General features: G+C 59.6%; 43 protein-coding genes and 1 pseudogene (1 of these 44 only partly in view). 15 read left to right on the top strand and 29 right to left on the bottom strand.

Going from position 1 to position 54,812, the window contains the following annotated elements; translation table 11 throughout:
• Window positions 1-200: 200 nt before the first annotated feature.
• A complete protein-coding gene (locus DK871_RS09510; RefSeq protein WP_161904836.1) occupies window positions 201-683 on the bottom strand; it encodes a VOC family protein in 483 nt (160 codons plus the stop codon).
• Between the two features lie 59 nt (window positions 684-742).
• Window positions 743-1,927: an MFS transporter gene (locus DK871_RS09505; RefSeq protein WP_161904835.1), complete on the bottom strand. Its 1,185-nt coding sequence runs from the start codon at window positions 1,925-1,927 to the stop codon at window positions 743-745.
• A 94-nt stretch (window positions 1,928-2,021) separates the two neighbouring features.
• Between DK871_RS09505 and DK871_RS09500 the strand changes: the two genes are divergently transcribed.
• From DK871_RS09500 to DK871_RS09485, 4 genes are all read left to right on the top strand, one after another.
• Complete coding sequence (locus DK871_RS09500) at window positions 2,022-2,915, top strand: LysR family transcriptional regulator (protein WP_161904834.1); 894 nt, start codon at window positions 2,022-2,024, stop codon at window positions 2,913-2,915.
• Window positions 2,916-3,052: 137 nt separating this feature from the next.
• Window positions 3,053-4,009 carry a fimbrial protein gene (locus tag DK871_RS09495; protein WP_161904833.1) on the top strand — a complete coding sequence of 319 codons (957 nt, stop codon included), beginning with the start codon at window positions 3,053-3,055 and terminating at the stop codon, window positions 4,007-4,009.
• A gap of 226 nt (window positions 4,010-4,235) precedes the next feature.
• The gene (locus DK871_RS09490; RefSeq protein WP_161904832.1) at window positions 4,236-5,450 is read left to right on the top strand and encodes an aldose 1-epimerase family protein; all 1,215 of its coding nucleotides are present in this window, start codon (window positions 4,236-4,238) and stop codon (window positions 5,448-5,450) included.
• 259 nt (window positions 5,451-5,709) lie between these two features.
• On the top strand, window positions 5,710-6,225 hold the full coding sequence (locus DK871_RS09485) for a GNAT family N-acetyltransferase (RefSeq protein WP_161904831.1): 516 nt from the start codon (window positions 5,710-5,712) through the stop codon (window positions 6,223-6,225).
• A gap of 386 nt (window positions 6,226-6,611) precedes the next feature.
• Here DK871_RS09485 and DK871_RS09480 read toward each other — a convergent pair whose 3' ends face one another.
• From DK871_RS09480 to DK871_RS09395, 18 genes and pseudogenes are all read right to left on the bottom strand, one after another.
• Window positions 6,612-7,232, bottom strand: a complete 621-nt coding sequence (locus tag DK871_RS09480) for a LysE family translocator (protein ID WP_161904830.1) — start codon at window positions 7,230-7,232, stop codon at window positions 6,612-6,614.
• A gap of 57 nt (window positions 7,233-7,289) precedes the next feature.
• Complete coding sequence (locus DK871_RS09475; RefSeq protein WP_003191615.1) at window positions 7,290-7,538, bottom strand: DUF6429 family protein; 249 nt, start codon at window positions 7,536-7,538, stop codon at window positions 7,290-7,292.
• 51 nt (window positions 7,539-7,589) lie between these two features.
• A pseudogene (locus DK871_RS29050) lies at window positions 7,590-7,661 on the bottom strand (VOC family protein); the annotation flags it as partial.
• Window positions 7,662-7,694: 33 nt separating this feature from the next.
• The gene (locus tag DK871_RS29645) at window positions 7,695-8,387 is read right to left on the bottom strand and encodes a methyl-accepting chemotaxis protein (protein ID WP_256204046.1); all 693 of its coding nucleotides are present in this window, start codon (window positions 8,385-8,387) and stop codon (window positions 7,695-7,697) included.
• A 978-nt stretch (window positions 8,388-9,365) separates the two neighbouring features.
• Window positions 9,366-11,519 (bottom strand): TonB-dependent siderophore receptor, encoded by a 2,154-nt coding sequence (locus tag DK871_RS09460; RefSeq protein WP_161904828.1) that lies wholly within the window; start codon window positions 11,517-11,519, stop codon window positions 9,366-9,368.
• A 213-nt stretch (window positions 11,520-11,732) separates the two neighbouring features.
• Window positions 11,733-12,494 (bottom strand): PIG-L deacetylase family protein, encoded by a 762-nt coding sequence (locus DK871_RS09455; protein WP_161904827.1) that lies wholly within the window; start codon window positions 12,492-12,494, stop codon window positions 11,733-11,735.
• 315 nt (window positions 12,495-12,809) lie between these two features.
• Window positions 12,810-13,469 (bottom strand): glycosyltransferase family 2 protein, encoded by a 660-nt coding sequence (locus tag DK871_RS09450; protein ID WP_161904826.1) that lies wholly within the window; start codon window positions 13,467-13,469, stop codon window positions 12,810-12,812.
• Entirely contained in the window at window positions 13,466-14,065 is a 600-nt protein-coding gene (locus DK871_RS09445) for an SAM-dependent methyltransferase (RefSeq protein WP_161904825.1), read from the bottom strand. The genes DK871_RS09450 and DK871_RS09445 overlap by 4 nt, the downstream gene beginning before the upstream one ends.
• The gene (locus tag DK871_RS09440; protein ID WP_161904824.1) at window positions 14,062-14,820 is read right to left on the bottom strand and encodes a PIG-L deacetylase family protein; all 759 of its coding nucleotides are present in this window, start codon (window positions 14,818-14,820) and stop codon (window positions 14,062-14,064) included. Before DK871_RS09440 ends, DK871_RS09445 begins: the two co-directional genes overlap by 4 nt.
• The gene (locus tag DK871_RS09435; protein ID WP_161904823.1) at window positions 14,817-15,815 is read right to left on the bottom strand and encodes an acyl-CoA dehydrogenase family protein; all 999 of its coding nucleotides are present in this window, start codon (window positions 15,813-15,815) and stop codon (window positions 14,817-14,819) included. Before DK871_RS09435 ends, DK871_RS09440 begins: the two co-directional genes overlap by 4 nt.
• Before the next feature lies 1 nt (window position 15,816).
• Window positions 15,817-17,976, bottom strand: a complete 2,160-nt coding sequence (gene glgX / locus DK871_RS09430) for a glycogen debranching protein GlgX (protein ID WP_056783568.1) — start codon at window positions 17,974-17,976, stop codon at window positions 15,817-15,819.
• Window positions 17,977-18,097: 121 nt separating this feature from the next.
• Entirely contained in the window at window positions 18,098-18,367 is a 270-nt protein-coding gene (locus DK871_RS09425) for a DUF2934 domain-containing protein (RefSeq protein WP_161904822.1), read from the bottom strand.
• Window positions 18,368-18,390: 23 nt separating this feature from the next.
• Window positions 18,391-21,141, bottom strand: a complete 2,751-nt coding sequence (locus DK871_RS09420) for a malto-oligosyltrehalose synthase (protein ID WP_161904821.1) — start codon at window positions 21,139-21,141, stop codon at window positions 18,391-18,393.
• Entirely contained in the window at window positions 21,138-23,222 is a 2,085-nt protein-coding gene (malQ, locus tag DK871_RS09415; protein ID WP_161904820.1) for a 4-alpha-glucanotransferase, read from the bottom strand. Before malQ ends, DK871_RS09420 begins: the two co-directional genes overlap by 4 nt.
• Window positions 23,219-24,964 (bottom strand): malto-oligosyltrehalose trehalohydrolase, encoded by a 1,746-nt coding sequence (gene treZ / locus DK871_RS09410; protein ID WP_161904819.1) that lies wholly within the window; start codon window positions 24,962-24,964, stop codon window positions 23,219-23,221. The genes malQ and treZ overlap by 4 nt, the downstream gene beginning before the upstream one ends.
• 31 nt (window positions 24,965-24,995) lie before the next feature.
• Window positions 24,996-26,552, bottom strand: a complete 1,557-nt coding sequence (gene glgA / locus DK871_RS09405; RefSeq protein WP_003191588.1) for a glycogen synthase GlgA — start codon at window positions 26,550-26,552, stop codon at window positions 24,996-24,998.
• 465 nt (window positions 26,553-27,017) lie between these two features.
• Window positions 27,018-27,971, bottom strand: a complete 954-nt coding sequence (locus DK871_RS09400; protein ID WP_161904818.1) for a D-2-hydroxyacid dehydrogenase family protein — start codon at window positions 27,969-27,971, stop codon at window positions 27,018-27,020.
• A 25-nt stretch (window positions 27,972-27,996) separates the two neighbouring features.
• Window positions 27,997-29,001, bottom strand: coding sequence for an alpha/beta fold hydrolase (locus DK871_RS09395; RefSeq protein WP_375139733.1), 1,005 nt, complete (start codon window positions 28,999-29,001; stop codon window positions 27,997-27,999).
• Window positions 29,002-29,302: 301 nt separating this feature from the next.
• Between DK871_RS09395 and DK871_RS09390 the strand changes: the two genes are divergently transcribed.
• From DK871_RS09390 to DK871_RS09380, 3 genes are all read left to right on the top strand, one after another.
• Window positions 29,303-31,291, top strand: a complete 1,989-nt coding sequence (locus DK871_RS09390; RefSeq protein WP_161904817.1) for a hypothetical protein — start codon at window positions 29,303-29,305, stop codon at window positions 31,289-31,291.
• Window positions 31,292-31,399: 108 nt separating this feature from the next.
• Window positions 31,400-33,385, top strand: coding sequence for a hypothetical protein (locus DK871_RS28600; protein ID WP_178116037.1), 1,986 nt, complete (start codon window positions 31,400-31,402; stop codon window positions 33,383-33,385).
• 144 nt (window positions 33,386-33,529) lie between these two features.
• Window positions 33,530-35,434 (top strand): hypothetical protein, encoded by a 1,905-nt coding sequence (locus DK871_RS09380; RefSeq protein ID WP_161904816.1) that lies wholly within the window; start codon window positions 33,530-33,532, stop codon window positions 35,432-35,434.
• 96 nt (window positions 35,435-35,530) lie between these two features.
• Here DK871_RS09380 and DK871_RS09375 read toward each other — a convergent pair whose 3' ends face one another.
• The 5 genes from DK871_RS09375 to DK871_RS09355 form a co-directional block, all read right to left on the bottom strand.
• Window positions 35,531-38,554 carry a hypothetical protein gene (locus DK871_RS09375; protein ID WP_161904815.1) on the bottom strand — a complete coding sequence of 1,008 codons (3,024 nt, stop codon included), beginning with the start codon at window positions 38,552-38,554 and terminating at the stop codon, window positions 35,531-35,533.
• 122 nt (window positions 38,555-38,676) lie between these two features.
• On the bottom strand, window positions 38,677-39,117 hold the full coding sequence (locus DK871_RS09370) for a YqaA family protein (RefSeq protein ID WP_178116036.1): 441 nt from the start codon (window positions 39,115-39,117) through the stop codon (window positions 38,677-38,679).
• A 3-nt stretch (window positions 39,118-39,120) separates the two neighbouring features.
• Entirely contained in the window at window positions 39,121-39,567 is a 447-nt protein-coding gene (locus DK871_RS09365; RefSeq protein ID WP_161904813.1) for a DUF411 domain-containing protein, read from the bottom strand.
• A gap of 93 nt (window positions 39,568-39,660) precedes the next feature.
• Window positions 39,661-40,119 carry an SRPBCC family protein gene (locus DK871_RS09360; RefSeq protein ID WP_161904812.1) on the bottom strand — a complete coding sequence of 153 codons (459 nt, stop codon included), beginning with the start codon at window positions 40,117-40,119 and terminating at the stop codon, window positions 39,661-39,663.
• A gap of 133 nt (window positions 40,120-40,252) precedes the next feature.
• Complete coding sequence (locus DK871_RS09355) at window positions 40,253-41,248, bottom strand: aldo/keto reductase (RefSeq protein ID WP_161904811.1); 996 nt, start codon at window positions 41,246-41,248, stop codon at window positions 40,253-40,255.
• A gap of 115 nt (window positions 41,249-41,363) precedes the next feature.
• On the opposite strand from DK871_RS09355, the gene DK871_RS09350 reads away from it, so the two are divergent.
• On the top strand, window positions 41,364-42,275 hold the full coding sequence (locus DK871_RS09350) for a LysR family transcriptional regulator (RefSeq protein WP_161904810.1): 912 nt from the start codon (window positions 41,364-41,366) through the stop codon (window positions 42,273-42,275).
• On the opposite strand, the gene DK871_RS09345 is transcribed toward DK871_RS09350, so the two are convergent.
• Window positions 42,272-43,177 carry an AraC family transcriptional regulator gene (locus DK871_RS09345; protein WP_161904809.1) on the bottom strand — a complete coding sequence of 302 codons (906 nt, stop codon included), beginning with the start codon at window positions 43,175-43,177 and terminating at the stop codon, window positions 42,272-42,274. The genes DK871_RS09350 and DK871_RS09345 overlap by 4 nt on opposite strands.
• A 103-nt stretch (window positions 43,178-43,280) precedes the next feature.
• Between DK871_RS09345 and DK871_RS09340 the strand changes: the two genes are divergently transcribed.
• From DK871_RS09340 to DK871_RS09320, 5 genes are read left to right on the top strand one after another with little or no spacing between them, the layout of a single operon-like run.
• Window positions 43,281-43,841 (top strand): carboxymuconolactone decarboxylase family protein, encoded by a 561-nt coding sequence (locus tag DK871_RS09340; protein WP_032897108.1) that lies wholly within the window; start codon window positions 43,281-43,283, stop codon window positions 43,839-43,841.
• A 39-nt stretch (window positions 43,842-43,880) separates the two neighbouring features.
• Window positions 43,881-44,942, top strand: a complete 1,062-nt coding sequence (locus DK871_RS09335; protein ID WP_161904808.1) for an acyl-CoA dehydrogenase family protein — start codon at window positions 43,881-43,883, stop codon at window positions 44,940-44,942.
• Window positions 44,939-45,742, top strand: coding sequence for an ABC transporter ATP-binding protein (locus DK871_RS09330; protein ID WP_161904807.1), 804 nt, complete (start codon window positions 44,939-44,941; stop codon window positions 45,740-45,742). Before DK871_RS09335 ends, DK871_RS09330 begins: the two co-directional genes overlap by 4 nt.
• Window positions 45,729-46,928, top strand: coding sequence for an ABC transporter substrate-binding protein (locus tag DK871_RS09325; protein ID WP_161904806.1), 1,200 nt, complete (start codon window positions 45,729-45,731; stop codon window positions 46,926-46,928). The genes DK871_RS09330 and DK871_RS09325 overlap by 14 nt, the downstream gene beginning before the upstream one ends.
• Window positions 46,925-47,686, top strand: coding sequence for an ABC transporter permease (locus DK871_RS09320; protein WP_161904805.1), 762 nt, complete (start codon window positions 46,925-46,927; stop codon window positions 47,684-47,686). The genes DK871_RS09325 and DK871_RS09320 overlap by 4 nt, the downstream gene beginning before the upstream one ends.
• A 72-nt stretch (window positions 47,687-47,758) precedes the next feature.
• On the opposite strand, the gene DK871_RS09315 is transcribed toward DK871_RS09320, so the two are convergent.
• Together DK871_RS09315 and DK871_RS29040 are read right to left on the bottom strand one after the other, a co-directional pair.
• A complete protein-coding gene (locus DK871_RS09315; protein WP_256677421.1) occupies window positions 47,759-52,618 on the bottom strand; it encodes a membrane-targeted effector domain-containing toxin in 4,860 nt (1,619 codons plus the stop codon).
• A 224-nt stretch (window positions 52,619-52,842) separates the two neighbouring features.
• On the bottom strand, window positions 52,843-52,974 hold the full coding sequence (locus DK871_RS29040; RefSeq protein WP_256557817.1) for a hypothetical protein: 132 nt from the start codon (window positions 52,972-52,974) through the stop codon (window positions 52,843-52,845).
• Between the two features lie 173 nt (window positions 52,975-53,147).
• On the opposite strand from DK871_RS29040, the gene DK871_RS09310 reads away from it, so the two are divergent.
• On the top strand, window positions 53,148-53,342 hold the full coding sequence (locus DK871_RS09310; RefSeq protein ID WP_161904804.1) for a hypothetical protein: 195 nt from the start codon (window positions 53,148-53,150) through the stop codon (window positions 53,340-53,342).
• Window positions 53,343-53,352: 10 nt separating this feature from the next.
• Here the strand turns inward: DK871_RS09310 and DK871_RS09305 are convergent, their stop codons facing one another.
• A complete protein-coding gene (locus DK871_RS09305; protein WP_161904803.1) occupies window positions 53,353-53,733 on the bottom strand; it encodes a fe2+ zn2+ uptake regulation protein in 381 nt (126 codons plus the stop codon).
• A gap of 238 nt (window positions 53,734-53,971) precedes the next feature.
• Here DK871_RS09305 and DK871_RS09300 point away from each other — a divergent pair, with 238 nt between their 5' ends.
• Window positions 53,972-54,812, top strand: partial view of an acylase gene (locus tag DK871_RS09300; RefSeq protein ID WP_161904802.1) — the 5' end (the start) only. It continues 1,439 nt past the right edge of the window; only the first 841 of its 2,280 coding nucleotides appear in the window; its start codon is at window positions 53,972-53,974; its stop codon lies beyond the right edge, outside the window.

The following is a 54,812-nucleotide window of genomic DNA, read 5'->3' as shown; positions in this document are numbered from 1 at the left end:
AGCGTGGTTTAACGGGGCGCCTGAGATCAAGATCAAAAGCAGATCAAGAGCGACTCGCTTCGCATCGTGGTTACCGTTGAGAGCTGCAGAGTTATGTAGATACCTATGCCTTCATGTGGGAGCGGGCTTGCTCGCGAAAGCGGTGGGTCAGTTTTCACATGTGCTAGCGGATACATCGCCTTCGCGAGCAAGCCCGCAGTTCAGTTCCCGGCAATGGCGGCTTCGATGGTAGCGATATCGATTTTGGTCATCTTCATCATCGCCTCAAACGCACGCTTGGCGACGATAGGATCTTTACTGGTAACCGCATCGACTAACACCTTCGGCGAGATCTGCCACGACAGCCCCCACTTGTCCTTGCACCAACCGCAAGCGCTCGCCTGCCCACCGTTGTCGATGATGGCATGCCACAAACGGTCGGTTTCCTCCTGGTCATCCGTGGACACCTGAAAGGAAAACGCCTCACTGTGCTTGAACGCCGGGCCGCCATTGAGGCCCACGCAGGGGATACCCAGTACGGTGAATTCCACGGTCAACTCATCGCCCTGTTTGCCAGCCGGGTAGTCGCCAGGCGCACGGTGCACGGCCTTTACTTCGCTGTTGGGGAAGGTGTTGGCGTAGAAGGTCGCTGCCTCCAGGGCATCGCCGTTGTACCAGAGGCAGATCGTATTCTTGTTGTTCATCGCAAGGCTCCGCGGGTTGGAAGGTGCATGAAGTCTAGACTAACAACCTGCGATGCTGCTCAGGCTTGCACCGCCTCTCTGCCAGAGCGTGAGTCGGCCCGCCGCGAACGCCAGCTCAACCCCAATACCATCAGCAAGCCCAGCCCAGCCATGATCGCGCCTGCCAGTGAAATGGCTGGATAGCTCAACCCGGCATTGATCACCGCACCCCCCAACGCCGCACCAATCGCATTCCCAAAATTGAACGCACCGATGTTCATCGCCGAAGCCAGGTTAGGCGCGTCTTTGGCGGCCTCCATCACACGCATCTGCAACGGCGGCACCAGGGCAAAGCTGGCAGCGCCCCACAGCAGGATCGACAACGCCGCAGGCAGCGGCCATTGCATGAGCACCGAAAAGGCCAACAGCACAGCAATCAACACCACCAGCGAGATGATCAGGGTGCGGTCCACCGAGCGGTCCGCAGACTTGCCACCCCACACATTGCCCAGGGTGAGCCCGATGCCGAACAGCACCAGCATCCCCGTGACGAAGTTGGTCGAAGCGTGGGTGACGTCTCGCAGAATCGGCGCGATGTAGGTGAATACCGTGAACATCGCACTTGAGCCCACCACGGTCAGCGCCAATGCCGCCAGCACCGGCCCGCGCCCCAGCACACGAATTTCCGCCATCAGCCCGCCGCCTTTAGGGGCCGGAGCATTGGGCAAGGCCCACCACAGCGCCGCCATCACTACCGCGCCAAGCCCACTGATGCCCCAGAACGCGGTACGCCAACCAAAGTTCTCGCCAAACCAGGTCGCCAGGGGCACGCCGCCAATGGTTGCCAGGGTCAGCCCCATAAACATCGCCGCCACAGCGCCTGCGCGTTTCTCGGGCGCCACCAGGCTTGCGGCCACAATCGAGCCGATCCCAAAGAACGCCCCGTGATTGAGCGACGTCACCAGCCTGGCGATCATCAGTGTCTGGTAGTTGCTGGCCAACGCCGACAGCAAATTACCCAGGGTAAAAATCGCCATCAGCCCGACCAGCAGATAACGGCGGGGCACCCTGGCCGTTGCCAGGGTCATGATCGGCGCGCCAATCAACACGCCCATGGCGTAGGCGCTTACCAACAACCCGGCAGCAGGGATGGAAACGCCAAGATCAGCGGCGATACCGGGCAACATGCCCATGGGGGCGAACTCTGTGACCCCGATGCCAAAGGCACCGACGGACAATGCTACAAGGGGGGGATTGATACGCATGGGTGACTCCTCATCTGTGAGCCAAATGCTACAATCCTGCCTTTTGCAGCAGTAGCCCTTGGTGGGGAACTACAGCTTTGCGCAGGAGGCACAAATGGATATTGGCGGGCGGTCGGGAGAGATGGAAGTGTTCGCTATGGTCGCCGAGCACGGCAGCCTGTCGGGCGCGGCAAGGGCCTTGGGACTGACACCATCGGCCATCAGCCGCATCATCACCCGCACCGAACAGCGCATCGGCACCCGCCTGCTGCTGCGCACCACCCGCGCCATCACCTTCACCGCCGAAGGCGAAGCCTACCTGCGCGGCGCCCGACGCATCCTCGCCGACATGGCCGAAGTCGAAGACGCCATCACCGACCAGGGCGCGCCCCGCGGCCGCTTGCGCGTCAGCGCCGCACTGGCCCACGGCCGCATGACCATCGTCCCCCTGATCGCCGCCTTCAGCGCCCGCTATCCCGCCATTGTCGTCGACCTGATGCTCGGCGACGAAGTCGTGGACATCCTCGGCGGCCAGGCCGACGTCGCCATCCGCTTCGGCCCCCTCGCCGACAGCCCCCTGACTGCCCGCCTTATCGGCTCTACCGGGCAGGTTATCGTCGCCTCACCGGACTACCTGGCACGGCATGGCACCCCCGTGACGCCGCAGGATTTACTGCAGCACAACTGCCTGCGCTTCAACTTCCGCAGGGCGGCGCCGGATTGGCCGTTTCGTGTGGCGGGGCGGGAGTTTTCGCTGAAGGTGGCGGGGACGATTGAAGGGAATAGTGGTGAGGCATTGGCGCAGTTGGCGAAGCTGGGGGCGGGGGTTGCGAGGATTGGGGCGTTTAGTGTGGTGGAGGAGGTGAGGCGGGGGGAGTTGGTGGTGTTGCTTGAGGAGTTTAATCCGGGTGATGTGGAGCCGATTCATGCGGTGTTTGTGGGGGGAGGGGCGATGCCGGCGAGGACTAGGGCGTTTGTGGATTTTTTGGTGGAGCATTATCACGGTTAGTCATCAGTCAAGCGCGCGTCATCTTTTATCGATACAGGTCGTGGCATGGGACGCTAGTTTCTAAGAATCGCCTGATGCCTATTGAAACGATGCTTGCTTAAGCTGCGACGCTCTTTGCCAATGGTATAACGCTCATCATGCAATATTTAAAGCTCACCTTTATCGCGGTAGCGGTGCTGGCTTGCGCATCGAACGCGATGGCAGCGAATTGTACCTTCAACGGCTCTCCTAGCACTACAACACTTAGCTTTGGCAAAACCCTGGCCAGTGGTGCGGTGACAATCCCTGCCGACACACCAGATGGCACGGTTGTCTACCAGGATACCGCGCAGCAATTAAACTCGCACAGCTGGTCGTGCAGTTCGAACTCGCAATATGGCGTGGCGGTAAATCCAGCACTAGGCACCCCGGCCAGTGCGAAAACCACGTTCCCCATGGGCAAAACGGGGCTCTCGTTCCGTATCTGGATGGGTATGCTAGATCGCTATGAGCCTTCACTGTTTTCAATTCCCCCAAAAGGCTACGGTGTCGCAGCCGGTTCGATACGACTGGAAATTATCAAGTCAGGCCCTTTGGCTTCGAATGTCACGATTTCTGCCGGTAATTTGGGTGACCTGAAAGCAGGCGAACTGGTTCTGAACAAATTCAACCTGGCCAACCCTCTTGTAGTGAACGCTGCCTCCTGCCAGACCCCCTCCGTACTCGTTGCCATGGGGGATGATTATCAACTCCAAGACTATCGCGAGGCGGGCGCAAAACCTCGAACGGTGAGCTTGAACATCGCGTTGAACCAGTGCCAGGCGGGCATCAAGAAAGTCACCTATTCACTTAAAGCCACCACCCCCATCATTGATGCAAAAAATGGCGTGGTCGCACTCAATAGCACATCTACAGCAACTGGCATTGGCCTGCAGTTGATGAACGACGCAGGGCAACCAATTGCATTCGATACCATTTACGCATTCAACGCTTTTACGACCACCGGTACTGACTTCAAAATCCCTTTATCAGCGGCGTACTATCGTCTGCCGACAGGGAATCTAAAAGCGGGCATCGCCAATACTGAGATCACCTTCATCATGAACTACCTGTAACAAGCCAAGGGGAGTCGAGGCCCGCTCGACTAATGGGGCAGATTTGTTTTTAGAAATTAAGTTTGTTTCCGGTTCACTGTTTTTTCGCTCCAGCTTGCCTGTAATCGCATCGACATAACCTCCCAACCTGTTCTTGACCTTTGCGTGCGCAATCTCGTTTTTTCAGCTTGCTGAATCGTTTCATCGGGTTTATAAAACGCCCACAACTCCAATAAAGGCGACCATCATGACCCCACTAAAACTCCTCGTTGCCCTCAGCGCACTCTCTGCCGCCTCCCACGCCCTGGCCTGGGACTACGTGCTGCTCGACACCGACAAAGCCGCCCAGAACTGGCAGGTCACCAGCCAGCAACTCGGCATCCACACCGACAAGCCCTTCAGCGTTACCCTGCGCACCTTGCACGGTGGTCGGCAGGAGGGCGTGAGCATCGTGGATATCGACAACGGCACGATGAAACTCTCGGTGGTGCCGACGCGTGGCATGAACGTGTTGCAGGCGTCGGTCGGTGATGTGCGCATGGGCTGGGATTCGCCGGTCAAGGAAGTGGTCAATCCGTCCTTTATCGAGCTCAATGGCCGTGGTGGTCTGGGTTGGCTGGAAGGTTTCAATGAGTTGGTCACCCGCTGCGGCTATGAATGGGTCGGGCACCCTGGCATCGACAACGGCGAGTTGCTGACCCTGCACGGTCGGGCCGCGAATATTCCTGCGAATAAAGTCACCCTGCATATCGATGAAAAACCGCCGTACGCCATCACCCTGCGTGGCGAGTTGAAGGAGCAGGCGTTCAAGAAGGTCGATTTCTCCGTTGCGACCGAACTGGTCACCGAGCCTGGCAGTGTGATGTTCGCGCTCAACGACACGCTCACCAACAATGGCGATTATCCGAAGGAATACCAGGCGCTGTATCACAGTAACTTCAGCACGCCGTTCCTGGAGCAGGGCGCGCGTTTCGTTGCGCCGGTGAAGCAGGTGTCGCCGTTCAACGACAAGGCCAAGGGTGAACTGGCCGACTGGCAAACCTACCGCGCACCGACCAAGGACTATGACGAAACGGTTTACAACGTGGTGCCGTATGCCGATGCCAAGGGCGATACCTTGACCGTGCTGCATAACAAGGCCGGTAGCCTGGGGGTGTCGGTGGGTTTCAATACGCAGACACTGCCGGTGTTTTCTCTGTGGAAGAACACCGATACCCAAGGGCAGGGTTATGTGACGGGGCTGGAGCCGGGGACGAGTTTTTCCTATAACCGTCGTTATCAACGGCCACTGAACTTGGTGCCTACAATCGGGGCGAAGGAACATAAACAGTTCCGTATCAGCTACAGCTTGTTGGCGGATAAGGCGGCTGTTGATAAAGCCTTGAAGCAGGTCAGCGAGATTCAGGGTGGGCGGGAGACTGAGGTGCGGCAGACGCCTTTGGTGGATCTGACCAAGGGGTGATGTTGGCTGGAGCTTTCACGTGGGGCCCGGCGTTCTTCATCGAAGCCGGAATCGCCCTGCAACTGTAGGAGCGAGCTTGCTCGCGAAAAACCCACAGGCGCCGCGTTCACTCAGGAAGCCCGCGTTATCGTTGACGTTTTTCGCGAGCAAGCTCGCTCCTACATTGGGGTTGGTATTGATAGTGGGCCGTGTTCAGCGCAGGGTTTTCTGTCATCGACGGGCATGCATACTGGAATAACCGTATTTCAGGAGTGCTTCCATGATTCGCAGGGCCTTACCCGCCGACGCAAAAGCCATTGCCCAGGTGCATATCAGCAGTTGGCAGGATGCCTACCGTGACCTGATGCCCGCCCAGTTCTTGAGCGGGTTGCAAGCAACGCTGGTTAGGCGCGAAGCCCATTGGGTTCGCTCGCTTGCCTTGGGTGAGTCGACGGTATGGGTTGCCGAGGTGGGCCAGCAGGTGGTTGGCTGGATAGCTGTGGGCGCCAGCCGTGATGCAGACGCCGCGCAGGCAAATGCAGGTGAAGTCATGGCTATCTACGTGCTCGCTGGGCATTGGCAAACCGGCGTTGGGCTGGCCTTGTGGAAAGCCGGCTTGCAGGATCTATTGGCGCAAGGCTATGAGCGTTTAATGCTGTGGATCTTGGCCGGTAATGAACGGGCTATTCGATTTTATCGCCGGGCGGGGTGTGTGGAGGAGGCCGGGACTGAGCGCGATCTTGAAAGGGGCGGTGTTGCACTGGTGGAGGTGAGGTATGGTTTGCCGTTGAGATAGCGTCGGTATCTACACAACTTTGCAGACCGTAGCAGCCGACGGTAACCACGATGCGAAGCGAGTCGCTCTTGATCTGCTTTTGATCTTGATCTTAAGCGCCCCGTCAAACCACGCTGGCGGATTACGGGCACACCGAGCCTGGGCGAGGTGCCGAGTGGTGGGGCAAGAGCGTTTTGCTTACTTTTGCCTGGGCCGGCATTCCGGCTTTTCAAAAGTGAGCCGCCGTCAGGGCGGAACCCTAAGCGGCCGTTACCGCAGCAGTGGATATGTACTCGATATAACAGTGTCGCCTGTCAGGCCGTCATCGCAGGCAAGCCAGCTCCCACATGTGGAATCGCGGGGCACAGTTAGATCGGCGTCGGCTGCCAGGGGCACTCCCACCTCACTCATGCCCTGCGCGCAGTCAACAACACCGCCGCCGCCGCTGACAACAACCCCGCGCAGCAGCGATTGAACAGGCGCTTGCCCTTGGGCTCGGCAAACCAGCGGCGCATATGCAGGCCCATATAGGCATAGGCGCTGATGGCGACCCATTCCAAAGCCAGGAACATCACACCCAGCAGGGCAAATTGCGCGGTGATGGGTTGGCCGGGCACCACGAATTGCGGGAGGAAGGCGGTGAAGATCAGGATGGCTTTGGGGTTGCCCGCCGCCACCAGAAACTCCTGCCGCGCCAACGCCCACAGCCCTACCTTATTCGTTGCGGTGTCCACCTGCTGCTGCGGGTCTGCGCGCCAGAGCTGATACGCGAGGTAAAGCAGATACGCCGCGCCGAGAATCTTGATCCCGTAGAACAACAACTCCGAGGTTTGCAGCACCACCGCCAACCCAGCGGAGGCGAGGGCGATCATGCCAGCGAAGGCCAACAGGCGGCCGAGACCGGCGAGGCAGGAGGTGCGGTAGCCGTAGCGGGTAGCGTTACTTACCGACAACAGGTTATTGGGGCCGGGGGCCATGTTCAGGGCGAAGCAAGCGGGGAGGAAGAGGGCGAGGGTAGCGAGGTCCATGGCGGCTCCGGGTTGGCAGGTCGTAAGGCAGCGTGGGTTGATAATTCGTGGCGGCGCTTATGGCCCCGCGAGCGCTTCAGGTGCTGCGCCAAATAACCGATCGGCAATTTGCCTACCCCGTTCCAAGCCTTCCTGCGTCAACCAAATGGACTTGTTTTTGTTCACCGGATTACTGATAAAACCTTGCTCGTGAAGCCGGTTCATTATTTGAAAGTCGTGGCCTTTCCATGAGTTGCCGTTATCAAAGCTGAAGGTGGTCAGCAGGGCAAGTACGGCTTCCTCAATCAGTTTTTCGTCGTATTCCATAATGGGTACTCCGCTTGAGTGACACAGACCCTGTTGAGTTTACGCTCAACATCACGCCGCACTCCATACCGCTAACTCATACCCATCCGGATCGGCAAAATGGAACCGGCTGCCACCTGGGAAACGCAAACGTCTGGCGGGTTATTTCCCACACGCTCAAGGATGAAACCTGCGCCCCAACGCATCCAGCCGCACCGCGATCGGTGGCAGGCGTTCGCTGCTGCGCGCGAGTGTCTCGACGTCGTCGGCGGTGTTCTGGGCGATGCTTTGCACCGATTGCAAGCGCTCGACGATCTCCAAGTTGGCCGAGGTCTGCTCGCGGGTGGTGGTGACGATGTGGCCGTTGAGTTGGTCGATGTGCGCGATGTCCTCGCCCACCGCCCGTAGCATGTCCACGGCCTCTTGGCTGTCGGCCACGCAGCGCTCTACGCCTTCGCGGCTGGCGTGCATGGCTTCGACGGCTTGGCGGCTGCCGTGTTGCAGGCCCTCGATGATGCTCTTGATTTCCTGGGTGGAGAGGGCGGTGCGCTGGGCCAGGCTACGCACTTCATCGGCCACCACGGCGAAACCACGGCCTTGCTCGCCGGCGCGGGCGGCTTCGATGGCGGCGTTGAGGGCCAGCAGGTTGGTCTGGTTGGCGATGCTGCTGATCACTTCCAGCACCGAGCCGATTTGCTCAGCCTGTACCGCCAGGGATTCTACGGTCGACTCCGTGCCGTTGATGCGCGAAGCCAATTGGCTGATTTCATGCTGGGCGCGGCCGACGCTTTCCTGGCCGCGCACAATCTGCTGGCTGGCCTGGCCCGCGTGTTCGACTGCCTGTTCGACCTGCACCGTAATGTGGCCCATGGCGTCTTCCATGCGCTGCATCGAGCCGGTCATCTCGCCGATCTGTGCCAACTGATGCCGGGCGCCTTTTTCCAGGGTGCCGCTGGCGCTGGCCAGTTCCTGGCCGAGCTGGCCCAGGCCATGGGAGTCGCGAGCGACGCCGTCGATCAGGTGGGTGAGTTGCTGCAGGAAGTGCTCGAAACGCTTGGCGAGGGACACGTGAGCCTTGCCTTCACCTTGGGCGGTTTCCACCGTGAACTGCGAGGTGACGGCGAGCATCTTCTCAAGCATTTCCTGGCTCTCCACCGCTTCGGCCTGGCTATGGATGGCCAGGTAGAGCAGGGCGATGGTCTCCATCACCACATAGAAGGCGTGGACGAAGACCATGGTCCAGCCGCCGTGATGCTCCATCACAAACACCGGAAAACCCTGGTGCTGCAACGCGTGGAACACCACGTGATGCACCGCGATGGTCAGCGCTGCCACCAGGATCGGCAGCCAGTCACGGTAAAAGGTCAGCACCGCCAACAGCGCGAAAATGCCGAAGTGGGATTCAATCACCCCGTGCGCCTGGTTGATGTGCAACGCCGCCATCACCATCAAGCCGGCGCCCAGTGCACAGCGCATGACGCGGGTGCCGCCGATGACGCGGTACAGCGCCGTGAGCACCACGCCGGTGCCCCCACCGACGATCACGGCCTGCATGAGGGTGTCGTGCCAGAACGCCAGGCCGAGGGAGAACAGCAACATCAACCAGATCAATGCCAGCATGATGCGGTCGGCCTTGCGATAGTGCTCTAGAAAACGGACGGGCATTCACTCTTACTCCATGAGAGGGGGCATCGAGGTCAAGCAAGCACGCGGTGTGCCACACAGGCGCGCCGCTGTGGAGTCAAGCAGATGTTCAGGATTGTCGCCGGTTACCCACGCGTTATCGGCATTTGGGCGTGGGACTTTAAGAACGGCTGCCCGAGCGGGCAGCCGAAGTAGCGATGAGGCTCAGAAGCTGTACTTGGCGGTCAGCATCATGTTGCGGGGGCTGCCATAGGAGTCGCCGCCATAGTCCACACTGTTGGAGATGGACTGGTAGTAGTGGCGATCGAAGATGTTGTTGGCGTTGAGCTGCAGGTCCAGGTGTTGATTGACCCGATAGCCTGCCATCAAGTCAGTGACGGCGTAGCCGCCTTGCTTGAGTCGGTAATAGCTGTCATCCGCCAGTTTGATGTCGTTGTACATACGGCTCTGCCAGGAGATATTGCCGCCGACCCGGAGTTTTTCCAGCGGGCCCTGGAAGTTGTAGCGTGTGGTCACTTTGAACAGATGTTCCGGGATGTCGGTATCGAACTGCTTGTTGACCTTCTGCGGGTTGGCGTCGTCCTTGATGGTGTGGGTGCGCGCATAGGTATAGCCGCCGCCGACCTGCCAGTTTTCGGTCAGGGCGCCTTGCAGTTCGAAGTCGATACCCTGGCTGCGGATTTCACCCGAGGCCACAGAACAGGACGCCTGCGGGCAGTTGGGCACCACCACGGCCACGGCGCGGTTTTCCTGGTCGACGCGGAACAGCGCCACGCTGGCATTCAGCGTGCCACCAAAATATTCACCTTTGACCCCGACTTCATAATTTTTACCGACGATGGGTTTGAGTGGAGTGCCGGCGATGCTCTTTTCTTTTTGCGGCGTGAAGATGTCGCTGTAGCTCACATACACCGAATGCTGGTCGTCCAGGTCGTAGATCAAGCCGGCGTAGCGGGTGAGGTTGCGGGTGACCTTGTAGTCGCCGGCGGCATCACGGTTGTCGTAGTCGTACCAGTCCAGGCGAGCGCCGAGGATCAGCTTCAGCGGGTCGGCCAGGCTCAGGCGGCTGGTCAGGTAGAAACCGTCCTGGGTGGTGACTTCGCGCACATTGTTGGTGCGGGTGAAGTTCGGTTTGCCCGCATTGATCGGCCAGTTGAGGTCGTACGGGCTGTAGTTGTGGGTGGTCATGTCGTAGATGCGCTTGCTGGCGCCCACCACCAGTTCATGGCTACGGCCGAACGCCTCGAACGGGCCGCTGGCAAAGGCGTCGAGCCCGGCCTGGTTTTCATCGTAGCTGGCCTGGTAAACGGTGCGGGCCAGGGTGTTGTTGGTCCAGCGCGATTGGTAGGAGCCGGAGAACAAGGCGTTCTGTTCGGCGTAGTTGGCGTTGACCTGCAGGCTCCAGTCGTTGGCCAGGCGCTGGCGCAGCTCGGCGAAAACGGTGTTGATTTCCTGGTCTTTGTTTTCCCAGTCGGTGCCTGGGTTGTAAGAGCGCGACAGGTCCAGGTGGCGGCCATCCAGGCCGACCATCGAAGCGCCCCAGAAGTAGTTGGTCTTGTCCTTCTGGTTCGAGTAACCGAGGGTCAGGGTGGTGTCTTCACCCAGGTCGGCTTCGGTGACGGCGTAGAACAGGCCATGACCCTGCTCGGCCTTGTCGATAAAACTGTTGGCATCGCGGTAGGAGGTGACGACGCGGCCCCGCCAGGTGCCGCTGTCATTGAGTGGGCTGGAGGCGTCGAACTCGCCACGGTAGTCGTCCCAACTGCCGACGGCGCCGGTGAGCGTGACTTTTTGCTCGTCCAGTGGCCGCTTGCGGATCAGGTTGATGGCGGCCGACGGGTTGCCCGCGCCGATCACCAGGCCGGTAGCACCGCGCACCACTTCGACGCGGTCGAACATTGCCAGGTTTGGCTGGGCGCCTACCGAGGCACCGTTGTAGCCGCTGGGGATGCCGTCATACATGAGGTTGTCGATGTCGAAACCGCGCGCGGTAAAGCCTTGTCGCCCAGGGCCGTTGGAGTAATTGAGGAACAGTCCCGGCGTGGCGTTGACCACGTCGTTGATGCTGGTCATAGCCTGGTCATCCATGCGCTGGCGCGTGATCACGGTGACGGCCTGCGGGGTTTCGCGCAGGGTCAGCGGCAGTTTGGTCGCGGTCTTCATCGAGCCGGTGGTGTACGACTCGCTGCCTTCGGTGGTTGCGCCAAGCTGTTGGCCCGAGACCTGGGTAGCGCCCAGCTCGATGGTGGCCGGGGCTTCGGCGTCGGCGGCAATGGCCGCATTGGAGGTTGCTAGAGCAATAGTGATTGCCATCAGGCTGGGTGTAAAAACGTTGCCGCCGCGTTGTTGCACAGACATGAAAGTAGGGCTCCCCAAGTGCCGTCCGTGGCGAATAGTAAATCTGTTGATAATTATTCGCATCAGTTTGGCAGATTGAGTCTGTAGGTAAAAGCCCCAACTCTGTAGGAGCGAGCTTGCTCGCGAAAGACTCACAGGCGCCGCGTTTTACTCAGCACGCACGCGTTATCGTTGAGGTTTTTCGCGAGCAAGCTCGCTCCTACAGGGTTGCTTTCAGGTGAACAGGATTTCGTAGGGCTCGCGCATGCGTTCCAGCAATATTTGCGCGAGCATCGGTGGTAAGCCGATCTGCGGGTCGCCCACCAATTGGCTGGCGTAGGCATGGGCGGCGTGCAGCTTGAGCGCGACAGTCCAGGTGTCCAGGCGGACCTTGCGCGCACGTTGCCAGGGCATTGCCGCGCTTTCCCGGGCCGGCCAATGCCAGGCCCAGATCGGCAGTTCATATAGTTGCGCGCTTACCAGGCTGCACGCCTTGGCAGTCGCGCGGCCAACGGCATCGTGGTCGTCATTGCCGTCGTTGCGCCAGGTGGTAAACACCACGTCGCCGGGGTGCAAGTAGCGCGCGATGAATTGGCTCATCTGCTGTTCACGGGCGGCCAGGGCGTCATCACAAAACCCGCCACGAATCCATTTCAGGCTGTGCAAGGGCATGCCCAATCGGCGCAGGGCCTCGGCGCTTTCCTGGGGGCGCACCACGCTCAAGCGGCTGGCCGGCCATACTTGAGAGCCCGGATGGCTGGCGCTGCCATCGGTGATGGAGATCAATTGCAGTGGATGCTCCTGGGTGCTGAGCAGTTGCAGCAAACCGCCGCATGCCAGCACTTCATCGCCCGGGTGCGGGGCGATCACCACCACGCGAGCGCCGCGCGGTACCAGGGTGTTCAGGGAGATGATGGGGGTTTGCGCCAACTGCGGCGCACTGTTCCAGATTTGCGCGGGGCCGCGGCGGCCTTCGCTTAAGGAGGCAGGCTTCATGGGTGTCACATCCTTGTCGGTTGATACCGGGTCGTACCCCGTTGACGGGACGACGCTCTTGTCTTCACCCCAGGCTCCGCTGGGGTGAGTGCTGTGCGAGGCGTTAGGAGCATAGACAGGCATGGGTGTCTGCACAACTTTGATGCGATGTTTGCTGGGCTGACGTCATCGCAGGCAAGCCAGCTCCCACAGGGGGCTATGTTGCCCACAAAATCAGCGCCTGGCACAGATCCCTGTGGGAGCTGGCTTGCCTGCGATGACGGCGCCCCAGCCGACGGGGATATTGGATCAGTCAGCTGTTGAACGTTTTTGTTTTCACCCAGCCTGCATCAAGCTCTTCAGATAGTCCCCAAACCCACCCTCAGCCCGGCAATCCAGGCGCGCACTGGTCACCACTTGCGGTGCATGGCTCCAGGCAATAGAAGCGCCGCAACGCTCCAAGTCACGCACCAGCTGAACATCCTCGTGGCATTCCAGCGGTTCAAACCCACCGGCCTCTACATAGGCGCGGGCGCTCACGCCCAGGTTGGCACCGTGGATATGCCGATGCCCGTCGCGGGCCTGGTAGGCCTGGTGATAGCGGATCTGCGCAGCCGGGTCGAAGCCTTCGCTCCAGGCGTCTACGGTGACTGTGCCGCACACCGCGTCACAACCTTGAGCCAGTTGGGCCACCAGCCAGTCAGGGGCGACGCGGCTGTCGGCGTCGGTACAGGAAATCCATCGCGCGCCTTGCTCCAGCAAGTACTGTGCACCCACGCCACGGGCATGCCCCACATTGCGAGCCTGCACATGCAGGCAGTGCACGCGGTGCGCCTGGGCTATCGCCGCGCTGGCATCGCTGCAGCTGTCGAGCACCACCAGGATGTGTACCGCTTCACCCAGCAAGCCCGGGTGGTCGGCGGCGATTCGCGCAGCCCTCAGGCAATCATCCAACAGGGCTTCTTCGTTATGTGCCGGGATCAGAATACCGATCATCGTAAACCCTCGTGGCGAGCGACCGAGGTGCCATCGAGGCTCCACAGGTCGAGCAGGAAGTCCGGGTCCTGGTACTGCACCAACGGTGCTCCACCCAGACGCTGTTGCAGCACGGCGTGCACCTGTTCGGCGGTTTGCGGGCAACCGTCAATGGGCACTCGCCAGTGGCAGGCCAGGAGTTGCCCGTCAGCGGTCAAGGCGGCGAGGGCGCAATCGATCAGACGATTAAAATCATCTGCATCAAGGTAGTAACAAAGCTCACTCAATACGATCAGTTCGAACTGCCCGCTGGGCCATTGCTCCGGCAGGCGACGCTGCTCCACGCGGGCATGAGCAAAACGCTCCAGCCGCGCCTGTGCCAGTCGCACCGCAGCGCTGGCGGTGTCGCAGCACAGCAGGCGGTCGCAACGTGGCGCCAGCTCGGCACTCAGTTCGCCATTGGCACAGCCCGGCTCGAATATCGACGCATAGCGCGGCCGCGTCAGCATGGCCAAGGTCAGGGCGCGCTTGCGTTGTTCGTACCAGCGCTGACGAAAAGCCCAAGGGTCGTCATTGCCGGCAAACAATTGGTCGAAGTAGGGGGTTGCCACACTCATACGAACACCACTTCAAAAGGTTGCAGCAAGCGCTCTACCACATAGGGCGCCAGCACCGCAGGCAAGCCGATTTGCGGGTCACCCTCCAACTGGCTGGCAAAGGCGTGGATCGCATGGCGTTTGCGCGCCACTTGTTCGGCGGTCAGCGGGATTTTGCGCGCCCGATGCCAGGGCACTGTGTGGTCTTCGGCGGTGGCCCAGTGCCAGGTCCATACCGGCAGTTCACACAACGTGGCGCCGATGGCCTTGGCTGCCTTGGCGCTGGCGCGGCCCACCGCTTCATGATCGCAATGCCCATCCTCGCACCACGTGGCAAACACCACGTCGTTGGGCTTGAGGTGGCGCTGGATAAACTCGCACAGCTGGGTTTCGCGCTCGGCGACGTGGCTGTCGGCAAACCCGCCGCGCAGCCATTTCAAACTGTGCAGCGGCAAGCCAAGGCGGTGCAGGGCCTGGGCTGATTCCTGCGGGCGCACCACGCTCAGGCGCTCCACCGGCCAGCGCCGGGAGCCAGGGTGGCTGGCGCTGCCATCGGTGACCGAGATCAACTGGATGGGGCGATCCAATGCAGCCAACCCTTGCAGCAAGCCGCCGCTGCCCAGCACTTCATCATCCGGGTGCGGGGCGACGATTACCGCTCGATGCCCTGGCGGCACCAACTGCGCCACGCTGATGTGTGGCAACTCGGCCAGCCGTTCAGCGTTTTGCCAGTGGCTCAACGGCGTGCCCTGGCCAACGATCGGGTTGGGCTTCATAGCGCCCACCTCCCTGAGGGCTCGCCAGCGACCTGTTCGCCCAAAGCGGCCAAGTCGCGTTCGGCATGGCTTTGCCGCACATACACCGGCAAATCCGCCATCAACTGGGCAAAGTGCGGGTCCTTGCAATACGGCCCGGCGCCGACCGCACGGCCCACATGGTGGATCACTTGCTCGACCGTGTCCTCGATACACGCGCGCGTCTGTTGCGCCAGTTGCCGCGCATCGGCGCGTGGCTGGCGGTCGATCTGCGCGGCGCTGGCGCGTAACACGCAGGCGGCGCTGTTCAGGGCACTGTCGACCGCGCCGAGGTGGGCCAGCGCATGGGGCTCCGCACGCGAGGCACACTGGGCGCGCAGCACTTCGCCCAGGCGTTGCGCGGCGCCGTACCAGCACGCGGCGATGCCGATGCCGCCGTGCCAGAAGCCCGGGCGAGACAGATAGTCGCCCGGGTCACCCACGGCAATCCCCCTGACGGCGCTGAACAGGATGTCGACGCTACCGGTCGCCGCCATGCCCACCGCCTTCCAACCTTCATCCGTCACCGTGATGCCGGGCTGATCCATCGCCACGGCCACCAGTTGCTGGCGGTCCTCTTCGTCCCAGGCCGTCAACAAGCCATGGCTGACCACCGCCGCACCGGAACACCAGGCTTTGCGCCCCTCGACGAGTAGCCGCTGGCCGTCGCGGCGCACGCGCACCTTGGCGGTCGGCGGCTCGGCCGCCCACATGCCCCAGGTGCTGCCCAGCGGCGGCAAGGGGCTGTCGAGTTCGGCAATGATCGCCAGCGCATCGGTATGGCCTTCGAACAACTTGCACAGGCGCAGGTCATGCCCGGCCACCTGGGCCAATTGGCTCAAGCGGGCCAGGGTATCGCCGCTGCCCGGTAACGGCAGTTGATCAAGGCCTTCCTCTTGAAGAGCCCTCAGCGCATTGCCCAGGGCTTGCGTGTCGGCATAGCCCCGGTAGCCCTGAAGGAAACCGTGCAAAGCCATCTCACACCTCGCCTTCGTGCTGCAGTTCAAACAATAGCAGCGAGCGACCGGTGACCGCGTACTCGTGCTCGAAATCAAAGCGTTCCTGGCCACGCACAGCCGGGTCGTTGGTGTCGAGCAAGCAGGTCCAGAACTCACCCTCCGGCACCGGCGGCAGGCGGAAATTGACCATGTCGTGATGGGCGTTGACCACCAGCAGCAGCGTGGCGTCGGCCCCGGCACGGCGAATCCCGGTTTCCTGGGCGCGGCCGTCCATCAGCATGCCCAGGCAACGGCCCTGGCTGTCTTCCCATTGCTCGGTGGTCATCTCGTTGCCATCCGGCGCCAGCCAGGTGACGTCCTTCACGCCGATGTCTTCGTTGTAGTCGCCCACCAGGAAACGCCCGCGCCGCAGGATCGGGTAAGCCAGGCGCAACTTGATCAGACGCTTGACGAACTTGAGCAGGGCCTTGCCGTCATCGTCCAGGTCCCAGTTGACCCAGCCGATCTCGCTGTCTTGGCAATAGGCGTTGTTGTTGCCGTGCTGAGTGCGCGCGAACTCGTCCCCGGCGACGATCATCGGCGTGCCCTGGGCCAGCAGTAGGGTGGCGAAGAAGTTGCGCATCTGGCGCAAGCGCAGCGCGTTGATCTCGGGGTCGTCGGTAGGGCCTTCGACACCGTGGTTCCAGGACAGGTTGTTATTGCTGCCGTCCTGGTTGTTCTCGTCGTTGGCCTCGTTGTGTTTGTCGTTGTACGACACCAGGTCGTGCAAGGTGAAACCGTCGTGGGCGGTGATGAAGTTCACCGAGCTGTACGGCCTGCGCCCACGGTGGTTGAACATCTCGCCCGAGGCGGTCATGCGCCCGGCGAAATCGGCGAGCTGGCCGTCGTCGCCTTTCCAGAACGCCCGCACGGTATCGCGGAAACGGTCGTTCCACTCCACCCAGCCTGGTGGGAAATTGCCCACTTGGTAGCCGCCGGGGCCACAGTCCCAGGGCTCGGCGATGAGTTTCAACTGGCGCAGGATCGGGTCCTGGCGGCAAGCCACGAGGAAACTGTGGCGCTCATCGAACCCGTCGCGGTAGCGCCCGAGAATGGTCGCCAGGTCGAAGCGGAAGCCGTCCACGTGCATCTCGGTGGCCCAGTAACGCAGGGAGTCTGTGACCATCTGCAACACGCACGGATGGCTCAAGTCCAGCGTATTACCAGTGCCGGAATCGTTGATGTAGAAACGCTTGTCGTCGGGCATCAGCCGATAGTAAGAGGCGTTGTCGATGCCGCGCATCGACAGGGTCGGGCCGCGCTCGTTGCCTTCGGCGGTGTGGTTGTAGACCACGTCCAGAATCACTTCCAGCTTTTGCTCGTGCAGGTGCGCGACCATCTCCTTGAATTCGGCGATCTTGCCGCTGGCCAGGTAGCGCGGGTCGGGGGCGAAGAATGCGATGCTGTTGTAGCCCCAGTAGTTGGTCATGCCTTTTTCCAGCAGATGCTGGTCGTTGACGAAGGCGTGCACGGGCAACAGCTCGACCGAGGAAATGCCCAACTGACGGATGTGCTTGAGTACGTCATCTTCCATCAAGCCGGCGCAGGTCCCTCGCACTGATTCGCCGACCGAAGGATGGCGCATGCTGATGCCGCGCAGGTGGGTTTCGTAGATGATCGTACGGTCCCACGGCACCCGTACCGGTTGGTCGTTGCCCCAGGTGTGCGCCGGGTCGATGACCTTGCACTTGGGCACGAAGGGCGCACTGTCGCGTTCATCGAAACTGAGGTCGTCGTCCGGGTGGCCGATGGTGTAGCCAAACAGCGCTTCGGACCATTTGAGCTCGCCCACCAGTTGCTTGGCGTAGGGGTCGATCAGCAGTTTGTTGTGGTTGAAGCGATGACCATTGGCCGGGTCATAGGGGCCGTATACGCGATAACCGTAAATCAGCCCGGGATGAGCATCGGGCAGGTAGCCATGAAAGATTTCGTCGGTGTATTCGGGCAGTTCGATGCGTTCCAGCTCAACCTCGCCGGTATCGTCGAACAGGCACAGCTCCACTTTGGTGGCGTTGGCGGAAAACAGCGCAAAGTTCACACCCAGGCCATCCCAGGTGGCGCCGAGGGGGAAGGGCAAACCTTCACGGATCCGCGACGGCTCATGATCCGGCGTCGCTGTGGTGTTGTCGGGTTTGCTCATCGAGTTGCTCCTGCAAGGGGTCTTTTTTCGGGCCGAACGCCGCCGTACTGACGGTGCTTCAGCGCATGACATGGACGGAAAAGGGCCTGCAGCGCGCAATGCGTGCTGCAGGCCCGAGAAATCATGGGGCGGGCGGTTTGGGCTTCTTCGGGGCGGCGGGTTTCTTTGCCCCAGGCTTGGCGGCGGCAGGCGCAGCCGGCTTGGGTTTGGCCGCAGCCTTGGGCGCGGTTTTTGGCTTGGCGGCCGGTTTAGGCTTGCTTGGCGTCAGCGCCTCGGCTTCGGCCAGCTTGCGCGCCATTTCCCAGTGGCGGTCATGGGCGCCATCGGGCTTGCCTTCAGACTCCCAGATCTGATGCGCCAGTTCGCGAATGCGTTTGTCTTCTTTACTCATCACAAACTCCTCACAGAAAATTTTCAGCTTTCTTGATTATCAGGATTGATAAAGACATTGACCGGGAGATCCCCCAGGGCAGCGCTGATCAACAGCTCCTTGTTGGGTGTGACTACGCCCGTTTGAAAAAGTCCCTTCCAGTTTTGTGCAGGGGCGGCGAACGGTAATTTCACCCGCGTATCGCCCCAAACCTGCGCATTGATCTGGGGAAACATCCCGTTTTCAAGCAACGGGTAAGACCAGCGCGGCACCACCACCAGCAACTGCCTGCCCTGATGTTCACGGTAGAACGCAACCACGCGTTCCGCGTGTTGGCCCAGCACTTGCAGCGGTGCGTAGCTGCCATGGCGCAGCAGTTCGGGGCAGGCTTTACGCAGGCCCAACACCTGGGCGATCACTGCCTGTTTGATACGCCCGTCGCGCCAGTTGAACAACAGTTCGCCGATGTCCGGTGGTGCCTGCAATGCCCGTTGCCGCGCAGCGAAGTCCACCGTGCGACGGTTGTCCGGGTCGACCAGGCTGAAGTCCCAGAACTCATCGCCCTGGTAAATATCCGGCACACCCGGCACGGTCAGATGAAGCAAGGTTTGCGCCAGCCCATTCAGGGCGCCGGCAGGGGCGATGGCCTGGGCGGCGCTGTCCAGGGCACTGCGCAACGGCGCACCGGCCTCACTGAGCAGCAGGCGCTTGAGGAACGCTTCCACCGCCTGTTCGTAAGCCTCGTTGGGCGCGCTCCAACTGCTCTGCAACTTGGCCTCGCGCAGGGCTTTTTGCTGCCACTGCCACAGGCGTTGCTGGTACGCCTCCAGATCGGGGTTGGGCTCCAGCGGCCAACTGCCCAGCAGCACCTGATAGAGAATCAACTCATCACCCGCCGAGGGGCTCTCGGCGCTCGCGCGCAAGGGCTCGGCCAGGCGACGCCAGTGCTCGACCTGTTCGGCATACCAGGTGGCGCACTCGCTGAGCACCGCCAGGCGCGCACGGGTGTCTTCGCCGCGTTTGTGGTCGTGGGTGGCGGTGGCCAGCAGGTTGCCAGGGAAGGTCTTCAGGCGCTGTTGATTGGCCGCATGGAAATCTGCCAGCGGCGCACTGAATTGCTCGGTACTGAAACCCACATCGTTGCGCGACAACAACACCGCCGAGCGGTAGAACGCGGTGTCTTCTACAGCCTTGGCGGCGGCGGGTGAGGTCAGTTGCTGGAAGCGCACGCAGGCATGCTTGAGCATCTTGCGCGCGCGGCCCACCGGGCGATTGCGCCAGGGCTGGCCACCGAGCCATTGCTCCAGGTGGTCGAGCACCGGCCAGTCGCCTTCGCTGAGGGTGCTGCGCGCACCCTCCATGGCCTGCTGGAACACCTTGTCATCGTCCGCACTGCGGCCCTTGGCGCTGATGTAGGTGCGGTACACCGGGAAATGCACAATCAGTTCCTGCAAGGCCCGGCGGATGGCGCCCAGCGTCAGGTCACGGGTCATCACATCATCTCGGGCCACTTGCAGCAGGGCCTGGGCCACGCTTTCGAAGTCGCCGCCCAACGAACCATTGAGGATCTGCTGGCGGGCCAGCCGCGCTTCTTCGCCGAAGGCTGAGGGTCGTTCGCTGCAACGCGTCCACATCTCGGCCAGCGGCGCGAAACCCTCGGGGTGGTGTTGCAGCAATGACAGCTGGTTCATGAACTCGTAGCCGGTGGTGCCATCCACCTGCCAGTCTTCGCGCAGGGTTTCGCCTTCGCCAAGGATCTTTTCGACAAAGATCGGCAGGTGACGCTGGGGTGACAGCGCATCCACCCGCCGACGCAATTTGCGGCAATAGCCACGCGGGTCGGCTAGGCCGTCGATATGGTCGATGCGCAGGCCGTCGACCAGCCCCGCGCTGATCAGCTCGAAAATCTTGCCATGGGTGGCTTCGAACACCGCTGCACGCTCGACCCGCAGGCCACCCAGCTCATTGACGTCGAAGAAGCGGCGCCAGTTGATGTCGTCCGCGGCGGTGCGCCAACTGGCCAGGCGATAGGTCTGTTGCTCAAGCAGGTGATGCAGGCGCGCGAAGCCCTCGGGCTGGCGACTGTCGAATGCGGCCAGGCGCTGCTCAATAGCTGGCAGCACCTCGCTGGCGCGTTCGGCCAGGGCTTGTTTGAGCGCGGCGGCTTCGGCGTAGGCGTCGTGGTGATAGGCGAGGGCGGCGAAGCCCTCGGCCAGCGGTTTAAGTAACTCATCGCTGCCCAGGATCAGGCCGTAGTCCCGCGGGCAAATCGGAAAACGGTGTTCGTAATGCTCGACGTAGAAACTCCCCTGTTCGGCATCGAACTTGAGCGCCAAGGTGCCATTCTGCAAGGCTTCGCCGTAATCGCTGCCGAGGAAGGGCATTAGCAACTGGCCCTTGAGCAATGGGTCGGGGGAATGCCACTGGATGTCGAAGAACTCGCTGTAGGGACTCAGGCGGCCCCACTCCAGCAGGTCCAGCCACCAAGGGTTGTCCGCGCCGCCCACGGCCATATGGTTGGAGACGATATCGAGGATCAAGCCCATCTCGTGCTCACGCAGCGCGGCGACTAGGCGACGCAACGCCGCTTCGCCACCCAGCTCCGGGTTGACGCGGGTCGGGTCGACCACATCGTAGCCGTGCATGGAGCCGGCGCGGGCGCTTAACAGCGGTGAGGCATACAGATGGCTGATGCCCAGTTGGGCGAAATACGGCACCAGCGGCACCGCATCATCGAGGGTAAAGCCTTTATGAAATTGCAGGCGCTGGGTGGCGCGCAGGGGCAGTGCGTTCATCGGTCACGCTCATAGGCTTGGTTGCGCGCCACGGCCAGCAGTTCGAGGCGGCGCGCGGCGCTGTCATTGTCGAGCAGGCTGGCGGCTTCGCCGGGCAAGCGGCGGCGCCAATTGGGGTGGGTGTCGAGGGTACCTGGCAGGTTGGCTTGCTCCTCGATGCCCAGTGCATCTTCCAAGGGCAACAACACCAGAGGCGCGCGGGTATGGCCCAGGTAGCGCACGCTGGCGTCGATCATATGGTCGGTGTCGTTGCGGATCTCATCGATGAAGTTCTGCGGGTCCTGGCTCAAGGCTTGGCGCAGTGCCTGGCGTTCGCGCAGGCGGTGTTCGCTCCACTGGTCCACAGTAGGCGCGTCGATCAGGCCCAGCTGGATGTTCCATTCGATATCGCGGCTGTGCCACCAGCCATTAAGGGTGGGCAAGTCGTGGGTACTGGTGGTGGCCAAGGCGTTGTCGGGCCAGTCGAGGATAGGCTTGAACTGGCCGTCATGGTTCTGTTCGAACAGCAGCACACGCATGCCCAGGATCGAGCGGGCACTGAGCTTTTCGCGCAGGCCTTCGGGCACGGTGCCCAGGTCTTCACCGAGGACGATGGCCTGGTGGCGGTGCGATTCCAGAGCGAGCAAACGCAGCAGGTCGTCCACCGGGTAATACAAGTAGGCACCTTCGCGGGGTGATGCGCCCAGGGGGATCACCCACAGGCGCTGCAAGCCCATCACATGGTCGATGCGCAAGCCGCCGGCATGGGCGAAGTTGGCCCGCAGCATTTCGATAAAGGCGCGAAAGCCATTGCGCTTGAGGCCTTCGGGGGAAAAGGCCGAGATGCCCCAGCCTTGGCCTGCGCGATTGAGAATGTCCGGTGGCGCGCCCACGGTGAGGTCGGCCAGCAGTTCATCCTGACGGCTCCAGGCCTGGCTGCCGCCACCGTCGGCACCCACTGCCAGGTCAGCGATCAGGCCGATGCCCATGCCGCTGCCACGGGCGGCTTGTTGCGCGCGCTCAAGGCTGCGGGCGATGAGCCATTGGGTGAAGGCGAAATAGCCGATTTCATCGCGGTTGTCTTCGGCGAACTGCGCCAGGGCCGGGCTGTGCGGCGTGCGCCAGGCTTCGGGCCATTGGCGCCAGTCAAGGTCCTCACCGGCGGCAGCACGCTGGGCCTGTATGGCTTCGAAGCGGCAGTGGTTTTCCAGGGCTTCGCCGCCAGCCTGGCGGAAGCTCTGGAAGTCGGCCTGCTGGGGATGTGCGCCGTGGCGGAAGTCTTCATACAACGTGCGCAGCAGGCGTTGCTTGGCCTTGGCGGCGGCCGGCCAGTCGATCAGCGTGAGCTGTTCCAGGGCATGCAGCTCATCGGCCAAGCCGGCAGCCTCGATGGCGTTACGCACCTCACGTTCACCGAGGATGCACGCCGGCGAGGCATATAGGCTGTTGAGAAACAGGCGGCTGGAGGGTGAATAAGGGCTGAAGCGCTCGGTGTCGGCGCTGAACATCGCGTGCATCGGGCTGATTGCCACGGCGTCGGCGCCGCGCTCGGCGGCTGAACGCACCAGGTGTTCCAGAGCCAGGGTGTCGCCAAAACCGCCATCGCCGAGCCGGCGTAAGGCATACAGTTGGGCGCTCAGGCCCCAGGCGCGAGCGGGTTGGCTATCGACCGCGTCGGCCACGCTATAGCAATGGCTGGGCGCGACGGCCAGGGTGAAGGTTTGCCCGTCGATATGCACCTGGTGGTAGCCGAGGGCGATAACGCCGGGCAGCACGGCTTCGCCGTCCAGGCGCAGCTCCAGGGTTTCGCCACCTTCCAGGCTGACGCGACACGGGGTGTCCGGGGCGAAATAGCGCGCCAGGTCCAGGCCCGCGCCGCTGTCAGTGGTCATTAGGGGTGGCAGGTGGGTGTCTTGCTGCGCCTGATCAAGTTGCTGCAGGCTGGCGTCGATCTCGGCATCGCTGTTGGCCGGGTGCCCAAGGCCTTTGAGGACGGCGCGCAGGGCGTCAGGCTTTACATGCTGCGGGCGACCGTTGGCATCGATCCAATCGACGGCCAGGCCTGCGCGGCTGGCGAGAATTTCCAGGTTCGCTTCGCTCAAAGCATTTCTCCAACAGGGGATAAGCAAACGCGTGCGCTCAAGGGCGGTAAGTGCGCACCTTGCTCGGCAGACGTTTGGAAAATAATCGGGTGGGGCGCCGGATGGTCCAGGGGCTGCTCACTCAGGTTCAAGTCGATCTGCAGCACACGGCCGTCGCCCAGCCGCCAGCGCGCGGTGACGGCATGGTCGGCCAGCACGTGCGCGCCCAGGGCCACGGTGCCGGGCAAGTGCGGCACCACGTGCGCGTGACGCAGGCTCAGCAGGTGACGGTAGAGCTGGGTGTGGTCGTTTTCGACGAAGGAGGGCATCGACTGCAAAAAGGTTTGCAGCGCGTTGGGGTCGGGGATGCGCTGGCGTTGCTCGGGGTCGTGAAACGCCGCGAAGTCGGCAAACTCACTGCGCCGGCCTTCACGCACGGCCTCGGCCAGTTCGCCATGATGGTCGGTGAAAAACAGGAAGGGCTCGGCGGCATTTACCTCGTCGCCCATGAACAGCATCGGGATCATGGGGCACAGTAACAGCAGGGCAGTCGCCGCTTTCAGCGCCTGGGGCGAACACAGCTGGTGCAGGCGTTCGCCCAGGGCGCGGTTGCCGACCTGATCGTGGTTTTGCAGGAACGCGACGAAGGCGCTGGGGGGCAAATCCGCACTGGGTTCGCCGCGGGCATGGCCATGGCGTGTGGTCTCGCCCTGGTAGATGAACCCCTCGGCCAGGCAGCGCGCCAGCTTGGCGGTGGGCTGTTCGGTAAAGTCGCTGTAATAGGCGTCGGTTTCACCGGTGAGCAGCACGTGCAGCACGTTATGGAAGTCGTCATTCCATTGGGCGTCGAAGTCGTGCTGCAACAGGCTGGCCTGGTTCAGTTCGTTTTCCAGCATCAGCCACACGTGGCGCTCGCCGTCCACCTGCTGGCGTACCCGTTGGGCCAGCTCTTGCAGAAACCCAGGGTTGTCGATGGCGTGCACGGCATCCAGGCGCAGGCCGTCGAAGCGGTATTCGAGCAGCCACATCAAGGCGTTATCGAGGAAGAAGTCCCGCACCTCACGGCGCTCGAAATCAATGCCGGCGCCCCAGGGCGTGTGCACGTCTTCCTGGAAGAAACCCTGGGCGTACTGGCCCAGGTAATTGCCATCGGGGCCGAAGTGGTTATAGACCACATCGAGGATTACGGCCAAGCCGTGGCCGTGGGCACTGTCGATCAGTTGCTTGAGTTGCTCGGGCGTGCCGTAGGTGGCGTGGGGCGCGTAGGGCAGCACGCCGTCATAGCCCCAATTGCGTTCGCCGGGAAATTGCGCCAGAGGCATTAACTCAATGGCGGTGACGCCCAGTTCGGCCAGGCGGGGCAGGTGTTTCTCGACGCCAGCGTAGCCGCCCATGGCGCCGACGTGAAGCTCGTAGATGACCGCCGTGTGCCAGGGGCGGCCTTGCCACTGGCTGTGGCGCCATTCATAGGCGAGGGGGTCGACTACTCGGCTCCAGCCATGCACATCCGGCGCCTGGGCCCTGGAGGCGGGGTCGGGCACCGTGTTTTCGCCATCGATATTAAAGCGGTAGAGCGTGCCGGCAGGGCACGCGACTTCGACTTCGAACCAACCGCCGGCCTGGGGCAGCATGACGATGGTTTTACCCTGTTCCAATTCAACGCTGACATAAAATGCGTCTGGCGCCCATAACGCAAAGCGCGTGCGGTGCGCGTCCAGCATGATTGCGCCGTGGGGCCAGGTTTCCAGAGTCCGTAACGGCATCTATGAAGACCTCCCTTAGTTGTTCCAATCGCTATTTGTTCGATTTCCCCAGGGCCTTGGCCACCAGTTGTTCGTAGAGTTCGGCGTAGGGTTCCACGGCCTGGCACCAGTTGAACGGTTGGGTCATGGCACGGCTGCGCATGGCATTGAGCAGACCTGGGAAGGCAAACACCTTGAAGGCGCGGCGCAGCGCCTCTTCGTAGCTTTGCACGGTGGATTCATTGAACAGGAACCCGGTGACGCCATCCTCAATGGTGTCCGCCAGCCCGCCGGTGTTACGCGCCACTGGCAACGAGCCAAAGCGTTGCGCATACATCTGGCTCAGGCCGCAAGGCTCGTAGCGCGACGGCATCAGCAGAAAATCGCTGCCGGCAAACATGCGGCGCGCATCGGTCTCGTTGAAGCCGATGCGCACGCCCACCTGGCCAGGGAAGCGCAGTGCCAATTCGCGCATGGCCTGTTCTTCTTCCGGCTCGCCACGGCCGATGATCGCAATCTGGCCGCCGTTTTCGACGATGAAACTGGCGACGGCTTCGGTGAGGTCCAGGCCTTTCTGGTAGACCAGGCGCGAGACCACCGCGAACAGCGGGCCACTGGATGGCTGCAGTTCAAACAGCTCGCGCACATGGGCGGCGTTGATGGCCTTGCCTTCCCAGTCGCCGATATTGAAGTTGTGGATCAGGTGCGTGTCGGTAGAGGTTTCCCAGCTTTCGTCGATACCGTTGGGAATGCCGCTGAGCAGACCTTGTTGGGTCTTGCTGGCGAGGAAGCCATCCAGGCCACACCCGAATTCCGGTGTGGTGATCTCCTGGGCGTAGGTGGCGCTCACGGTGGTGATATGGCTGGAATACGCCATCCCCGCCTTGAGAAACGACATCTTGCCGTAGAACTCCATGCCTTCTTGTTGCAGGGCGTGGGGCGGAATGCCCAGCTCAGGCGTCGAGGCCAGGCTGACCACGCCCTGGTAGGCCAGGTTGTGAATGGTGAACAGGGTGGGCGTACGTGACCCACGCCAGTGCATATAAGCTGGAGCCAGGCCCGCAGGCCAGTCATGGGCGTGCACCAGGTCTGGGCACCAGTGGATTTGCGCGAGGTTGGCGGCCATGTCGGCGGCAGCCAGGCCCAGGCGGGCGAAGCGAATATGGTTGTCCGGCCAGTCGCGGCCGTTGTTGGCGCCGTAGGGCGTGCCTTCGCGCTCGTACAGTTCGGGGCAGATCAGCACGTAGATGACCAGGCCATCCTTGAGGTCCATGCGCCCGATCTTGCACGGTGGCAACGCGGCGTGGCCGCCCAGTTCACCGACGATATGAATCGGGTTGTCGCTTTCCATCACCTGCGGGTAACCCGGAATCAGCACCCGTACATCATGCAGGTGGGCCATGGCGCGGGGCAGGGCAGCAGAGACGTCGCCCAGGCCACCGGTTTTCACCAGGTCCGCGAACTCGGAGGTGACAAACAAAACTTTCTTTCGATTCGGATTCTGACTCACGACCGGCCGCACAGTGTTGGGCAGGTCGGCCAAAGACTTTGGCCCTCCTGCCGGCTGACTAAAACGCTCTCCCTGAGTATCTACTGCGGCACTGATCATAATGCACTCCCATCTGTTGGTTGGCTAATGGCCCGCTGCCATCAGCTCCGAGTGGCCGCATCCTGCGGCCAGGCATACAAGCGCTATACAAGCTGGCAAGGCGTATGCCAGTTGCAACGTCGGCTAAAAAAGATTGGATGAGCGGGCATTCGGCCTGAAGCGCGCATGCTCGCCCTTACCTAAAACTTGACCAGCGGCAGGTTTCGAAAGTTTAGATTTTTTGCGGGGTTTTTGTTTTGGAACGGACCCATCGGTCATGAGTCTAGGACAGATCCCAGCGCCTGATGGGTTTTCAGAGGATTTTGTAGGACAAAAAACTTTTAACGATATGCCACCCTGCCCCTGTAGGAGCGAGCTTGCTCGCGAAAAACCAAAGGCCGCCGAGTAAAACCAGAATGACCGCGTTATCGTTGGCGTTTTTCGCGAGCAAGCTCGCTCCTACGAAGATTGCACTTTAATGGTGCGTCAGCTGAGCCTGCGAATGGGCACGCCGCTGGCCCAGGCCTGGATATCTTCGATCATCTGCTGATAGAACTGCCGGTAATTCTGCTCGCTCACATACCCCACGTGTGGCGTAGCCAGCACAGTGGGCAGGCTGCGAAACGGATGGTCAGCCGGCAGCGGTTCCTCGGCATACACGTCCAGCGCGGCCCCGGCCAGGCGACCGCTGCGTAACGCTTGCAGCAGTGCCTGCTCATCCACAATCGGCCCGCGTGCGGTGTTCACCAGCCGCGCGGTGGGTTTCATCCAACCCAAGGCTTGCGCATCCACCAGGCCACGGCTGCGCTCGCTGAGCACCAGGTGGATGGTCAGAATATCCGCCTGCTCAAACAGCTCGCGCTTGCTGACCCAGGTCACCCCTGATTCCGCCGCACGCTCAGGCGTGAGATTTTCACTCCAGGCAATCACCCGCATGCCAAACACCTGGGCGAACCTTGCGACTTTCTGGCCAATGCTGCCCAGCCCCAGGATGCCCAGGGTCTTGCCATGCAGGTCGCCGCCCAGGCCGACCTGCCATCCACCTGCGCGCAGCGAGTTGGCTTCGGCGAGCAGGTTGCGCGTGGAGGCCATGATCAAGGCCCAGGTCAGTTCCGGGGCGGCGTGTTTATAGCTGTCGGTGCCGCACACCTGGATGCCCAGATCCCTGGCTGCGGGAAGGTCGATGGCGGCATTGCGCATGCCGCCGGTCACCAGCAATTTGAGCTGGGGCAGCCCTTGCAGCAGCGCCTTGTCAAAGGTTGAGCGTTCGCGCATCAGGCAAATCACCTCGAACCCTTTCAAGCGCTCGATCATGGTGGCGGTATCGGCGGGGTAGTCGTGGAGAAAATGCACCTTGCCCACGCTGTCCAGTGTCGACCAATCCACCACATCACTGGCCACGTTTTGCCAATCATCCATCACTGCGATCTGTATCGACATGCACGCGGGCCTCGAAAAGGTGGAATTAAAGGGCCTTCAACCCCTGCAACAGGGCTTTATGAAACTGTTCAGGTTCTTCCATCTGCGGTGCATGGCCAAGGCCGGGGAACTCCACCAACGTCGCGCGGGGAATCAGCTTGGCCACCTGCTTGCCCAGCACCTCGTAATGACCGATTTTGGCCTTGACCGCCGGCGGTGCAACATCTTTGCCGATAGCGGTGGTGTCGCTGGTGCCGATCAGCAGCAGGGTAGGTACCTGCAAGTCCTTGAACTCGTAGTACACCGGTTGGGTGAAGATCATGTCGTAAATCAATGCCGAGTTCCAGGCAACCTGCAGATGCCCCGGGCCTTTGTTCAGCCCGACGAGCATGTCCACCCAGCGCTCGTATTCAGGTTTCCAGCGCCCGACGTAATAGGTGTTTCGCTCATAGTTGCGTACACCGTCGGCGCTCAGTTTCAGCTCGCGCTGATACCACTGGTCGACGCTCTGGTAAGGCACGCCGAGGGCTTTCCAGTCTTCCAGGCCGATGGGGTTCACCAGCCCCAGCTGTTCGGTTTGCTGGGGGTACATCAGCGCATAACGCGTGGCGAGCATGCCGCCGGTGGAATGGCCGATCACCGTGGCCTTTTGAATGCCGAGCTTTTCCAGCAGTTGATGGGTGTTGGTCGCCAGTTGCTGGAAGCTGTACTGGTAGTGGTCGGGCTTGCTGGAGGTGCAAAAGCCGATCTGGTCTGGGGCGATGACGCGGTAACCGGCGTCACTCAGCGCCTTGATCGAACCTTCCCAGGTGGCGCCGCAGAAGTTCTTGCCGTGCATCAGCACCACGTTGCGACCGTTTGGAGTACCGGTGGCGGGGACGTCCATGTAGCCCATTTGTAGGGGTTTGCCTTGGGATTGGAAGCTGAAATGTTGGAGGGGGTGGGGGTAGTGGAAGCCTTGGAGTTCTGGCCCGTAGGTGGGGGGCTCAGCGAATGCGGGGGTTGCGCCAACGAGCAGCAGACCAGTGAGCGAAGCAATGTGCAGATACACGATGGACTTCTCCAAAGATAAAAAATAAAGATGGGGCTGCTGCATTAACCGTTGATTAACCCGGCACGTGGGGTGGCTGGCATGACGTCGCCGAATCGGACGAATGGTGCGCCGACCTGTTAGTTCTGACAGTAGACAGGTTGGGTTAACGAGCGCCAACTAAGAGTGCCAAACCCAGTTAAATGCATTTATCCACTTGGCAGACGATTCACCCTGTGTCTCACGGTATTTAGCACGTTGCTATCGTCCTGATCGGTGGCATTCATTCTGATGTGGGACTTTCTATTCTGAGGAGAGCAACATGAGCGAATCCACTGTGTCGGTTCCAATAGCGACGAATGTCACCATCATTGGCGAAAATATGCCTGGGGGAACTATACGGGGAAGTTACAAGTACAGCGCTACAGGCGGCGAGTTTGAAGAAGGAAGATCATTGTGCCGCTGGTACGTGGGCGAACACCCTGGGCCTCACACGGAAGACTTTGACCTCCCTATTATGCAAGGCATGATCGGTGAAGAAGTTAGATTTGCCGTCACGCCAGTTTCAGCCTCTGGCGTCATTGGTCATGAAGTGTATTCGCAAGTTAAAACCATCGTCAGCGGTTATCAAAATATTTCGGAAGAAGAAAGCAATAGTAGTTTTATCAAGCAATATGGTGCGTTTTCCTTATATCGAAACGAACCCAATGACCGTATCGTAAACTCTACTTCCGGGGCGTTTGCCTGGATGAGTGGATCCACGCAAAGTGTTTTCGTAAAGGGCCGTGCCGATTCTGGTGGTACCCCACCGGTGGAAATAGAGCAGTACCTGAAAAACAATCCGGCTACGCGCATGTTTTCAACCGCCAGGGACTTTGCTGCGTTGGTACCGGTGGTCGGTAGTGCCAACCAATTGCTCCTGTGGGGCCAGAATATTGGGCCCATTCCACATGACTTGGACTTGAGCAATATTAAATACGTGTACTGCAATGAAGCGGCAATCGTCTGGATTTATGACAATCCGCCACTTGGTAAAAACAGGATCGGTGCATTCGGCAGCGTTGCCCATGGTGGGGCAGTTCCAGATGAGATCCAGAGGCTTCTTTTACATGATCAACCCGTAGCTATCTACAGTACTGCGGCGGCTTTCGCGGTTCGAACTGAGGCAGGAGCCGTTTTCGCGTGGGGCAGCCCTGCCGCAGGAGGCACCTTCGATCAGGCCAAGCGAAAGGAGCTAGATGCAATAAAGACGACCCGAATTGTTTGTTCGGCAGGTGCCTTTTGCGCGATTGGTCCAACCCGTGCCGGTAGTTCTGATGCCGATACGGTAGTGTCTTGGGGGCCGGCTAACAGTGGTGGAGCAATGAGCTCAAAAAACATCGCCGATATCCGGAGTAACGGCGGAGCAAACCACGTCGTTGCAAATCGTGACTCCTTTGTCGTTATTACCCATGAAAGCGCGATAGCCACCAGTTGGGGAGGTCCCTATGGTGGGGTGATGAACAAGGATGCCGAGGACCTGGCTGCACGTGGCGATATTGTGATGTGTGCAGGCACCCCGTATGCGTTTTGCATGGTCAACCGTGGAGGTCGGATCGCAGCGTGGGGCGTCAATGGTATGGGCGGAAACACGCCCACTTCCGAGGGCGACGGGGCCTTGGAGGAGACGTTCACGGTCGTGGATGCGGGAGAGGTACTTGAAGCCAGCGATGTGAAGGAGCGAGTGCGGGCACTTTTCGAAAAATTACAGGTTAACAGCGTTGACGAAGATCCGTCGGGGACGTCTGGCATCGAATGCGCCTGTCGCAGTGTCGGCAAAAAGCGCAGCAGTTTGACCCATTTTGTGACCCAAATGGGTGAGGTTACGCTGAGTACGAATGACGCAAGTTTTTTCATGTCGAGCAAGGGCAGTGGTGGCATCACAACTGAGCTGATTACGTGGGGCCATGCCGGCTATGGTGGGCAGATACCTTCGCCTACTCGGCAAGTGTTAATGGCCAGTCAAATCACTGATGTGTATTGCACGAACGGTGCCTATGCAATGATCACTAATCAGGGAGGGGTTACCGGGGCTGTAGTCGCGTTTGGAGCCACGAATGCTCAGCAAGAAGCAGGGCAGATACCCGTGATGCTCCAGCCGCATTTGCGCACCGAGATCAAAGAACTTTACTCCATCCAACAAATGCCCCCGTATAACCCGAATGTGGGTAGGCAAGGTGCTTTTTCCGCCAGGGTTGGCAATGGAACATGGGTTACTTGGGGTGCGCCACTACTTGTTCCGAATGAACATTTTGATCCCACTAAACCTTAAATCCATGGCAATCGTTAAAGGCTTGTAAAGAAGCCTGTCACGGAAGGCGCGAAATGGCTTAAGCCTCACGGTCTTGAGCTCGCCTGCCCTGACGATTGGGAGGGCATTATGAAAATAACAACCCATACACTGCCGGAAGCAACCCAGGTTTCGATTTTGGGTGATGTGCATGTCAGTGCTACCGTGCGGGGGTTTTATCTCTATAGCAATGCTGGTGGCAGCCCCGAGGGGTTGTCTGAATTCTATTGGCATATCAATGGCGTGCGGCTTGAAGAAGAAGGTCAGTTGGACCTGAAACTAAGAGCGGCGGATGGCGGCAAGTATTTGCAGCTTTCGGTGATTCCCGTTGCGTCTGACGGTACACGAGGTCTTGAACGTTTTTCTGAAACCTACAAAGTTATCTCAGGCTTTCAGAATATATCGGACGATGAAAATGAATGGTGTTTCCTGAAGCAGCGCGGTAATTTTTCCTTCCACGTTCCGGAACCCGCGGACCGGCTATTTGTTTCGACAGGTGGAGTGTTTGCACTGCTTGAGCCTAATACCGGGGACGTCCATCTGGAAGGGCAAACGGGCTGGGGTTTGCCCGTACCGCCGGAAATCATAAACTTCCTGAAGAACAATAAGGCGATCAAGTTGTTTTCTTCAGAGGTGAGTTTTGCGGCGCTCATTCCATTGGGCGGCACCAACCAGTTGTTAATGTGGGGCCCCACCATTCCGCCAACCCTTCCGCCGCTGCAAGGCATCCGGTCGGTCTACAGTACCAGAAGCGCATTCGCGATCATTTATAACAACCCTCAGGGTGCCAGTAACCGAATCGCTGCCATCGGTCCGGTGGGCAGGCCCGTTTCTACCGTGCCCGATGAGATTCAATCAAAGCTGATATGGGATCAACCCGAGGCTATTTATGCGACAGATGATGCATTTGCCGTGCGAACCCGTGAAGGCAAGGTGTACGCCTGGGGGCATCCTCATAACGGTGGCATCATCCCTGATGACGTCAGGACACGGCTGGACAAAATGTTTGTCACACGGATTGTGGCAACGGCAATGTCGTTCTGCGCCATTGATGACAAGAATGTTGACTGCGTAGCGTGGGGGAACCCAGGTGGCGGGGGCGTTATCCCGGTTGCCCACTACGGTAAAATCATTGCCGAAGGCGGCATTGAGTCGTTGATTGCCGCCGAAAATGCATTTTGTGCCATCACTCGAAACGGTCGCCGGGCCTACAGTTGGGGGGCGGCCGGCCAGGGAGGAACGATGTCGCCCAGCGCGGAACAGTTGGCCACTCACGGAAATATCATCCTCTGCAGGGCCAATCGCTGGGCTTTCTTGATGGCCAATGCCTCCGGCCAGGCGGAGTCATGGGGCGCAGCGCTTTATGGTGGTGCTCCACTGCCCAACAACGTGAAACGGGAAATAGAGAAGGCCTTCAGGATCAGCACGGATCCTAACGTATCGCCCACGGACCTTCTCGCCGTGCCGGGGGAGCCAGAGCGCTCGCCTATCAAAGGGCAAAAGCCGAGGCACCACCCTAACGTTTCGTCCCGCGCCATTGTGCTGGAAGGCAATATCAGCGTGTATGCCAACGATGTCAGCTTCTTTCTGTTGAGTCGTCACGACGATGGAAGAACTCATGCGATCGTGCTGCACGGCTACCCTAGCCATGGGGCCGTCATGAGCCAGGGACTTCGGCAAACATTGATGGCCAGTTTGATCCGCGACGTGTACTGCACCAACGGGGCGTACGGTGTGATTACCACTCAGGGGGGAACAGTAGGGGCCGTTTCAGTCTGGGGCGCTACGCTGGCGATGGAGGATGCCGGAGAAATACCCCCTGAACTGGCTGAGCATGTTCGCAGTGACGTGGTGGAGCTGTATTCCATCAAGCGTTTTCCCTATGTGAAGCAGCCCGATCCTCCACCTCGGCCGCCACCCCCACCACCGCCACCCCCACCACCGCCGCCACCGCCACCACCAAGACCTGTGCACATCGATCCCTCGTTTGCGGCGCGACGCACCGATGACACTTATGTGTTATGGGGCGGCAATGTAAAAAACCAACATTACGACCCTCGGGAGCACGATACGTAAAAACAGCCGCTTGGATGAACCTTATAACCCGCGCTTGCGCGGGTTATTTGCAAGCGACCTTGGTCTTTGTAACGAAGATTTGCATTCGAAGCACCCTCTCATTGTTACATCCAACTACGCCCTATGAAGTGCTTGGAGAACGCTATGAAAAAAATCAAGGCTAAACTTGTGATCCCGGAGGCCACTCATGTTCAAGTGGTAGGGGATGTTTTTGTCGGCGCAACCGTACATGGTTTTTATCTTTACAACAGCAATGGGGGTAGCCCAGAAGGATTGTCTAAATTCTATTGGTATATCAATGGTGAACGCCTGACGGACGAAGGGCAATTGGACATAAAGTTGAGAGCAGCGGACGGTGGGAAATTTCTACAGTTTTCGGTGGTTCCCGTATCGTCTGACGGCGCGCTGGGTGAAGAGGCTAAATCCCCGCTTTATCCAATAAATTCGGATTTTCAAAATATTTCTGATGAAGAAAACGAAGCATGTTATCTAAAACAGCGCGGTAATTTTTCATTTCACGTGCCCGAACCCACTGACAGGTTGTTTGTTTCCACGGGCGGCGTTTTTGCATTGCTTGACCCCTCCAGTGGCGATGTTCATCTAAAAGGGCAAAATGGATGGGGCTTACCGGTTCCACCCGAAATAATCAGTTTTTTGAAAAATAACAAGGCCGTTCGGTTGTTCTCGTCCGAACGCAGTTTCGCGGCGCTGGTGCCGCTGGGAAGTACTAACCAGTTGTTGTGTTGGGGGGGCGATGTTCCCGCCACGTTGCCACCCTTGCAGGGCATTCGCTCTGTTTACAGCACCCGAAGTGGCTTCGCTGTTATTTATAGTAACCCCGCTGCCGGGGCCAACCGTATTACCGCAATTGGTCCAGTAAATAATCCCATTGCCACGATCCCCAATGCTATTCATCAAGCATTGATCTTTGACCCACCCTTGGCTATTTACGCGGCAGATGACGCCTTTGCTGTGCGAACCCAGAACGGCCGTGTGTATGCGTGGGGTGATCCGAACAAAGGCGGCACGATACCACCCGCCGTTCGGGACCAGCTCAACTCGATGTTTATTACCCGGATTGTAGCGACAGCTATTTCCTTCTGTGCCATAACCGCTGATGGCGATTTTGCTGTATGGGGACATACGACGGGCGGCGGCACCATTCCCGTTGAACAATTGCGTCAGATCCTCAATGACGGCGGGATCGAATCGGTGATCGCGGCAACGACAGCCTTCTGCGCCATCACCCGAGGGCGTCGCATTGCTGTCAGTTGGGGGAGAGTGGGTGAAGGCGGGAACATGTCTGACGGTGCGGCCAACTTGGCCTTGCGTGGCAATATCATTCTTTGCACGGCCAACCGTTGGGCATTTGTGATCGCTAACCAATCGGGTCAGGCCGAGGCGTGGGGGGCCATCGGATTCGGGGGCGATCCGATACCACCTCAGGTAAAAGTGCAGTTTGAGACGGCCTTTAACGGCGCTAATGCAGTCCCAGGTGACCCGCCCCGGCCTGGCACAAACAAGGAGCCGCAGAGACAACACAAAAACGTGTCGTCCAGAGCCATTATTGTGGATGGTCATCTCAGCTTATATGCCAATGATCACAGTTTTTTCTTACTCAGTCGCCACGATGACGGCAGGACCAATGCGATTGTTTTGCATGGCCTTCATACGTCTGGCGGCGAAATGAGTGCTGCGCTGCGGCAAACGTTAATGGCCAGCCTCATACGGGATGTTTACTGCACCAACGGGGCCTATGGGGTGATTACCACCCAGGGGGGAACGGAAGGGGCCGTGTCTGTATGGGGCGCCACTCTACGGATGGAGGATGCGGGTGAAATTCCTCCCGAGTTGGCTGATTATGTGCGCAGCAATGTCGTTGAATTGTACTCGATAAAACGATTCCCTTATGTTGGAAACCCTCCACCGCCAAGGCCCGTTCATAACGACCCTTCATTTGCCGCACGACGCACCGATGGTACCTATGTGTTATGGGGCGGCAATGTGGATAACCAATACTTCGACCCATCAGCCGAAAGCAACGATTAGTCATCCGGAAGGGTTCAACCGGCTTACACCCAAAGAAGAGGCAGCCACTGTGCGACTGCCTCTCAACATCCCCTCTCATTTACTCATCGCATGTATTCATGTCACCAGGGAAGTTTCCTGAACGACAATTTGATCCACCATAAACGTAGCAGCGGTCCCGACTGAGAGTGAAAGGCGGGCAGTGAGATTTTGCATGGGCGGAGCTGCAGGTGTCGTGAACACATGGCTGACCTTTGCCCAGTTTCGATTCGGCTCCACCGACCTGGTCGCGCTCATCGCTCCCAACTCAAGGCGCGCAGTAGTGATAGAGGTTGTGCCAGAAACCTTGCAGTAGAAACTAACCTCATAGCGCGTGTTCGCCTTCAAATCCAGGTAGGTTTTATGCAGACCTGGTTGCACGGTTTCACCGGCAGTTTTGCTGGCGCGCCAACAAATGTTTTCAGCCCCTTCCACCGCAAGCTCACCTCTTCCATTGAGGGTGTTTTCCCAGCCATTGCGGTCGTAATTGAAGAAATCCGTCAAATCACTGAAATAGGTCGCTCGTACGGTATAGGTTTTAGTGGGAAGCGGTATGGCCCTGGCGATGTCGGGCACACCGCTCAAGGCCACCCAAACTTGAATCGTGAGGGTCGAGCCGTCCATCAGCAAACGTAATTGCTCTACCGGTGCGCGGCGGTTCAAGCCGATTAACGCGCCTTCTTCACCTAAACGCTCACCGGGATACGTGCTTGCGTGAAAGGGTAGGCCGTTGATGTCGATGCCATAAAAGTCTTGCCAGATGATGCAATCAGGGTGAATAAAATGCCAAGCGGGGGTCAATGTACGCGCCCCGGCAGTCAACCTGGATAGCTGGAGTTCAGGCACATCGCCAATACCTTCGATAAAGGTATTGGGCAACCCGGTGAGCGTCAGCAGAACCAGCGGTACGGTCTCGGATTTATAGTCGATTCCGTCGCGCAGGAAGCGATAGAGCACGTTTATTCGGTGATTGGCTTCGCGGATTCCCTCGGCGATGATGCGTTCCGGTATCGGGGCCTCAACTTCCTGGGTCGTCGCGTTACCCTTGACCTCTACGGTGGTGCTGCCGGTGCCGTCAGCGGTCAGCCAATCCAGAAAAATATCCTCGTTGTCGCGCATTGGAAATTTTATGATCACCTGGGTGCCGTTCAGCGCCGCCAGGGGGTTCAGTTGGTCGGGGAAAACAGAGGCGCCTCGAATAACCGGACGCACCAAGTTGATACCGGCGCCCACCGTAAGCTTGAGCACCTCGGAGCGTAGCACTTGCTCGGGCGGGCCCTTGCGCAGCAGGCTGTACGTGATTGTCAGGGTCCCGCCGTTATTGAGGTCAACGACCTCTCGCGTCACCGGTAATGGCAGTTCTTTGCCCGCCGTGCCTGGATTAATGTTGATCGTGCCACGCAGCGACGCGTCAGGTTTGGAACCCAGTATGGTGTAGTGAAGGGCGTCTTTGTCTTGGGTGCCCGTATAAGGAAGTATCACCCGTACCTCTGGCCCTATCACATGTTCTGGGCTGATGTTGTTGCCGATGCTGCCTTCCAGCCGTGCTGCCGGCATTGTCGGATTGCGTGCACCTACCTGGATGCCCAGCTCCACCGATTTTCGAACGGTGAGTACGCCATGGCCAGGAGGTTTTTTGGCCTTGCCATCATCGACCAGGTAATAAGCGACGACATTGCTGCGTCCCCTGAATTGCTGCAGTACCGCTTGGGAGATCAATCGCGTGCCACCCGGTGCGCCTGCCAGCTCCCCCTGCTCATAATAAGCACCGCCGCCGCCAGCAACGACTTCCTCTATCACCAGGGTCTCCCATAAATCAAACGCATACGGAATGTAGTCGGGGATATGGGCTACGCAGTCACGATCAGGGTCAATCAAGCCCAACTCAATCGGTTCGATGGTGAGCGGCGGCATCCTTACCGGCGTGCCCACCACAGCGATCATGATGCTGGCTGATTGCCCGAGCGTCTTGCCGGCGCTGTCATGCCATTCATAAGAAGCGTTGAAGGAGCCTCCTACTATTTCAAAGATGATTTCAGCGGGAACCGACGTGATGGTCTCACCGATGTTTGGGTCTTCTACGCTATCTAATACGAAGGATTTCGTCGTGCCATCCGCCAGGGTCGCCCTCAAGGTAACGGTGACGAGGTGAGGGGGGGCCGGAATCGGGGGGGGGATCACATCAGGTTGTGCTTTCACGCTGAACTGCGAGGCGTGATCTTTATCGAAATCTACCTGTAGAGCCGTAGTTCCATTTATGAGGAACTCGGGTGCGCTACGTAAGTTGGGATCCAGTTCACTGATAAGGTGGTACGGCCTGGAAAACTGATATTTTTCGCCACCGGAGATATTCTCTACAAAGTCGATCACTCGGTACCTGATAGTGATCGGTCCTTTGAGGCTACCCTTCTCAATAACATCCTTCGGAACATGTACTTTGACTTCCCCGGCGTCGACGTCGGCTTGGGTCACCCGCTGCTTAACTTCGTTACCGTCCCAGTGCAGATCGATAAGGTCATTCCTGCGCATATGGAGATAGGCGTGTATGTCGCACCACAGTCCACTGGTGATATCAGCAGGCTTAATAGACGCACCTTCTGCAAAACCCTCCACCTCCATGGTCAGCCCATCATGCCATCCGGGCAATCCCGGTTCCGGGTCTTTACTGACGCCGCCCGGGCGAGTGGTCTTGATGTAAACAAATTGCCCTGGCGATTCACTGGGTGTGCCAGAGCCAACACGTACGACACGCCCTTTGATAAAGACTTCGCCTCTGGGAACTTGGTGATCAGGCACGTGCAGCGGGTAACGTGCCTCGGTTGTCGAGATAACCGAATCGCCCGCCAGTGGAAGCGTATCCCTGTCCGTGTCCAGATAGTATTCATCAAACTGATTGAATGTCGCCCAACGCTCGAACAGCATGGTGAGATGAGGTACTACTTGGCGGATACCCAGCCCGTAATCATAGGGTTCGTCAGGAAAAGGACTCATGTCCACTTCAGAAAACCTCGAATAAGGCTCATCTAAGTCAACATGAACCCTTTGCCCTGTCGGAAGGGGTTGAGGGATTTTATCCGGTGGAATAATGGGATCAGTCGGCATGGTCAACACTCCTTGCACTAAGAGACGCACCTAGTAATCGCGGGCGCATGGGCAAGAGTGATGAGGCGCTGGGCAGCAGCGGATGTCTAGCTGTCAGGATTGACAGTGGCGACAAGTGGTCATTATTGAGCAGAGAGGTGGAGCAGGGTGAGTACAGTCAGCGCGGCATACCGCGCACTCTTGGCCACGCTGACCAACAGCAAAAAACGCCACAACGGCTCACGCATCACACCAGCCACCAACGTCAGCGGGTCACCAATGATCGGCACCCAACTGAGCAACAACGTCCAATGCCCCCAGCGCGCGTAATGGCTGCGAGCCTTGTCCAGCTGCCTGGTGCTGACCGGGAACCAGCGCCGTTCCTTGAAGCGTTCCACCGAGCGCCCCAGCAGCCAATTGACCAACGAGCCCAGCACGTTACCCAAAGTCGCGATGCCCAGCAGCAGCCACAGGTTGTACTGCCTGCTGAGCAGCAGGCCCACCAACACGGCTTCCGACTGCAGGGGCAATAACGTCGCGGCGCCAAATGCCGCGACGAACAGCCCGAGGTAACCCATCAACACCGGTCAGTGAGCCGGGTAGTCCGCTACCACTACATCTTTACCGTCTCGGGTCAGGCCAATGATTTGATAGGCCTCGCTGCGTCCGTCCACTTCCATCCCTGGTGAGCCTAAGGGCATACCCGGTGCGGCAAGGCCCAGCAGGTCGTCGCGTTTGCGCAAGGCCAGGACCTGCTCGGCGGGTACGTGGCCTTCGACGAATTTGCCGTCGATGACCGCGGTATGACAGGAGCCATGCCGTGGCGCGACGCCCAGGCGCTGCTTCACCGCGCTCATGTTGGCTTCAACGTGGTCGGTGACCTTGAAACCGTTGCTCTCCAAGTGGCTGATCCACTTTTTGCAGCAGCCGCAGTTGGCGTCGCGGTGGACGTCGATGGGGATCAACTCGGCAGCCTGGGCCAGGGTGGTGGTGAACAGGGCACTGAGCAGGGCCAATCGCAATGGGGTTTTCATCGTGGGTCTCACTGAAGGCGCGGCAATAAGCCGGGCATTCTCCCTGCTTTTGCTGGCATGTTTGCAATGTGACGTGGTTGTAATGTTTCTAAATTATACGAAGCCCTGGTTTTCGAGCCTTTGCTTGAGCCGGTCCAACGCAATCGCCGACAGCGCGACCATGCGCTCATGCAAAGACGCCAGTTGCAGTTCGGTCTCGTAAGTCAGCACCCGCTTGAACAGCGTACCGCGCTGATGAGTGTGCAAGTAGTAATGGATGGAACCGTCAACCGCCAGGGAGGTGAAAACGGTCTTGAACTCGCTGGGGCGGCGGGCGATTTGTACGCGGTAACTCATGGGGACGCGTATGCCCAGCAGGTCGATGATTTCGGTAAAGCGCGTGCCGACCGGCAATGAACCGGTGGTGCCGGTGTCGGCGCTGAGGGAGGTGGGGTGCCATTCGTGCCAGCGGTCGGGCTGGGTCACATAGTCATAAACCGCCTCGATCGGCGTTTGGATGAAGCGTTCCTGACTGATCTGCTCCAAGCGGACCGAATGCTCAGTCGCGTGCATGACACACCTCCTGTGTGGCGGTTTATACACTAGGAGCTGTGAGAATAGTCTGACTCCCGCGCTTTGCACGGGAGTCGGCAGGCCGTTCATCAATCCCCCTGAGAACGGCCCGGACGAGGGGTTCCAGCCGGAGCTAGATATCCAGCATGGCCAGCACTTCCTTGGGGTAGCGCAGGCCTGCGGTTGCGTCGGCAGGGAAGGTTGCATCCAGCGCAGCCAGTTCGTCAGCGCTGAGGGAAATCGACACCGCCTCCACATTTTCTTGCAGGTAGGTGCGGCGCTTGGTGCCCGGAATCGGGATGATGTAGTCGCCTTGGGCCAATACCCAGGCCAGCGCCAGTTGCCCGGCCGTGACACCTTTGGCTGCCGCCAGGGTCTTGACCTGTTCTACCAGCTGCAGGTTTTTCGTAAAGTTCTCACCCTGAAAGCGCGGGCTGAAGCGCCGGTAATCATCGGCGCCGAAATCATCCGGGCTTTGCAGGGCGCCGGTGAGAAAACCTCGGCCCAATGGGCTGTACGGCACAAATGCGATACCCAGGCGTTGGCAGGTGGCGAGGCAGCCGTTGTCTTGCTGGTCACGGCTCCACAGCGAATATTCACTTTGCAGGGCGCTGATAGGATGGACCTTATGCGCCCGTTCCAGGGTAGCGGCGGATGCCTCGCTCAGGCCCAGATAGCGCACCTTGCCCTGTTTCACCAGGTCGGCCATGGCGCCGACGGTTTCTTCGATGGCTACGTCGGGGTCGATGCGGTGCTGGTAGTACAGGTCCAGCGTATCCACCCCCAGGCGTTGCAAGGTGCCGTTGATGGCATTGCGGATATAGTCGGGCCGGCCATTTACACCGCGCACCACCGGATTGGCAGGGTCGCGCACGATACCGAACTTGCTGGCCAGGAACACCTGGTCGCGCTTGCCGGCAATGGCCTTGCCGATCAGTTGCTCGTTGGTGTGCGGGCCGTACATGTCAGCGGTATCGAGAAAGTTGACGCCCAGTTCCAGGGCGCGGTGCAAGGTTGCGGTGGCTTCCGTGGTATCGGTGCCGGGGGTGTAGAAATCGGTCATGCCCATGCAGCCAAGGCCAATGGCAGACACATACGGGCCGTTTTTACCTAATTGTCGAGTGTGCATAGCGGAGCTCCTTGTGATGTGGCTCCCATTGTTACCCTTGGAAAAAGGCAGATAAACCAGCTAAAAGTGCTATCACTGTTCGCGATATCTAAACAATCTTCACAGGAGCATCCTCTTGGATCGTTTTAACGCCATGCGCGTGTTCACTCGGATTGTTGAACTGCGCGGGTTTGCCAAGGCCGCCGACAGCCTGCAATTGCCACGCGCCTCAGTGACGATCCTGATCAAGCAACTGGAGGCCCATCTCGGCGTGCAACTGTTGCAGCGCACCACACGCCACGTCAGCCTGACGCTGGATGGTGCGGCGTACTACCAGCGTTGTGTGCAATTACTGGCCGACCTGGAGGAAACCGAGGCAGTGTTTTCCACGCGGCGCCAGAACCCTCGGGGCGCGTTGAGCATCGATATGCCCTCAGGCATTGGTAGCTTGATTGTGATTCCAGCCTTGCCGACGTTCACCGCGCTGTACCCTCAGATCGAGTTGGAGATCGGCCTCAACGACCGCCCGGTGGACTTGATTCGCGAAGGCGTCGATTGCGTGTTGCGCGGTGGCCCGGCCTTGGACGAATCACTGGTGGCACGCCCCTTGGCGATGATGGAACAACTGACCCTGGCCAGCCCCGCTTACCTTGAGCGCAGGGGAACGCCCACTTGCCTGGCGCAGTTGGCGGGTCATCAGATGGTCGAGTACGTTTCCAGTGCCAGCGGTAAACGGTTTGGCCTGGAATTTGTGCTGGGCACCGAGTTGCGCCCGATCAACCTGCCGAAGGTGGTTGCCGTGAACAGCTCCGCCGGTTACTTCGCTGCGTGCGAAGCCGGCTATGGGCTGATCCAGGCGCCTCGATATCACGCCGTGCGTCAACTGGCCGAGGGCACGCTGATACAGGTGCTAGCCGATGTGGCAGTGCCGGAAATGGCGCTGACCGCGTTGTACCCACCCCATCGGCAGTTGTCGCAGCGGGTGCGGGTGTTTGTCGATTGGCTGGTGCAATTATGCGCGCGGCCCGGCACGGGTTTACAACGCTAGGCTTGCGCCCTGCGATAGGCCCCCGGCTGTTGCCCGGTGACTTTATGAAAAGCCCGGGTAAACGCAGCTACCGACTGATACCCGGCCGCCAGCGACACCTCGGCCACGGTCTGGTCCGCCTTGAGCAACCCACAGGCATGGCGCATGCGGATCATCAGCAGTACTTGCCCGGGTGACTGCCCGCTCAATTCGCTGAAGCGCTTGAAAAACGCCGAGCGCGAAAGCCCCGTACAGGCCGCCATGCTTTCCAGGCTCCAGGGCTCGGCGGGGCGGGCGATCAATTGCTCAAGCAAATGCGCAAACGCAGGAGCCCGGCCCAGCGCTGCCAGGCCGCCAAGCTCGGTGTTGTCGAGCACTTGCTGGCGCAACACATACAGGAACAGCAGGTGGCACAGGCGCTCCAGCAAAGCGGAAGAGGGCGCTGGCGTGCGTGCGCATTCTTGCAGGATCAGTTCGAACAGGTTGCGTGCAGCCATCAGCGACGGGTCGCCGGCACGCAGGATGATCCAACTGGGCAGGGTGTCGACAATCAGCGTCGACAAGCCGGATTGGAAGTGAAAGAAACCGCAGACTAATCCCACACCGTCGGTGGCCGTGCTGTCGAGGGGCAGCATCGCGCGGCGTGGGCACTCCTGGGCGCCGGCTGCCGTGGCTTGGCCGGACAGGCGAAAAGCGAAGTCACGCAGTAGAAACACCGCGTCACCATTATTCAGGTGTTGTGGCCTTGGATCGCCATCGATATGCAGCCAGCATTCGCCCTGCACGATCAAGTGGAAGCTCGCCTGTGCCAGGCCATGGGTGCTCGCGTGCCAGTCACCGCAATAGCGGCCGACGTGAAACAAACTGGTGTTGAGTTCGAGGCTATCTAATAACCAATCGACAAGAACATCGGACGAATTCATCTAATGGAAAGACTCAAGAGCAAGTAATCGCTACTTTAGCCTATTGAGCGCTTTTTTTAGAACCAACAGACTGGGGCATTCAAACCCAACAGGAGACCACTCCATGTCCCGTGTACCGTTGCTCACGCCTGAAACCGCTCCGGAAGCTGCCAAACCCTTCCTGGAAAACGCGCTCAAAGGCTCGGGTTTTATTCCTAACCTGCTGGGCGTATTGGCCAACGCACCGGCTGCGCTGGAAACCTACATCACCGTCTCCGGCTTGAATGCCAAGGCAGAACTGAGCCTGGCCGACCGTGAAGTGGTGCAATTGATTGCCGCCACCAGCCACGGTTGTGATTTCTGCGTCGCCGGGCACACCGCAGTTGCCCGCAACAAAGCCAAGCTGCCGGAGGAGGTGATCGAGGCCCTGCGCCGCCGCGGTGAATTGCCTGACGCGCGCTATGAGACACTCGCCGCCTTTACCCGAGAAGTGATCGCCACCCGTGGGGATGTGAGTGATGCGGGCTTTGAGGCATTCCGCGCCGCCGGCTACACCGACGGCCACGCGCTGGAAGTCATCCTGGGTGTCAGCCTGGCAACCCTGTGCAACTTCGCTAACGTGTTTGCCCGCACCCCGCTGAACCCGGAACTGGCGCAATACCGTTGGGAAAAACCGGCCAACTGATTCGGCGTTGGCCCACCTGCTGTAAAAGGAGAGACATGAATGCTTGACCCAATCTTGAGCCGTTGGCTCGATGTTCAAGCGCAGGCCCTGGACGTGGGCAGTTGCGATCCACAGGAAGTGCTGCCACGGTTGGCAGAAGCCAATATTCTGAAAATCGGCGTGCCCACCCAATTGGGCGGCCTGGGCGGTGATGTGGCGGGGGCGGTCGAGGCCATCGCCAATGTGGCCAGCCATTCCCTGGCGGCGGCGTTTGTGTGCTGGGGCCAGCGCTCGTTTATCGAGTACTTGCTGCAGAGCCCCAATCAGCGCCTGCGCGAGCAACTGATGCCAGACCTGCTCAGCGGCAAGTTAGCCGGGGCCACCGGGCTGTCGAATGCGATGAAGTTTCTGTCGGGTATCGAGACGTTGCAGATCAGCGCCGAGCCCAACGACCACGGTTGGACTCTCAACGGTCGGCTGCATTGGGTGACCAACTTGCGCAAGAATGGCTTTGTCGCTGCGGCGGCCATCGAGCATGCGGGCGGCGGCGCGCCGTTTATCCTGGCGATTCCGGATTCGGTGGCCGGGTTACAGCGTTCACGGGACCTGGAGCTGCTCGGGCTGCAATCGAGCAACACCGCAGCGCTTGGCCTGGAAGGCGTGGAGCTGAGTCGCGAGTGGTTGCTGCACGAGGATGCGCGCAAGTTCTTGCCAGCGGTACGCCCGGCGTTCCTGGGCTTGCAGTGCGGCATGTCGATTGGCTTGGCCCGGCGTTCGCTAGCCGAAGTGGCTCACCATTTGGGTGCCAGTCGCACTGTACTGCGCGAAGAGTTGGAAGCCCTGCGCGTGACCCTGGATCATCTGGTCAGCGAGCTTAAAAGCGGGCTGTTGGCCGGGCGTTTTACCGCCGAGCCCATACCGCTGTTCAAGCTGCGCATCGCCTTGGCCGAAACCGCCGCCAGCGCCGTGCAGCTTGAACTGCAAGCGAGCGGTGGCAAGGCCTATTTGACCGCCCACGGCAGCGGCTTTGCCCGGCGCTGGCGCGAGTCGGCCTTTGTGCCGATCGTAACGCCCAGCCTGGTGCAACTGCGTACCGAGCTGCATCGCCAGGCCAATCTATGAGCCAGGCGGTATTGACGGCCCAGGGTATTTGCCTGGGGTATGGGAGCGGGCCGGTGCTGCAAGGCTTCGACTTGCACTTGCAACCGGGTGAAGTGGTGTCGATCCTGGGCCCGAGCGGTGTGGGAAAATCCAGCCTGCTGCGGGTGCTGGCCGGCTTGCAGGCACCTCAGGCTGGCCGCGTGCAGGTGTTGGGCGAACCATTGAGCGGCCCGCATCCGCGCGTGGTGGTGGCTTTTCAAGACCCGAGCCTGTTGCCTTGGCTGACCCTGGAAAAGAACGTTGCCTTCGGCCTGGATTTCGCCCGCCAACCGCACTTGAGTGTTGAAGAGCGCCGCCGGCGTGTCGACCACGCCATTGCCGCGGTAGGGCTGGAACCTGCGCGTCAGCAGTTCCCGGCGCAATTGTCCGGTGGCATGGCCCAGCGCACGGCATTGGCTCGCTGCCTGGCGCGTCAGCCGCAAGTGTTGCTGCTCGACGAGCCCTTCGGCGCGCTGGATGAAGTGACTCGCGCCGATATGCAGCACCTGTTGCTCAAGGTCAATCGTGAGCAAGGCTCGGCGGCCGTATTGATCACCCACGACATCGACGAAGCACTGCTGCTGTCCGATCGCATCCTGCTACTGGGTAACCGCCCGGCGCGGACGTTGGGCGAGTGGGCTATTGATTTGCCGCACCCTCGAGAAGAACAGGTCGAGGCCATCGGCGCGCTGCGTATCGAGATTTTGAAAACCTTACGGCAGGCGAGCCGCCCTCAACCCCACCCCCTTGAACAACAGGAGTTTACCCATGTGTCTGGATGACCTGACCCACTCGCGCCGTGACTTTCTCAAACTTTCCGCTGTGCTCAGTGCCGCCGGCGCCTTGCCTCTGCTGAGCAGCTTGCAGGCACGTGCCGCCAACGAGCCCGACGCGCCGGTGCGCATTGGCTATCTACCTATCACTGACGCCACGCCACTGCTGGTGGCCCACAACAACGGCCTGTTCGAAGCCGAAGGCATCAAGGCCGAGCGCCCCGTGTTGTTGCGCAGTTGGGCCCAGGTAATCGAGGCGTTTATCTCCGGCCAGGTCAACGTGATACACCTGTTGTCGCCGATGACCGTATGGGCGCGCTATGGCAGTAAGGTGCCAGCCAAAGTGGTGGCGTGGAACCATGTGGGCGGATCCGGTTTGACCGTATCCCCAGGCATTACCGACGTGAAGCAACTGGGCGGCAAGTCGGTGGCGATTCCGTTCTGGTACTCGATCCATAACGTGGTGGTGCAGCAACTGTTCCGTGACAACGGCCTCACCCCGGTCACTCGCGCTACCGGCAGTTCGATTGCCGCCAATGAGGTCAACCTGATCGTGTTGCCGCCCTCGGACATGCCTCCGGCTTTGGCGAGCAAACGCATCGACGGCTACATCGTCGCCGAACCGTTCAATGCCTTGGCAGAAAACCTCAAGGTCGGTCGCGTGCAGCGCTTCACTGGCGACGTGTGGCGCAACCATGCCTGCTGCGTAGTGTTCATGCACGAACACGATCTGACCAACCGCCCGGAATGGTCGCAGAAAGTGGTGAACGCCATCGTCAAGGCCCAGGTGTGGACCCGAGACAACCGTGAAGAGGCGGTGAAGCTGCTGTCCAAGGATGGCCCGAACCGTTACACGCCCCATGCCGAACCGGTGTTGAGCAAAGTCCTGGCGCCGGCGGCCAGCGACCGCGCTGCCTATGTGGCCGACGGCGCGATCCAGCACGCCAACTGGGACGAGCATCGCATAGACTTTCAACCGTACCCGTTCCCCAGCTACACCGAAGAACTGGTGCGACGCTTGAAGGACACCTTGATAGAAGGCGACAAGAAGTTTCTCGCGGACCTGGACCCAGCCTTCGTGGCCAAGGACCTGGTGGACGACCGCTTCGTGCGCAAGGCGATCGAAGCCGTGGGCGGCATGCAGACCTTCGGTTTGCCAGACGGCTATGAGCGACACGAGGAGATTGGCGTTTGAACAACAGCAGAATCCCCGGCTGGTGGCTGGGGCTGAGTGGCTTGGCGGGGTTGTTGGTGCTGTGGTGGTTGGGCGTCAAAGTGTTTGGCGAGGCCGATGGCCTGTCGGCGCGCTTTTCCCTGGCGGCCACCGCCAGCAGCCTGTGGGAGTTGCTCGGGCGCGGTGAGTTGTACCTGCATATCGCCGTGAGCCTGAAGCGTATTTTTGTCGGGTTGTTTCTCGCGCTGTTGGTGGGCGTACCGCTCGGGTTGCTGGTGGGCAGTTCGCGTAACCTGGAGGCGGCGACCACGCCGGCGTTCCAGTTTCTGCGGATGATTTCGCCACTGTCGTGGATGCCTATCGTGGTGATGCTGATGGGCGTGGGCGACCAGCCAATCTACTTCCTGCTGGCCTTTGCCGCCGTCTGGCCGATCATGCTCAACACCGCAGCGGGCGTGCGTCAGCTCGACCCGCGTTGGTTGCAGTTGAGCAAGAGCTTGAGCGCGACGCGTTGGGAGACATTGCGTCGGGTGATCATTCCTGGCGTCGTCGGGCATGTGCTAACCGGCGTGCGCCTGGCTATCGGCATCCTGTGGATCGTACTGGTGCCCTGCGAAATGCTTGGGGTCAGTGCGGGGCTGGGGTATTACATCCTCGACACCCGTGATCGCCTGGCGTATTCGGAGTTGATGGCGATGGTGGTGGTGATCGGGGTGCTGGGGTTTGCGCTGGATGCGTTTGCGCGTTGGCTGCACCAGCGGTGGGTGCATGGCGGCTGAATGTGTTGAGGCCGCGATGTGAAGCAGACGGCAAGCCGTTGGGGCGCGTTGCCCCAACGGCTTGCCGAATGTCTACGCTTTTATGTCAATTTGCAAATCGCCCACGGTGTCATCACGGCTGAAGATTCTCGCAGAAGTATCGCGTGGCACGCCTGCCTTACGCCCCATACTCTGCGCGACATCGGACTTTTGATAGATGCCAATCCCGATGCCACCGGTTAGCTCTGCGATTCCCGGAACACCCTCGGCGGTATTCATGTGTGAGCGGCCGACCAAAACGACTGATTTTCCTCCGAGTTCGTTTTTCATGACTTGCCTGGCACCGTAATAATTCACTTCCTCAAGGCGCTGCTTGGACAATGCGATATAGGCGGGAGAGTCTTTTGGCAGTTTGCTCAGACCGTTGAAATAACCAGGGGTGTCTGAGTGCCGCGTCAGGTATTTATGTTCCAGCGGCATTAACTCTATTCCATACTTTTCGGCTTCTATTTTCAGTTCTGTATAGATCTTTTCACCCCCAGGTCTTTGCCTTAGAGAGTATAGGAACGAACGCTCGTCTATCAGGCCATACGCATCGAGTGTCGTACCTTCCAGGTAGATGGCGGTAACGCCATTCTCACTGAATGTTTTCATTCCATCGCGGAGTGCAATCAGGCTTGCCACTTCGCTGTGGTTTTCTCCCAGCACCAGCACATCCGTTTCTTTTAAAGCCTTCTCAAACGTCTGGTTCGGCGTCAGCGAGCCCTCGATATCAGGAACAGTGGCAGGCGGTGGCACCTTGCCTCTTGCCGCGTCTTGTAAGTAACCATTTTTCTCGAGCGTGAACTTCCCACGTGTGAACCGAATTCTGTCGGGAGTGAAATGATCAGGAATGAGAGCGCCATTGGTTTTTTGGCTTGTCGCATATTCGTCGTCAGGCAAGGGGACTCTGGCGACAGGCTTGGTGGGACGAGACGCTCTGCTCAGTGGATTATGACGTACGCCATTGCGGCTGCTCGTATTCAGGGTAGGCGAGGGCGGCATCAGTAGATCGACAGGGGAAAACTCCATGGCTGGACCATAGGGCTTTTCTGTGGTTGCGTCGTAGGCATACCACTTACCGTTGCGCTTTATGGCGGAACCTTGCACCACCTGTTCGCCTACCTTGAAGGTCCCGGTCGCAGCGGCTTCATAGCGGCTTGCGGCTCCCTTGAGGGAGCCCACCGCGCCAGCTATCGCTTCTGCGCCTTCGTAAATGATTTTGCCCGTTCCTTTTAGCAGATCGCCCACACCGTTCAACGGGTTCAGCTCCTTGAGCAGGGACGGCACCATGATTTTCGTCACCTTGAGTGCCTTGCTCGCCGCCGATCCAGCCGCACCCAGCACTTTGCCGAGCTTGGCCGCCATGCCGATGCCAGCCGTGACAAAACCGAAAACGTCCAGGGCGACGTCAGTGATCCCCTCGCCATAGTTGCCATCCATGAAGTTGACGATGGCGGAACGAAAGGGAATGAGGTTGAGCAAAAACTCTGTGATGTTGGACAGTGTTTCTTGATTAGCCTCAAAGGTCGTCGTTCCCGCAGCCGCTTTCTTGATAGCTGGGTTGTCCAGGTCCAATGCCTCGATCACGGAGTCTGCAATATGATGGCTGCGCGGGTTGAGGAGCATATAAGGCTGTGTGGCGCTGGCGGGTTGTTCGCGATCAAGCTCACTTTCCTTAAAACCACTCAGGTCAATCCTCGAAACCGGCACGGGTTTGCTCGGGAGGAGGTCGATGAGCGATTGCCAGCCGTCAACCTGTTTTGCTTTTTTTCTGTCTGGATAAAATGGCTCCTCCTTGATCACTTCGTTGGAGAACTTTACAGGGGGGGCCGGTGTTTTTCTGCTGCCCCGGCTTTGAATAACGCCGTTTACGGTATCGAATTCATAGGTAGTCATCTGCCCATTGTTTTGCGCGGTGACCAGGATGGTAGGGCTGGTATGAAACAAGGTGTCCCCTACGAAAGGGTACAGGCTGACCTTGTAGCTTTTCTCTTGAAAATAACTGAGTTTGCCCTCGGTCAAGTTTTTTCTATCTTCGGGCGGCAAGTTGCTGAGTGCGTTGAGGATCGAAGTTTTCTTGACGGTCTTGTGGTTGTTCAGGGCGGTTGAAAACGCATCCTCGAACGCGCGTTGAATGTTGAATGACGCACCTTTGGTGAACGCAATGACTGCATCAAGATCTACGCCGGTATTTTCTTTGGTGAGTTCCCAGCGGCCGTCCATCACCCGTTCTTCCATGACGATTTCCACTAGCGAGCGTGGCGCGCCAGGAGTATCGCCATTGTATTTGGAAAACATCTTGAGCTCGAAGTCCATGCCTGGGCCGAATGTCTTCAGCAGCAGGTCCAGCGCCATCTGTTTACGGCTTGGGAAACTCCCGCCGATGAGCGACGAGGCTTCTATCATTTTATCGAGTTGGGCCTTGAACAACGTCTGGGCTTTATCCAGGTCGGCTGGTTGGTAAAGGGCATCGTCCTTGGCCGGAAGAATGTCATTGGCCACTGCCCAGTCGAGCATCGTAGCCGCTTGCGCAGAGGCGGGGGCGGCGCCTGCTGTGTCGGCGGTGATCATCACTTCGGCAAACGACATAGTGGCAACCCGGCCTGGGGTCTTGGCTTCAATGGCTGCCGCCGCCATGCACAGGTTTGCCCACGCGGTGCTGCCGTACACCACTGAGTCAGGGATGTTCTTGACCAGCAAATGCGGGGCTGCGCGGCTGAGTAACAGGTGTGCGGCCGCCCCTGCCAGTTCCGGTGATTCGCGACCCGTGTCAATCAAGTGTTGGCGCAGGCTGTAGACGATGGTCGAAAGCCGTTGGCCCCAATGTTTTTTGTGCGCCAGGTCGAAACCTGCCACATGGTTTCGCTGGGGCGCCGTCAACGACTCTGGGTCGAGCATTAATTGAATCGCCGCCAGTGCGTAGTCGTTTGCGCTGGAGTCCGTTGCAATGCCTTCCATTTTGGTTTGCAGGGTCTGGCCCAGGGCCTGACCATCCTTGGAACTGATCAGGGTTTCGAGCACCTTGACCGGGTCCTCCAGTGCTTGGTCGGAGAGCTGCAGGTTTCTGCTCAAATGTTCCAATACGCCGCGCTTGGGGCTCTCCTGCGGTAGCTCAGGATCGCTGTGTGCATGTTCGACGGCGGCCACGCGCAGCGTTTTTTGTTGATCGAGACTCAAGGGAATTGGCCAGGACAAGCCTCCTGCGAAATTACCCAAGGGGTGTTGCTGTGCCCGCGCCTTTGCGGTTTGCGCTAATGCCAATATGTCGTCCACTGTCTTGGGCAATGGCAAGCCATTTTCAGTGAGGAACGCTTCCAGGGTTACGGACATGCCAGGTGTCCGTATATAGGATTGGTAATGGGCGGAGTCTGGCGCGATGTTCATCGGCGTTTTTTTCAGGATGGCCGACACGTCGCGCTCTGTGGGGTTTTCCGGCAAGGTCTGGACAGATTCGTTGAGTTTTTGCGCCAGGTAGCGCCAGTTTTTCTGATTCCCCAGGTTTTGATCCAGCGCCTGGCGTGCGTCAATGCTGCGTGATGGGCTGTCCAGCCATTGCTCACGTGCCTCCAGAGCGTTGCTGCCGTCGAAATGCGGCCCCAGGTCTGCGGCTTCATGCAGGTCTGTCTCAGTCAATAGGTGTCGCCAGGGGTCGACCAGTTTTGGTTCGACGCTGTCCGGGTCATACAGCGCTTGCAGTGTGTTGCTCACCTGTTGGCGCTGACGCGCCAGCAACTGCGGCACGCCTGCGGCGATAACGTCGGCCTCCACCGGCGAGAGATTCTGGTTCAATTGATTTTTCCAGTCACCCTTCAGGCCTTGCTGAACCTCTATCGGCAGGCCCTGTAACAATTGCTCTGCGGCCTCGGGATTGTCATTGATACGTTGACGCAGCGCCGCAAGTGCCTTGGCCGGGCTGTCGAAAGTTTCGTAGCCATTACGGGGGGTGTAGAGCACTGTCAGCCCTTGTTGTTGGCCAGGTGACAAGGTACGGTCGGTTTGCGCACTATTAAATGGCCGTGTCGCTGACGAACCATCGCTGCTGGTGATCAGGAAGGCGCCCGCCAGCAGGCTTCCGGCGGGGCTTGGCACCTGGAGCTTGAGCGGGTAGACACCAGGTCGTTCTCCATCTTTCATCGCGCTTTCCCGAGCCTCCAGGGTCGGGTATTCGAATGCCTTGTCGATCAACGATTTGGCGGCGGGCGTCAACGCTCCGTCTTCGACTCCCAAGGCCGCCAGGGTGGAGAGCATCTCGCGGTGAATACCCAACAACTCGTTCTGGGGCGACTCAGGGTTGGGTTCACCTGTACGAGGTTCGGTCCAGAATCGGGCAAGGCTCAGGGGCAGTTCTTTTTCGATGGCGTGTGCAATTGAAAGCAGGGTGTCGCGAGTCTGCAATTGCTGGGTGCTTTCGCTTGGCGAGTCGCTGCGGTAAAAGCCGACTTCCATGCCGACGATACTGGTCGAGGGCTCAGCGTCCGGAGATGTCTTGAGTTGGCGCAACGCATTGAATAGCGCCTCGGTGATGCCTTCCACCGAGACCAACGTGCGCTGGCCCTGCTCATCGGTGTGATAGCGGTGTACATACAGCGATGAGACGTCCACGGGAGGCGTAATGCCTAAACTGCGGGCGAGTTGCTGCTCGATAACACTGCTGAGCGTCGGCTGGCGTAGCAGCAGTGCCTGGATGTCCTGATTGAGTTGCTGGTATTGATTGAGCAACAGGCGTTGATCAGTTATTTGCAGGCCCTTGATCAGGTCAGAGCGAATCGCGCTGGCCGGCGCGATAGCCTCTACCTCAGGAGCAGAAGCGGCGTGGGCCAAGGGTGACATCTGTGGGGTGTGAGAAGCCTGGGCGGTTTCTTCGCTGGAGACGTTCCGGCGCAGGCGAGGGTGGGCGATACCTGTAATCAAGTGAGTTATCCCGATGACATTGGCCCAGGCGTCCTGATGGTAATCCGAGGGATGATTCTTCCTTAGTTGGGCCTCGGATAATTGGGGTGAAAGCGTCGGAAGGTTCCGAGCAGGCCCGCTGAAATGTTATTTACGAATATGTACCGCCTGTGGCGGCAATGCAGGGCTGCCCAGCTTGCCGCACGCAGTGTGTACGCAGGGTCAGGTAAATTTGGCGGAGGGGATCAGCGCCGTTCGTAACCGCGGCCGCCGTCATCGTGGTGATCATGCCAACCACCGCCGCGCGGGAAGAAGAAGCAGCCGCTGATGCTCAGCATGATCAGAAGGGGAACTAGCAGCACGAGTCGTCGAAGCATTTAATGATCCTCAAGGGAGCCTTACAGAGTCAGTCAGGCGTCGGACAAGCCAAAACTATTGATCGCCTGTAACATAAGACCCCGCCGACCCCGTGCCATCCCCAGAATTGGGTATGTGCTTGGCATGCACGGCGATACACAGTGGATACACTCTTCAGGTTCAGGAACTTGTCATGACCCAAAAGCAACGCTTGAAATACTCGCTTCTGATTGCCCTTGCGGTACTGGGCGCGATGTTCGGCCTGTCTTATCTGCAGAGCACAGGTGTGATCAGCGAAAAAACCTTTCAGTACCTGGCGATCGCGATTGCCGTGGTCGTCGTGGTGATCAACGGCATCATGCGCCGCAAGGTCAAGCCTAACTTCTGACGGGCGTCAGTCAGGCACGGCTTTCAAGGACCTTGGCAGCCTCTTCATGGAGGCTGTAGCTCTTGTCCGCGTTCAGGGTGATCACGCCTTCGCTGCACAGACGCTTGAGCACCTCGCGCACGCTGAGAAACGACAACGGAATGCCCAGCTCCAGCAAGTGGCTGTGTACGCCTCGGACCCCGAGAGTGCGCTGGTTGTCGGCGGCAGTGAGGAGGGCGTCGATGACCTTCAGCCGGATCAGGCTGGTGCGCAAACCGAAACACTTGAGCAAATGGCGGATGCGCTGGTTGCCCTGCTGTTCGGGCGCGTTGCCGAACGCCCGTGTCTCGTTGCCAAAGTGAGTATCTTTGGCCTTTGAATGTCCATCCGTGGGCACTTGAGGGTTATACATGCAAAAACTCCTTTTCAGAGCCTGATCAGGAAAAAGATGGTGCTCTTGAGTAATAAGACGAACGAGTGACGCAAATCATGAAACGGCGGATGTAGAAAATTTGTCGGTATCGGGTTTGTCACTTTTCAAGCGCTGACGATATACAGCCGTGTGCGGCTAAATTATTCCGGTCGATGTGCGTTCTTACGGTGGGGTAACCATCCCGCGTGAGGGTGTTCAATTTGACTGTGGAGTCGGCGTGATTATTTCCAACGGGTTGTCCAGAGTGGGCGTGGCAGGGCTGTTGCTGGGGCTGAGCCTGGCCGCATCGGCACGGGAACAAATGACGCAGGCGTCGGCGGATATCCGCCGTACCAGTTATGGCGTGCCGCATATTCGTGCCGTTGATGAGCGTGGCCTGGGGGTGGGGATGGGGTACGCCTATGCCCAGGACAACCTGTGCTTGTTGGCCAATGAGGTGACCACGGTCAATGGCCAGCGCGCCAGGTTTTTCGGTCCGGACCAGGCGACCCTGGAAGAGCGCAACAACCTCGCCAGCGATGTGTTCTTCAATTGGCTGAATACACCCGAGGCCGTGGCGGCATTCTGGAAAGCCCAGACGCCAGCGATGCAACAACGCCTCGAAGGGTATGTGGCCGGCTACAACCGTTATCTCAAGGAGCAGGGTGCACCCGCACAGTGCCAGTCCGCGTGGGTACGGCCCTTGGTAGTGGAAGACCTGGTCAAGTTGACCCGTAGGCTATTGGTAGAAGGAGGTGTCGGCCAATTCGCCGAAGCCTTGGTCGGGGCTGCGCCACCCCAAGCCACCGCCGGCGTGCAATCCAGCGCCAAAGCCTTTGCACTGGCCGCAGCCAACCAGCAACGCTTCACCCTGGACCGAGGCAGCAATGCCGTTGCCGTGGGCCGTGACCGCTCATTCAATGGCCGTGGCATGCTGCTGGCCAACCCGCATTTTCCTTGGGTGGGCGGCATGCGTTTTTACCAGATGCACCTGACCATCCCTGGCCAGTTGGATGTGATGGGCGCCGCACTGCCAGGGCTGCCCGTGGTGAACATCGGTTTCAACCAGCATGTGGCGT

This window comes from Pseudomonas sp. L13, from assembly GCF_009935965.1.
GTDB classification, from domain to species: domain Bacteria; phylum Pseudomonadota; class Gammaproteobacteria; order Pseudomonadales; family Pseudomonadaceae; genus Aquipseudomonas; species Aquipseudomonas lactis.
Note: the sequence above shows the minus strand (reverse complement) of the source record. Positions and strands in the feature narration are given on the sequence as shown.

Coding starts and splice junctions, on each gene's coding strand:
- DK871_RS09510 (WP_161904836.1), bottom strand. CDS start 683: ATGAACAACAAGAATACGATCTGCCTCTGGTACAACGGCGATGCCCTG.
- DK871_RS09505 (WP_161904835.1), bottom strand. CDS start 1,927: ATGCGTATCAATCCCCCCCTTGTAGCATTGTCCGTCGGTGCCTTTGGC.
- DK871_RS09500 (WP_161904834.1), top strand. CDS start 2,022: ATGGATATTGGCGGGCGGTCGGGAGAGATGGAAGTGTTCGCTATGGTC.
- DK871_RS09495 (WP_161904833.1), top strand. CDS start 3,053: ATGCAATATTTAAAGCTCACCTTTATCGCGGTAGCGGTGCTGGCTTGC.
- DK871_RS09490 (WP_161904832.1), top strand. CDS start 4,236: ATGACCCCACTAAAACTCCTCGTTGCCCTCAGCGCACTCTCTGCCGCC.
- DK871_RS09485 (WP_161904831.1), top strand. CDS start 5,710: ATGATTCGCAGGGCCTTACCCGCCGACGCAAAAGCCATTGCCCAGGTG.
- DK871_RS09480 (WP_161904830.1), bottom strand. CDS start 7,232: ATGGACCTCGCTACCCTCGCCCTCTTCCTCCCCGCTTGCTTCGCCCTG.
- DK871_RS09475 (WP_003191615.1), bottom strand. CDS start 7,538: ATGGAATACGACGAAAAACTGATTGAGGAAGCCGTACTTGCCCTGCTG.
- DK871_RS29645 (WP_256204046.1), bottom strand. CDS start 8,387: ATGGGCCACATTACGGTGCAGGTCGAACAGGCAGTCGAACACGCGGGC.
- DK871_RS09460 (WP_161904828.1), bottom strand. CDS start 11,519: ATGTCTGTGCAACAACGCGGCGGCAACGTTTTTACACCCAGCCTGATG.
- DK871_RS09455 (WP_161904827.1), bottom strand. CDS start 12,494: ATGAAGCCTGCCTCCTTAAGCGAAGGCCGCCGCGGCCCCGCGCAAATC.
- DK871_RS09450 (WP_161904826.1), bottom strand. CDS start 13,469: ATGATCGGTATTCTGATCCCGGCACATAACGAAGAAGCCCTGTTGGAT.
- DK871_RS09445 (WP_161904825.1), bottom strand. CDS start 14,065: ATGAGTGTGGCAACCCCCTACTTCGACCAATTGTTTGCCGGCAATGAC.
- DK871_RS09440 (WP_161904824.1), bottom strand. CDS start 14,820: ATGAAGCCCAACCCGATCGTTGGCCAGGGCACGCCGTTGAGCCACTGG.
- DK871_RS09435 (WP_161904823.1), bottom strand. CDS start 15,815: ATGGCTTTGCACGGTTTCCTTCAGGGCTACCGGGGCTATGCCGACACG.
- glgX (WP_056783568.1), bottom strand. CDS start 17,976: ATGAGCAAACCCGACAACACCACAGCGACGCCGGATCATGAGCCGTCG.
- DK871_RS09425 (WP_161904822.1), bottom strand. CDS start 18,367: ATGAGTAAAGAAGACAAACGCATTCGCGAACTGGCGCATCAGATCTGG.
- DK871_RS09420 (WP_161904821.1), bottom strand. CDS start 21,141: ATGAACGCACTGCCCCTGCGCGCCACCCAGCGCCTGCAATTTCATAAA.
- treZ (WP_161904819.1), bottom strand. CDS start 24,964: ATGCCGTTACGGACTCTGGAAACCTGGCCCCACGGCGCAATCATGCTG.
- glgA (WP_003191588.1), bottom strand. CDS start 26,552: ATGATCAGTGCCGCAGTAGATACTCAGGGAGAGCGTTTTAGTCAGCCG.
- DK871_RS09400 (WP_161904818.1), bottom strand. CDS start 27,971: ATGTCGATACAGATCGCAGTGATGGATGATTGGCAAAACGTGGCCAGT.
- DK871_RS09390 (WP_161904817.1), top strand. CDS start 29,303: ATGAGCGAATCCACTGTGTCGGTTCCAATAGCGACGAATGTCACCATC.
- DK871_RS28600 (WP_178116037.1), top strand. CDS start 31,400: ATGAAAATAACAACCCATACACTGCCGGAAGCAACCCAGGTTTCGATT.
- DK871_RS09380 (WP_161904816.1), top strand. CDS start 33,530: ATGAAAAAAATCAAGGCTAAACTTGTGATCCCGGAGGCCACTCATGTT.
- DK871_RS09375 (WP_161904815.1), bottom strand. CDS start 38,554: ATGCCGACTGATCCCATTATTCCACCGGATAAAATCCCTCAACCCCTT.
- DK871_RS09365 (WP_161904813.1), bottom strand. CDS start 39,567: ATGAAAACCCCATTGCGATTGGCCCTGCTCAGTGCCCTGTTCACCACC.
- DK871_RS09360 (WP_161904812.1), bottom strand. CDS start 40,119: ATGCACGCGACTGAGCATTCGGTCCGCTTGGAGCAGATCAGTCAGGAA.
- DK871_RS09355 (WP_161904811.1), bottom strand. CDS start 41,248: ATGCACACTCGACAATTAGGTAAAAACGGCCCGTATGTGTCTGCCATT.
- DK871_RS09345 (WP_161904809.1), bottom strand. CDS start 43,177: ATGAATTCGTCCGATGTTCTTGTCGATTGGTTATTAGATAGCCTCGAA.
- DK871_RS09340 (WP_032897108.1), top strand. CDS start 43,281: ATGTCCCGTGTACCGTTGCTCACGCCTGAAACCGCTCCGGAAGCTGCC.
- DK871_RS09335 (WP_161904808.1), top strand. CDS start 43,881: ATGCTTGACCCAATCTTGAGCCGTTGGCTCGATGTTCAAGCGCAGGCC.
- DK871_RS09330 (WP_161904807.1), top strand. CDS start 44,939: ATGAGCCAGGCGGTATTGACGGCCCAGGGTATTTGCCTGGGGTATGGG.
- DK871_RS09325 (WP_161904806.1), top strand. CDS start 45,729: ATGTGTCTGGATGACCTGACCCACTCGCGCCGTGACTTTCTCAAACTT.
- DK871_RS29040 (WP_256557817.1), bottom strand. CDS start 52,974: ATGCTTCGACGACTCGTGCTGCTAGTTCCCCTTCTGATCATGCTGAGC.
- DK871_RS09310 (WP_161904804.1), top strand. CDS start 53,148: ATGACCCAAAAGCAACGCTTGAAATACTCGCTTCTGATTGCCCTTGCG.
- DK871_RS09305 (WP_161904803.1), bottom strand. CDS start 53,733: ATGTATAACCCTCAAGTGCCCACGGATGGACATTCAAAGGCCAAAGAT.